Below are 42,843 nucleotides of genomic sequence, written 5' to 3'. Positions count from 1 at the left end.
TTATAGATTTCAACCTTCAGACGGATGCTGGTATGCTTGTCGCTCAGGCCGCTGGGCCTCGTCTTTGCGCCAGCGCTGCTTTGGCCTCTATCGAAATGTGCTGCGCATCATTTCGATTACCTCCGCTTTGCTCGGTACCGAACCCAAAGAGGCGCCTCTGCAAAGACTGGTAGTATCTTTTGGTTAATGGTTAACCGTACCGATTTACGCTGTTTCCGCTGACGTCTCCCGAAGGGGACTCAGCGCAACACGCACTTGCTATTTCTAAAGCTGTTTATAGATTCCAACCTTCAGGCGCATGCAGGCATCTGTTGCTCAGGCCATAGAACTTCAAAGACTGATACATTAATTTGCGTTATTAAATGCTTCCGAACAGCTATAGGCTGGCAGCATATAACCATCGAAGGCATTAGAATTTTAGAAAAAACACTGCCTTAGCTATGGAATTCCATGTTTTTTTCATCTCTTAGGAAGACGAAATGAAGCATCATTCCTTATATACAGGGCTTCTTGCATTCCTGCTTTCTGTAGCGGGCTCTTTTTGTTATGGACAGAAGGATGACATATACAGGCTTGCGTTCAGTGATACTGATACTTCCAATTTCAGGATCATGAAGCTGCTGGGGCATAAAAGGCCCGCTATGATCAGGATCATGGATACAACCATGCGGATGCGACCTGCACGCTTCTGGATTGATGGGCTTGAAAAAGCTACGGCTGCAGACATCCGCAAAATGGAACTGGATGAACACCATGTTTATAACCACTCCTATCTTTTCACAGATACCTCATTAAGTAAACTATTCAGTACGAGTGAGAAGAAAGAACTTGCCGCAAAGGCCGCGCAGACAGGTTCCGGAAAACTAGCCCTGCACGGAACGAACTATACAACCCTGCACGGCAGCAAAAGCATCAAAGGCTTCTACGTTGTTAGTTCAGCGCCGCTATTCTCTTCAAACGGCTTATATGCTTTTATCGACATGCTGGTCTTTTATAAAGAAAAGACCAGCACTGAACTGAACGATTCTTATTTCGGCACCATCATGCTTGTTTTCAGTAAAGATGCCAATGGCAGCTGGAAAAAGATCGGGACCCGCAGTTACCTGATCCTTTAAGAGGAAGATGGCACTGCCTTAATTCATCTTTTTCTTCAGCGTGGTTACCTGCTCCTGCAGGTTGTTGACCATGCCGGCCAGCTGGTTCACATCCCAGCGCGGTGAAATGTTCGCTTTCTGCATGATGTATACCGCTTTCCAGACTTCGAGCACATCCTCCGCACTTACATTATAGGGTTCATATACAGGGTTGTCACTCACCAGCGTAAGCTTGTTGCGCAACCTGTTATTCTTCATTACCCTTTTGTATACAACGCCTTCATTCTTCGAAAGAACGATATAGGTATTACTGTTCTTCAGTTCTTCAAGGCTATCAACCTTCTCACCTACAATCACACTGCCACTTGGTGTTGGCAGCATACTGTCACCCACGATCTCAAATGCCCTGTACTGACCCGGAGCAAGCATGGGCAGCGTAAACGTATTCAGTTCATCCAGGAATTCAGGATCCGCGTAACCCGCCAGGTAACCTGCCGCGGCTTTCACCGGTACAAAACTGATGGTGGTTGCCTGTGCGGCCATTTTCAGCTGCCGGCGCTGCTCCATATAATTGGAACCCTTCGCTTCCGACAGATCCTTGAACAGGAAATCCTCCAGCGTGAGCTTGAACAAATGACAGATCGCTTCCGTTACATCCAGTCTCGGTTCGGCACGCTCTTCTTCATACGCACCAACCAGCGATCTTTTGATATTAAGCTTGTTCGCAAATTCTTCCTGCGTCCAGCCGCGCAGCTTGCGCAGGTAACGTAAGTTCTTTCCGGCGTTTGACATAGCTAAGTGATTTAGTGCAAATTACTAATATTTTTAGTTTGAACAAAAAAATTTTTATTTGTCCCTTCATTTATCAGGTATGTAGTCCGCCAGTCCCTTCGCTGCTTCAGCGGCTGAACGGAAGATCGTATCTTGCAGCTATGGCGAAGTCTGTTAAGAAAAAAGAAGAACCGGTTATACTCGTAACCAATGATGATGGTATTACTGCACCCGGTATACAAGCACTCGTTGAAGCTGTTAAAGGTCTTGGTAAAGTAGTGGTGGTTGCGCCCGATAAACCCCAGAGCGGTATGGGACATGCGATCACCATCGGTCAGCTGCTCAGGCTGCAGAAAGTGAATTTCCCCGGTGATGTGGAAGCCTACAGCTGCAGCGGCACTCCCGTTGATTGTGTAAAGCTCGCGGTAGACAAGATCCTCCACCGTAAACCCGATCTCTGCGTAAGTGGCGTGAACCATGGCGCCAACCATTCCATTAACGTGATCTATTCCGGCACCATGTCTGCCGCATTAGAAGCCGCGATCGAAAGTATACCCAGTGTTGGTTTCAGCCTGCTCGATTACAGCATCGAAGCTGATTTTTCCGCTGCTACCAAATACGCGCGACTCATCGTTCAGCAACTGCTGGAGGGCCGTTCGCTCGATAAACATCTCTGCCTGAACGTAAACATCCCGGCATCTCCGGAAAAACTCATCAAAGGCATCAAGATCTGTCGGCAGGCTTATGCCAAATACGAAGAGGAATTCGATGAGAGAAAAGATCCTACGGGCAAAAAATATTACTGGCTCACCGGCGAGTTCCAGAACTTCGATAAAGGAAGGGATACCGATGTATGGGCACTCAAAAACAATTATGTAAGTGTTGTACCCGTTCAGTTCGATCTCACCAATTATGAACTGAAAGAGAAACTGGAAAAAAACTGGAAACTGTGATATTCAAAAGAGACCAACTTACTTTAGGACTGATACTCGGCTTCATTGCGCCGGTATTCGGATTGTTTGGTTATTACCTGTTAAAATTCAGGCTGTTCACGCTGAAAGAATTTTTCCAGGTACTGGGCATGCAGCCATCATTGCTCACAGGTATCATCAGCCTGGCACTGATAGCGAATGCTGTTGTGTTCACCCTGTACATCAATGCACACAAGGATAAGACCGCGAAAGGTATTTTCATTGCTACCTGCATGTATGCCCTTGCTGCACTGTTTGTTAAGTGGGCGCTCTGATCAGTCTCACATAAAATGCATAAAAAAGGGAACAATACTTCTGATATTGTTCCCTTTTTCTTTATTATTCTAAACTTAGTTGAACGCTTCCCGTACGCGTTCAAAAAAGCTTTTTTCACTTTTACCTGGTTGCGGTTTGAAGTTCTCGCTTTTGCTGAGTTTATCCAGCATTGCTTTTTCCTCATCACTGATCTGCTGCGGTGTCCATACGTTCACATAGATCAGCTGGTCTCCTTTACCATAACCCTGTACTTCAGGGAAACCCTTTCCTTTCAGCCGGAATATTTTTCCGCTTTGTGTACCGGCCGGGATCTTGATCTTGGCCCTTCCGTCGATCGTTGGTACTTCTACCTGTGTGCCGAATGCAGCATCAGGGAATGAGATATGCAGATCATAGGCTACGTTCAATCCATCGCGCTGTAATTCTGCATGCGCTTCTTCTTCTATCTGAATGATCAGGTCGCCGGCTGCACCGCCTCTCTCGCCTGCATTTCCTTTTCCGCTCATGCTCAGCTGCATGCCTTCCTGTACGCCTGCCGGGATATCGATGCTGATCGTTTCTTCGCCATACACCCTTCCCTCTCCTTTACAGACTCCGCATTTGGCTGTAATGGTTGAACCTTCCCCGTTACAGGTAGGGCAGGTTGTTACCGTCTGCATCTGGCCCAGGAACGTATTGGTTACTTTTCTTACCTGGCCGCTGCCACCACAGGTATTACAGGTCTGTACGCTGCTTTTATCTTTTGCACCGCTGCCGCTGCAGGTTGTACAGCTGATATGCTTTTTAACTTTTACGTTCTTGGTTGTTCCTTTTGCAATTTCTTCAAACGTCAGTTTCATTTTGATGCGCAGATTGGAACCGCGTTGTCCGCGTGCACGGCCGCCGTTGCTTCTGCCGCGTCCGCCGCCAAAGAAACTGCCGAACATATCTTCCCCGAATACATCACCGAACTGGCTGAAGATATCATCCATGTTCATACCGCCACCGTAGTGACCACCACCCGATGTTCCCGGTCCGAAAGCCGCATGACCATAACGATCATATTTCGCTTTTTTATCGGCATCGCTCAGGATCTCATATGCTTCCGCGGCTTCCTTGAATTTCTCTTCTGCGGCCGTATCGCCGGGGTTGCGGTCGGGGTGGTATTGCATCGCTACTTTCCGGTATGCTTTCTTGATCTCATCCGCTGAAGCGCTTTTCGATACACCCAGTATCTCGTAAAAATCTCTTTTATTAGACATTCATTATAACTTTTCGGTTCAGGAATTATTTTCCTACCACCACTTTTGCGAAACGGATGATCTTGTCGTTCAGGTAATAACCCCTGGTTACTTCATCGATCACTTTTCCCTTCATTTCTTCGGCAGGCGCCGGGATCTCTGTGATCGCTTCATGCTTTTCCACATCAAATTCCTGGTTGATGCTTTCCATTGCTTTCAGCCCTTTTTGCTGTAGCGTGCTCCGTAACTTATTGAATACCAGATGCACGCCTTCTTTCTGGCTGGCGATATCATCATTAGCAGCCAGCTGTTTTTCGGCACGGTCGCAGTCGTCCAGCACATCCAGCAGCGAAACGATCACATCTTTTCCGGCGGTTTGCACCAGTTCCAGGCGTTCTTTGGCGGTTCTCCGGCGGAAATTGTCGAATTCTGCCATCAGGCGGAGGTATTTATCCTTCTGCTCCTGCAATTCTGCCTGCAGTTTTTCTGTCTCGTTTTCAGTTCCGGCACCGGTTGCCGCTGCATTTTCGTCAGCCTGCACCTCGGGAGCACTGCCATTATTATCTGCTGTACTGTTTGTTTGTGGTATTTCTTGCTCTTCCATCATATAAATAACGTTATACGTCTTATAAGTCAAAAATGTTGCCGGCGCAAAGAAACGGGAAAAAATGGCAGAAAGCGCTTCAGGTCCCTATTCCCCTTCACTCTTCCTATCTTCGCGCCATGACTAAAGTGTACCTGAAGAAGAAGATCGCTCCCCGTATTGCCAATGGCCATCCCTGGGTTTTCGGAAATGAAGTGGACCGGATTGCGGGTGAGGTAAATGCGGGCGATATCGTGGAAGTGACCTATGCCGACGGAAAATTCGCGGGCCGGGGTTATATCAATCCGAAATCGCAGATCCTCGTTCGTCTTTTAACGCGCAACAAGCAGGAATTCATAGATGAGCAGTTTATCCATAACCGCATTCTCAGGGCCTGGCAATACCGTCAGAAACTGGGTTATACGGAGAATTGCCGGCTGGTGTTCGGAGAGGCCGATGAACTTCCGGCACTCGTGATCGATAAATTCAATGATTATTTTGTGCTGCAGACCCTTTCGCTGGGCATGGAACGATGGAAAGATGCCATTGTACGGTCATTGGAAACCATTTTCTCTCCAAAAGGTATTTATGAACGGAATGATGTTCCTGTGCGTGAGCTGGAAGGACTGGCACAACAAAAAGGTTTTTTATCAGCCCCGTTCGATACCAATATCATCATTAACGAAAACGGCCTTAAGTTTCATGTTGATATTGAGAACGGACAGAAAACCGGTTATTTCCTCGATCAGCAGGACAACCGCAGGGCCATTCAGCATATTGTGAAAGGAGCCGAAGTGCTGGGGGCATTTACCTATACAGGTACTTTCGAGATCCACGCCGCACATTACGGTGCCAAATCGGTGCTCGGCCTCGATATTTCGGAACAGGCAGTAGCCCAGGCCAACCGTAATGCGCAGTTGAACGGGCTTGACCAGGTATGCCGTTTTGAAGCGATGAATGCATTCGATGTACTGAAGCAATGGGGTAAAGACGGCCGTCAGTATGATGTGGTAATGCTCGATCCGCCGGCTTTTACCAAGAGCAGGGAACATATACAGAAAGCGGTTGCAGGTTATAAGGAGATCAACCTGCGCGGTATGAAGATGATCCGCAATGGCGGCTTCCTGGTAACGTCCAGCTGTACCAACCTGGTACAACCCGATCTGTTCCTTCAAACCATCGATATGGCTGCGAAAGATGCGCGCAAAAAGATCAGGCAGGTCACGTTCCAGGCACAGGCAGCAGATCATCCGATCATCTGGGGAATGGAAAATACCAATTACCTGAAATTCCTGATCGTGGAAGTATCGGACCGTTAGGCATGCAACGGTATGGCTTTTAACAGAGTCATGCATACATGAAAAAATTACTGCTGACTGCCAGTTTTGCTGCATGCTTTTTTATAGTTCATGCACAGAAGATCACGTATTCACTGAACCTGAACAGCGGGTTTTCAGGTTATCATGGTAATGGTGTTTCCTCGCCGAGAGGAATTACACTGGGCGGCCCGATGTATGGTTTTTCTAATGCACCCGGCAAAAACAGCGGCTTCTCTTACGAGTTAGCCGTTTCAGGACAACGCGTTAGCCGCAGGGGCTGGATCTATGGTCTTGAGCTCGGCTATCAACGTATACAGACCAGGTCGGATATCAGTGTGATCTCTCCCTCTCTTATCAGCAGCGCTATCTTTACAGCTACCGGTTCATCTGTAACAACCAATACATTCCTGGCCATTACTGCCTTTGGCGGCTACAGGATTCCTGCAGGTAAATTCAGTTTCGATCTGAAAACAGGGTTTGAATATGCACCGAATCTTACCAGGAAAGAACATATTACCGGTATGGTCACTAATTCAGGACAAAAGATCGATGACTCGCATGACCTGCCGAAAAAATCCGATATGCGTGTCCGCTTTCTCCTCACCAGCAGCATTGGCAAATGGGGACTGAATACAGGTTATTCACTGGGCCTGTGCAATTATTTTGAATCACCGCATACGGATGATCCTAAAGCATACTCAGATTTTCTGCGCTTGGGGGTTAGTTACAATTTTTAGATTTTACTGTTATACAGGTTTATCAATCCGGGGGGATTGTTGTTACGGAGCCATCTGTGCTGCACAGTTTTCATGTTGACTGTTCTGCACGGAGCTCCGTTCTTTATTACAATAATTAAAAAGTGCGTTATTTGCTTACCTGGAATTTACCGGATTCGATGATCTTGCCGGTGATATCGCGGAGCTGGTAAATGTAAAGGCCCCTGAGATAGGAATCATCGAGATTAACAGTGATCTTACTGTCGGTGATCTTTACTTCGGTCATTCTTTTACCGATAAAATTATATACCTGCAATGTGTAGCTTTTATCGATCGATTTGTCAAATTCGAAACTGATGATAGTAGTAGCGGGGTTGGGATAAAAACGCAATACTTTGGCGGAGCTTGCTTCTTCGTTTACGGTAATATCCTGTTTCAGCGCAATAAAACTACTGCCCAGACATGCCGTAACCAGTATAATAGCTGCGTAAAGTCTCCTCATGGTTTTAGATACTATCGTAAAATTAAAGCAAAAAAACCGGGCCAGCAAGGGTTTCAGCCGGATTTCCATAAACGGGAAGCCGTGCTCGGCACGGCTTCTTACTATCAATTTGTTGTACGGCTTAGTTCAGGCCGGCCAATACTTTATTGATGGCTTCAAAATCAGGCAGATCGCCGGGTGTTGGGCATATTTCGGCGTATTGTACTGTTCCGTTTTTGTCTATGATAAAGGCAGCTCTTTTGCTTACACCCTGCATTTCAAAAGCGGGGAAAGTTTCGTACAGTACGTCGAAAGCTTTGGCAGCTTCTTTATTGAAATCGCTGAGCAGCGGGAAGTTCAGTTGCTGCTCGGCTTTGAATTTTCCCAGCGAAAAGATAGAATCTACTGAAATACCATATACCTGTGCGTTTGCCTGGTTATATACAGCAATGTTATCGCGGATATTGCAGAGTTCCGCCGTGCAGACACCAGTGAATGCGAGCGGGAAAAATAAAATAAGCACATTCTTACCCTTCTGTTCTGATAAGGTCACTTTGTTTTTATCCGTATCGAATAATGAAAAGTCCGGTGCACTTTGTCCTGTTTGAATCGGCATACTTTAATATTTATGAGTGGTTAATGAATACATTACAATTCCATTTCCGGCACATGATCCGGTACGATCAGCCTGCCTGCTGTTTTTGCCTGGATCTCTTCTACCGTTACACCGGGTGCTCTTTCCAATAACACAAAACCTTCAGGTGTTACATCCAGCGCGGCCAGTTCGGTAACGATCTTTTTCACGCATCCCACGCCGGTTAACGGCAGCGTACATTGCGGCAGCAGTTTACTCTCTCCTTTCGGATTGGTGTGCATCATGGCTACAATGATATTCCTTGCACTTGCCACCAGGTCCATTGCACCGCCCATGCCTTTTACCATTTTGCCGGGTATTTTCCAGTTGGCGATATCACCATTGTCGCTTACTTCCATAGCACCTAATACAGTAAGGTCTATTTTCCCTGCTCGGATCATGCCAAAGCTTTCGGCACTGTCGAAAAATGCGCCGCCGGGTATCACGGTTACGGTTTCTTTGCCTGCATTGATCAGGTCTGCATCTATTTCAGCTTCTGCGGGATAAGGCCCCATGCCCAGTATACCATTTTCGCTCTGCAGTATCACGGTGATCCCATCGGGTATAAAGTTGGCTACCAGCGTAGGGATACCGATACCGAGGTTTACATACATGCCGTCGCGCAGTTCCTTTGCGATACGTTTTGCTATGCCGAATTTATCTAGTGCCATGCTTGAATGATTTGGATGAATAATGATTGCGCATCAGAGTTTTACGGTTTTGCGTTCTATCCGCTTTTCGTAAGCGCTGCCCTGGAATATGCGGTGTACATAAACACCTGCTACATGCACATCATCCGGATCGATCTCTCCGGGCTGTACCAGTTCTTCCACTTCCGCAATGGTTATATTGCCGGCTTTGGCCATGGAAGTTGAAAAATTTCTTGTCGCTTTGCGGAAGACCAGGTTACCAAGCGTGTCTCCTTTCCAGGCCTTCACTATCGCAAAAGACGCATGCAGTGCGTGCTCCATCAGGTACATTTTACCGTTGAACTTCCGCACTTCTTTTCCTTCCGCGATCTCTGTTCCGTAGCCTGCAGGTGTATAAAAAGCTGGGATCCCCATACCGGTCATCTGTATGCGGGTTGCAAGTGTGCCCTGTGGTATCAGGTCTACTTCCAGTTCTCCGCTCAGCAACTGCCGTTCGAATTCTGCATTTTCTCCTACATAGCTGCTCATCATTTTGCGGATCTGTCTTGTCTTCAGTAAAAGACCAAGACCAAAATCATCTACTCCTGCATTGTTGGAAATACAGGTAAGTCCTTTCACGCCTTTTTTAACAAGCGCTGCAATACTGTTTTCAGGAATGCCGTTGAGACCAAATCCGCCCAGCATAATCGTTGCGTTATCCATAATGTCATGGATAGCTGCATCTGCGGATGCAAATACTTTATTCATAGCAAGAGTCGTTAGCTCGTGTAAAGGTATGGAATGGCAGATTACCGGGAGATATGCTCCCAGTTTTGTTTTTCCCGGCTGGCAAGCTGGTCTACAGAATCCAGCAACTGCTTGAACTTCACCGGGTGGGTTTCATAGTAACGATAGCTTTTGTAATACTGCTCACGCGTGATGCCATGGATGAGGAATACCTGTTCATATAACCGGATGTCTTCGCGCTGTTTTTTCAGCGTGGAGTCTTTGCGTGTGAGATGTACATACCATTCATCTGCTTTCAGCATGTCCCACATCACCACTTTCATACTGTCTACCGGCAGTATGTCCTTTTCCGCTGATGAGTTGCAGGATATCATCATCATTCCTGCAAGAAAAAAAGATATGTATGCTCCTGCTATCCGTTTCATTTCAGATCCTGTTTATACCGTGACGCATTTACTATATCCAGCCGGCTCAGCAATTCTATCGCTTTTGCTTTTTCATCTGCGGTTGCTTTTTTAAAGATGCCCGACAGTTCCTGGTATTTACCCTGCATGAAAAATTGCAGGATCATCGTATTGGGATTCTCTTTGTTAAAAGCATCCAGTTGCGTAAGTGCCTGCAGTATCGCAATTCTCGCTTCGCTTTCTTTATCATAAAGCTGGTCGAGACCGCTCCTGTAATAAGTGTAAATGATATCGTGGATGATATTATACCTCGTATTGATCAGGTTCTCATTCAGCCAGTAACGGTTCCGCAGGCCATCGAACACGCGCCAGCCGGAAATATTCCTTCCCTCCGGGGCATTGGTTACGATATTCTGTGCTTTCCTGAAAGCAGCTTCACCTCCTTTCGGGGAAAAGGAATCGTAATCCAGGCCGATGATCATATTGGCATAGTAAGCAAAGATGGCCGTGAGATTCGCTACAGCGGCATCTGTACCCTGAACCCTGCTTTCATTGAATTCTACCGGCTGAAATTCTACATATTTAAACGTCAGGTCTTCGTCTATGAAATTAACGATGGCCGACTGGTAAGAAGTGTTGTACACCGGCCTCGCTGCCTGAATCGTAAGACTTGCCTTATAAATATTGGTTTCTACAATGCTCGAAATATTCAGAATGAAACTGCATTCTATTTTCTCATTGTCCCTGAACGCATCATTGGTCCACTTGCGGGTATTCATCAGTGTATTCAGCTGCGATTGCAGTGTGGTGAATATCTTTTTATCTACCGTTGAACTCACACGCGAAGAAATAACCGTTACCCTCGCCTGCAGTTCCTGTGCATGGCCACGGGCAACAGCAAGCAGACAGCAACAGAATGCTATGATGATCTTATTTCTCATTGCGATATTTGATAATAAATGATACAATTTCATCCGCAACTGTTTTTTTCGATTGCAGCGGTATGATCTGCTCATCACCTGAGCGGTGCAGGATGGTGACCTGGTTGGTATCGAATCCGAAACCGGCTGCAGTATCGCGTAATGAATTGAGGATAATGCAGTCGGTATTCTTTTTCTTCATTTTTTCCAGCGCATGTTCGCGCTCGTGTTCTGTTTCCAGCGCGAAGCCAGCAATGAACTGGTTATCCCGCCGGTGCTGCCCGATATAGGCAAGAATATCTTCTGTTTTGGTAAGTTCCAGTGTAAGGCCCTGTTCTTTCTTTTTGATCTTTTCAGGTGCCGCTTCTACCGGTCTGTAATCTGCAACGGCAGCAGCCATTACCACAATATCTGCGCTGATGGCCTGTTCTTTACAGGCTTCCAGCATCTGCGCTGCAGTGGTCACTTCTGTTACAGTAATGTCTGCATAAGGTAATTGCTGCGCTGTAGGCCCTGTGACCAGCACCACATCAGCACCACGGAGGTATAATGAAGCGGCAAGTGCAAAGCCCATTTTTCCGGAAGAATGATTGCCGATAAAACGAACCGGGTCTATCGCCTCATAGGTAGGCCCTGCGGTTACCAGTGCTTTCTGACCCTGCAGTTCTGTACTGCGGAAATATTTCGCGGTTAGCGCGTGGAAGATCTCTTCCGGTTCGGCCATACGGCCGGCACCGAATAATCCACTGGCCAGTTCGCCGTGACCTACCGGGAATATATGAACGCCATCCTTAGCCAGCTGCTCCAGGTTTCTCCGGGTGGCAGCATGGTGCCACATATCTTCATCCATAGCAGGTGCGGCGGCAACAGGACAGGTAGCGGACAGGTAAACTGCCAGCAGTATATTATCACAAAGGCCATTGGCCATTTTAGCAAGTGTATTGCAGCTGAGTGGCGCCATTACAAACACATCGGCCCAGCGTCCGAGCATTACATGATTTTCCCAGTTATCACCGCTGACAAGGTCAGTAACAACGGGGTTACCGGACAAGGTAGACAATACCAGCGGCGATACAAACTGCCCCGCTGCCGGTGTCATGATCACCTTCACTTCGGCGCCGGCTTTTACCAGCAGCCTTACCAGCAGTATGGATTTGTATGCGGCGATGCTACCGCTGATGCCTATCAATATTTTTTTGCCTTTGAGCATAAGATTCAGATTCAGCAATTGCTTTATGTGCGGATAAAGGTACGGAGCCACAGATCCATACATCAAAATAACAAAAAACGACAGTTAAATAACTGTCGTTGTGAATGATTTCGGAAAGATTTATCTATCTGAAAAGATCGTTTTCATTGTTCAGCCTGTGATATACTTTGCCTTCCATGAATTCCTGTGTTGCAAGAATAGCAGGATTCGGCATTTTTTCATATGCACGGGATATCTCTATCTGCTCTTTGTTCTCGTGGATCTCTTCCAGGCTGTCCGTATGGCTGGCAAACTCTTCCAGTTTGTTATGCAGCTCTTCCCGGAGGGATATATTGATCTGATTAGCTCTCCTGGCAATGATAGCAATCGATTCGTAAAGGTTACCTGTTTTAGACTTGATCTCTACCAGGCTTTTGGTTTCTACCACGCTGGCGGTATTAGCGCCCATTTGCCTTCTTAGCTTGCTCATTTTTCAGGTTGTTTAAAAAGTTATTTGATTGTGTTTTATACTTGTTGACTTCCGCTACATGTTTGCTTTCTGCAAAACGCTCTGCAAAATCATTACATTCTGAAAGTACTTTCTCAAAACGCTCTTTCTGCTTTTCTTCCAGGCTCATTTCTGCATAGCGGAAATAAGAACGGATCTCCTGCAGTTTATACTCATCTGATTTTTTAGAATCAGGGAAGTTATCAGAGATCGTTGCATAGGCAATTGCCGATGCTTTGTAATAACCAAGGTTATAATAAAGCTGTGCAGCCAGCGCTTCTTTCGCTTCCAGTTTTTCACGGCAGGCATCAATGATAGATGCCGCATCTTTCGACCTTGGTGAGTTGGGATGCGTATTGATAAAGGCCTGCATCAGCTGCATGGTCTTGTTCGTATTGGTCTGGTCCAGCTCAATTTTGGGCGACTGCTTGTAATAGCAGTAAGCGCGCATATAATCGCACTCTTCGGCATGTGAACTGGTCGGGAAACTTTCAACGAAGTTCTTGAAGAGATTTTCTGCATTCAGGTAATCCTTATCGTAGTAATACGCGTAAGCAAACTTGAAATACATGTCTTCATACCTGGGTGTACCTTTCACATAAGGAAAGATATCTTCAAACAGCTGAATGGCATGTGCATAGTCCTTCTTAGCATAATACTGCTCCGCCATCTTGGTTTTATACTCATAATCCTTGCTCTTCATCACTTTATTGAATTTGTTGGAGCAAGAGCTGAGTAGCGATACCGATATAATTAACAAAAGGATCCTGTTCATACAAGTTGGCAAAATTAATTAATTGCGGGCAATATATAAAGAGGAATTCTTGTTTGACGCCCTGTGAAGTTAAGAAATACATAAAACGCCCCTTCTGAGGGGGATTTTACCAAGAAAAAGGCCGTCTTCGGGTGAAGACGGCCTTTTTTATATCAGAAGCGGGGTGATTATTGAGCGTCACCTTCGCCTTCCTGTAATTTGGCTTTGATCTCAGCCAGCGCGCCCAGATCGCCCAGGGTTGCTTTTTCTACCTTGCTCTGGATGTTTTTCACAGCTTTCTTGGTCTTGTCAGATTCGGCTTTCGCTTCTTTCTTGGCAGTTTCCTTTTCTTCAGCTATGTGTTGCTCCCAGATACGGGCATGGCTCAGAACGATGCGTTTTTCATTGCGGTCGAATTCGATCACCATGAACTGTGCAGTTTCATCAGCCTGAACCTGTTTGCCGTCTTCCTTGTTGAGGTGACGGTTAGGTGCGAAACCTTCGAGACCGTAAGGCAGCTGAACCAGCGCACCTTTATCGTCTTTACGGGTAACAGTACCTTCATGGAGCGTACCTACTGCAAAGGTATCTTCCAGTGCATTCCAGGGATCTTCTTCCAGTTGTTTGTGACCCAGCTGCAGTTTGCGGTTCTCTTTATCAATGCTTAAGATGATGATATCGATCGTCTCGCCAACTTTAGTGTAGTCTGTCGGGTGGTTGAAGCGTTTCAGCCAGCTCAGGTCGCTGATGTGGATCATACCGCCGATTCCTGGTTCCAGTTCTACAAATACACCATAAGGAGTGATGTTTTTCACCAGGCCTTTGTGTTTGCTTCCTTCCGGGAATTTGGTTTCGATGGTATTCCATGGATCCTGGCTCATTTGTTTGATGCTCAGGCTCATTTTGCGTGCATCTTTATCGAGGGTAACCACTTTAGCTTCGTACTCGTCGCCCAGCTTGAAGAATTCCTTCGCGTTGATCGGCGTGTTTGCCCATGTGATTTCAGATACGTGTACCAGACCTTCAACACCAGGCTGAATTTCCAGGAACGCACCGTAATCTTCGATATTTACCACTTTACCTTTCACTACTGAACCTTCTGCCAGTCCTTCAGGCAGCACATCCCAAGGATGCGGGGTCAGTTGTTTCAGGCCGAGGCTGATACGTTTTTTGTCGTCGTCGAAATCCAGTACAACCACCTGCAGTTTCTGGTCCATCTTCACCACTTCGCTCGGGTGAGAGATACGGCCCCATGAAATATCGGTGATGTACAGCAGACCATCGAGACCGCCGAGGTCCATGAATGCACCGAAGTCTGTGATGTTTTTCACCACACCTTCCAGTACCTGGCCTTTCTCGAGCTTGCTCATGATCTCTGCACGTTGTGCTTCGATATCGCTTTCGATCAGTGCTTTATGCGATACTACCGCGTTCTTGATGGCTTCGTTGATCTTCACCACCTTGAACTCCATTGTTTTACCAACAAACTGATCGTAATCAGTTACAGGTTTAACGTCGATTTGAGAACCTGGCAGGAAGGTTTCCATACCAAATACATCTACGATCAGGCCACCTTTTGTTTTGCTGGTAACAGTACCGGTAATAACTTCTCCTGTTTTGTGAACCTCAACGATTCTTTCCCAGGCACGGAAAATACGGGCTGATTTGCGGCTCAGGTGCAGGTTACCATTACGGTCTTCCTTCTCTACCACCATTACTTCCACTTCGTCGCCTATTTTCAGGCCCTGTACATCGCGGAATTCGTTCAGGGATACCAGGCCATCGCTCTTGAAACCGATGTTTACTACAACATCTGTTTTTGTTAAAGCTACCACCCCACCCTTAACGATTTCGCCATCTTCGATCTGAACGAAAGTGTTATCATACACTTTGTCGTACTTAACGCGATCGGCTTCTGCATAATGACTTACATTGCGCTTGTCAATGCTCCAGTCAAAATCATCATGAGCTGTTTCAACAACAGGCTCTGCTACAGGTGCATTTGTTGTCGCAGTAGGAACTTCTGCTGCCTCGCCGGCTGCTGCGTTCTCCTGTGCATCTGCGTTTAATTGTTTGATGAAAAAATTCATAAAAAAATCCCGACGGTTTTAATTCGGGCTGCAAAAATACGAAAAAAAGCGGTCTTTCGGGGTAAAAATGCCTTCCCCGGGCATTATTCTCCACTGTAAACACTGATTTTCAATACAGTTCTTTAAAATTAACATTCCCCTGCCCCATTCAGTTTGCTTTTGACACGGCACTTGTTGTAACTTAATCTTACTAAACTCTTACATATGAAAAAAATGCTTATCGTGATGCTTATGCTCATTGCAGGCATCTCGGGCGGTTTTGCCCAGGGTGGTAAAAAGGAACCCGCTAAAAAAGCAGCTCCTCCAGCTGCCGCTACAACTGCTGCGCCTGTCAAGAAAGACGGCACTCCAGACATGCGTTACAAAGAAAACAAGGAGAAAGCGAAGGCTGCCGCACCTGTCAAAAAAGACGGCACGCCCGATATGCGCTACAAAGAGAACAAGGAAAAGGAAAAAGCCAAGGCCAAAAAGAAAGGCTAGTTGGAATAATAAACCAGGTCCGGCAAAACCGGGCCTGATTTATTATGGGTCATATTGATCTTTCCGCTATCGCTTTTGCCGCGATCCAGCCACTGGTCCATGCATGCTGGAAATTGAACCCACCTGTAATTCCATCTACATCCATCACTTCTCCGGCAAAGAAAAGTCCGGGTATTTTCCGGCTTTCCATCGTATTCGGTTCTATTTCGTTTAACCGGATACCTCCGCAGGTTACAAATTCTTCTTTGAAGGTTGTTTTCCCCTTTACTTCGAACTCCTGCCCCGTCAGGTTTTTGATCAGGCGGTTCTGCTCTCTCGAAGGCAGGTCTCCCCAACGACAGTCGGCTGCGATACCGCTTTGCGCCAGCAGGTAAATCCATAACCGTCCGGGTAAAGCGAAAGGATTTTTATGATTCATTTTCTGTGCGGCCAGTTCCTGTCTGAGCTGCGGCCATTCTTCGCGCAGCATCTCTTCCCGTTTCTCCGGCAGCCAGTTCACTATTGCTGTGAAATGATAATTTTTTTCTGCGAGGTATCTTGCTCCCCAGGCAGATAAACGTAAGATCACAGGTCCGCTCATTCCCCAGTGTGTAATCAGTAACGGGCCTTCTTCCGCCAGTTTACTCCCTGCAACTTTCACCGCTGCCCTTTCCACGCTGATACCCATCAGTTCCGTTACAGGGTTACCCGGCATATTGAACGTGAACAGCGAAGGTACCGGCGTTTCTACCTGGTGCCCGGTTGCTGTAAGCCAATCGAACATGGAAGATTTCGGATAGCCGCCTGTGGCGATACACAGATAATCCGCACGCAGTTCTTTTGTACCGGTCTGCAGCCTGAAGCCTTCTTCCAGCCTTTCTATACTTTTGATTTCTGTCTGCAGCATCACTTTCACGCCGTACTGATCTGCTTCCTTCAGCAGGCAGTCGATGATCGTTTGCGACTGATCGGTAACGGGGAACATCCGTCCGTCTGCTTCTGTTTTCAACCGCACACCTCTTTCACCAAACCATTCTATCGTGTTCTGCGGGTTAAACCAGTGAAATGTTTTTTTCAGGAAATGCTGCCCCCTCGGATAACGCTTTACCAGTTCAGGAATATCGAAGCAGGCATGTGTTGTATTACACCTGCCGCCGCCGCTCACTTTCACTTTGGAGAGGAGTTTATTACTTTTTTCAACAAGCACAACCGACAGTGAAGGGTTCTGTCTTGCAGCATTCACTGCGCAGAAAAAACCTGCAGCACCGCCGCCGGCTACAATCAATTGTTTCCTGTTACTCATAGGTTTACCAGTAGTCCTGCACCGATGATCGATTTAACCTGTAAAGCCGGAGCATCATGATTTACACCGAACAGGCGCACATTATCATCATAGATCAGGTCGAGACTATACGTAACGGATAAGATGTCCGAGATCTTTACAGCGAAAAGGTTGGTCATGTTCATTGCCACGTTCAGGGGCTTATCGAGGTAATCGGAGAACAGGTCAAGCCTGCCGGTATAGGTTACGTTTTTATTGATATTGGTTTTGTAATTCGTACTCATGAATGCACCCAGCTGGAAGAGACTTTTTTTGCCTGGTGTAACACCGTAAGCACCTTTGGCAGATAAACTGTCGTCGTTCACGATCACCCAGCGTGCTGTAGCCGAGGAAAAGAAGATGGAAAGATCTTTGGCAGGTTTATAATCCAGTCCAAGACCGAGCAGAATGTAAGCCGGGGCGAGGATATCGGATGAAAGAACTTTTGTTGTGGCATCGGGATACGTATACCCTTTAAAAAACTGCGTACGGAAATTGAAGATAGCGCCGATGTTCAGTTTCGGGTTCAGTGCATATCCGTATTTGGACAAAAGGTCGAACCGGTCGTCATTCTTGCGTGCGCCGAGGCTTGAAGTATTGACATAGCCGAGATTTATACCAGCCGAGGTATTCCATTCATTCCTGCCATTCTTATACATGGCGAAGCCGCTTAGTGCAGTATTGAGCGATAAGGCATAATTATCGCCACCGGCTGCCCAGTTTTTTAATGAGGTCTGGGATAAGGTAAGGGAGAACAACCCGCCCGTTTTCCATTTTTTGGCGGCCGTATCCGTTTTGAAAGCGGTACTGTTCTTATCGTTGAATTCTTTCTGCAGTCCTTTCGCCCTGTTGTCCTGTGCTGTTGCGCAGAGTGTAAGGAAGAAGCAGAAAGAGAGCATCACTTTTTTCATAAGCACGGTTTTGATGGGAACAAAGATCGTAAAAAAACGAAAAGCCCCCTGAAAGGGAGCTTTTCGAAGTATGAAAGAGATACTGACTATCGTGGTGATTTGTACATCAGCGTATCGTTGATGATCATATCAGTTCTTCCGGATTCTTTCAGGATGAAAGAAGCGTAAACATTACCAGTTGCAGGATCTACACGGTTATCAGTAACTGCAGGGTTAGGTACTACAGTTTTGGCACCGGCTGTATTGTTGCTGATGTTAGTGATCTTGTTGGTAGACAGATCATAGGTCAGCAATGGAACCAGCGCTGCGATGCTTGAAGGCAGACCAGCAGTTGTAACCGCAGCGTGTACGGCAGCAGTTACGCTGGTACCCGCGTTCAGGTTACGCATGGTAGAAGTGGTAGTTGAAGCTGTTACCAGCTGAACATCACTATAGTACCAGGTGGTGGTGTTTACATCATAGCCCCTGTCGTTGGTACCGAACCTGAATTTCAGGGTATAAGTACCATCGAGCCTGTTGATACCGTTCAATGCATAGATAATGGTGTTGAAGTTACCACTGATCACGCCCATAGAAGCGGATTTGATGGTAAGCGGCAGAACATAGGTTTTACCCCACAGCTGATCGGTGTTGGTCAGTGTGATCGGTAAGTTCACCTGCCTTCTACCTTTAGGAATTACCACTTTGGTAGCAGGAATGCTGAACATGGTAGATGGCAGCATAGTGAAGGTTTTGGTGTTCTGCGAGTTGTACTTGTCGATCACAGCCTGGTCAGCAACAGCCACTTCAACAGTGATATCTTCAGGCGCATTGTCAGCACCGGAATAGCTCACGATAGCGTTGTAAGTACCTGTTGGTTGCATCAGGATGTTGATGTTGTACAACGGATAGATATTACCAACAACAGAGGTAGCGATACCCGCTGTATTAGCAAATTCGATGACGTTGTGCGTCTTGGAAGGATCCATCAGAGATGAATCTTTCAGGCAACCCGTTAACCCGGAAGCCACTGCGCAAACGGCTACTAATTTTCCAAATAATTTCATTATTCAATTTTTTTAGATCAGTTAATTATTTAGCCCAGAAGATCAGAGAAGAGAACTTGTCTACATCTTTTGGAACATTCGCGCTGTTTGTTGAGAACTCAGAGCTCGGATAAGGGATACGTGTAGGTAACCTGTCCGGACGGGTTGAAATAGACTGAACAGACGCAAAAGATTTGGTCGGATCAGTAGAACCCGGAGTGATCGCAGGATAACCTGTTCTGCGGTACTCGTTCCATGGCTCGTGAGAGAGGATCATGTTCAGCGCGATGTATTTCTGAGTGATAATCGCTTCTATCTTTTTATCGTTGGTATTAGCTGCATCAAAGTCTGCCAGGTAATTACCAGCGTTAGCTGTACGGTATGCAGCTGCATCTGTAGCAGGTGCCAGGTAACCGGTGGTAGCCAGTTTTCCTGTGTTATCCAGGTACAGGTAGTTGAATGAAGCATCGATACCCTTGTTGAAAGCGGTTTTAGCATCGCCGGTGATCAGGCCGCGAACGATTGCTTCAGCCTGCAGGAAATAGCTTTCCGCAGCGAGCATGATCGGCTGACCCATATCGAAACCTTTGAAGATACCGATCTTGTCAAATGCAGTAGCACTTGTTCCTTTGTACCAAGGACTTGGGCTTGCAGCATTTGGTGGTTTAGGGTTAGTTTCGTTACCTAACTGATTGGTTGGTGTATTAGGGAATGCCTTGTACACTACAGAACCACGTCTTGGGTCATTCAGCTTGGTACCATCGTAGAAAGTAAGTGCGAAAGTTGATGGCAGACGAGACAGACCCGCAGATCCAGAAGCACTACCTGTGTAGCTGTAAGCCCAGGTATCCCAGGCTGGGTTCTGCTTACCGGAGTTTTTAGAGTAACCAGGGTTTACGATTGCATCCTGAGTCAGGAAACCATCTGCACTGAAAGTAGTGTTGGTGAAGGTTACCTTGCTGCCTGCGCGTAACATGATACGCAGTTTCAGGGTGTTCGCATATTGTTTCCAGAGAACCATGTTCGGCGGAGCTACCTGTGTGAACAGCGGATCAGCTGCAGTAGTCAGCGCAATTGTAGTCTGAGGATTAGCCAGGCCTTTGTTGATCAGTATGATAGCAGTATCGAGCTGCTCAGCGATCGATTTATAGATCGCAGTACCCTGATCGTATTTAGGGCTGATGGCAGAAGCGCCACCCAATGCATCGCTGTAAGGAACGTTGTTGTACGCATCTACCAGCAATTGGTAGTTATGCGCCATCATGATCCTTCCGATCGCATTGAAGTATGCATATCTATCCTGACCGTTGGTACTTTTCACGATATAGCTGTAATCCTGGATATTGTCATAAGTACTTGACCATAAACCAGTGTAGCTACCTGTGGTGAAATCGTAAGTAACATAGGTACCGAAACCGCTGTAACCACCGCCATTGGCGTTGTAACCTACCAGCGCAGCACCGTATGAGTTAAAGTTACCTGCAAGGTTACTGGCTGTAGCAACCAGTGCCTGCGGCAGGATCAGCTCCGGCGTTGCAGATGTTGCAGTATTCGGGTTCTGGTTAATATCCAGATATTTTTTACACGATGTAGTTAAAAGGACTACAATGCCTGATAACAGATATAGTGTTTTTTTCATTGCGATACTTGTTTAAAAAGTGATTGAGATAGATGCGCCATAGTAACGTGAAGGCGGTGCATTTGAAATACCTGCTACACCCACACCATTACTTGTGCTTCCGTTATCGCTGAACTCAGGATCGGTATACATGTTCGTTTTAGGGAAGAACATGAATACGTTACGCGCCTGTGCACTGATAGTTAAGTTCTTGATGAATTTAACACGCTGCAGCGCGCTCTGAGGTACATCATAAGATAACGTGATCTCACGGATTTTCCAGAAAGCACCTGAAATTACATAGTTCTCATTCACACCTGTACGTACAGACTGTGCCCAGAAGTTGTAACCACCATCTCTAACTGTGATATTGTTGTTTGGCAGGTACTCACCTGGTTTATTCGGATCAGGAATAACTGAGTTAGGGAATACAAACCTTTCACGGTTGAAGGCAACTGTGTTCTGACCACCACCAGAAAAGTCGAAGGCAGTAGTGCTAGGCATGTAAGTCTGGTAACCACCACGGTATTCACCCAGTGCGCTGAAACGGAAGTTTTTGTAACGCAGGCTGATGTTCAGAGCCAGTGTGTGCTTAGGCACAGCACTTCCGAGTACAGAGTTGGTATCAGAACGTGAAGGATATCCGGTGATAGGATCAACGATTACCCTGCCAAGAGGATCTTTCTTGTAAGCAGTACCCAGGAGTACAGGGAAAGGCTGACCTACAACAGCGTAAGAAATGCTACCCAGGCTCAGGTTCTTAACGTCGCTGGTGATCGCATCTACGTTGCTTTTGATAACATATGAGTAGTTACCACCAACAGTCAGTTCCCAGTCTTTCGTACGTAAAGGAACAGTGCTTGCAGTAAACTCAAGACCAGAACCAGATGTTGCAGCAGCATTCAGCAGGTAGGTAGTGTAACCAGTTGCTGAAGATACGCTGGTAGATACAGTCTGATCAGTTGTTTTGTTGCTGTAGTAAGTGATGGCACCGGTGATACGGTTTTTGAATAAACCGAAATCAGCACCAACTTCCCACTGCTTGGTCATCTCAGGTTTCAGGTTGTTAGATACAATCCTGTTACCCACAGTGAAACCACCGCCGATAGGGTAAGGGAAACCAGCTGCCTGACCGAAGGTAGGATCAAGTGCATAAGCACCGAAAGTACCTGTCAGGTTCACCTGACCTACTTTAGACCAGCTTGCGCGGATCTTCAGGGAGTTCAGCGCCTTCATTTCTTTCAGCGCAGGGATCGCATCCATTGGAGTGAACGCTACGTCAACTGAAGGATAGAAGAATGAACGGTTTTCAGGAGCGAGTGTAGAAACCCAGTCATTACGACCTGTAGTGTGGATATTCAGGAAGCCCTTGTAACCAATGTTCAGGTCATAGTAAGCACCCAGCTGGCGCGCTTTGAAATTGCTTTCATCCGCAGTTGGGTTATTCAGGGTATTGCTCAGGTTGAACAGACCCGGAACTACCAGACCGCTTACAGAAGCAGACAGTGATTTAGACTGATCCTGCCTTAAAGTAGCGGCAGTTACGAGACGCAGGTTGAAATCCTGGATCTTCTTTCTGAAAGAAGCCTGGAACTCAGAAGTCAGACGGGTTGTGTAAGAAGACGCATCAGTTACACCACCCACTTTATCAGTCTTTTTGTAAGAACCGTGTGTAGTTGCTTTGGCAAAATCAGAATACCTGAAGATATCGCTGTACGTTTTGCTTGATACGTTACGTGTGCTGATACCCAAACGGTAAGTGAAGTCTACCCAGCTCAGCGGAGCAAATTTCAGTTCTCCGTTCGCTGTGAAGTAGTCATTCCTTGTGCCCTGACGATAATTGTCGAGCAGGAAATAAGGGTTCTCATAGAACGGGTTGTAGTAACCGCTAGGATCTGCATATTTGTTTGTTTTCCAGTCTTTGTATTGGGTAACATCGATCTGGGCAGGAGTCTGCATCAGGTAACCATAGATATTTGAAGTCTGGCTGGTGATATCGTACCTGTTCTGCGCATAGCTTGAGTTCATGTTCAGGGTTAAAGTCCTGGTGAACTGACGGGTACCGTTATACCTTACTGTAGTCCTGTTGTATTTATCTTTTGGCGTAGTACCTACTCCGTCTACATACTGTACAGACAGGAAGTTTGTACCTCTTTCATCACCACCGGAGATAGACAGATCTGTCTGGTTGTTCAGACCAAGCTGCCAGAAGTTCTTTTTACCATCGGTCGGAGAATAAGGAACCATCTGGATAGTACCATCTGCCAGCGGCTGACCGATAGGTCTTACGATACCATCGAACTCAGGTCCGTACTGCTGGTTTTCATCCGGAGTATATACGCGGATATCTGCAGTAGAACCAGAACCGAACCTGTTCTGTAATTTAGGATAAAAAGCCACCTGCTCAATAGTCAATGTGTTTGCGACCTTAACCGCTACTTTGCTTTTTGAACCTTTTTTGGTGGTGATCAGAAGGGCACCGTTAGATGCATCTGAACCATAAAGAGCCGCACCGCTTGCACCATTCAGTACAACGATGTCTTCTACGTCTTCAGGGTTCAGGTTACCCAGTACATCGTTCGGAACGATTACGTTATCCAGAACGATCAGAGCCTGGTTGTTACCGGTCAGTGAACGCTGACCACGCAGGATCACACGGAAGTTAGGGTTAACGCCACTGCTTGTTGCGCTAACAGTCAGACCGGCAACTTTACCAGCCAGACCAGCAGCAACGTTCACAGGTTTAGCAGCTGTAAGAGTAGCCGCGCTTACCTGCGTAGATGCAGTACCGATATCCTTTTTACGTGTTTTTAAACCACCCGCTGTTGTAACTACTACGTCAGCGAGATTGTCTACGCTGGCAGTCAGTCTAACATCAAGCGAATTGTTCCTGATTCCTCCGAGTGGAAAGAATTGTTCAACAAACCCTACAGAAGCAATCTGTATCCCACGGGTGTTGTTGGAAACCTTTACAGAGAAAGTTCCGGTTTCATTTGTTACTGTTGTACTTAACACTTTACGGTCAGTACCCAATTCAGTAACGGATACACCACTTAACGGTGTCCCCTTGTCGTCGGTAACCTTGCCGGTCACCGTTCTAGTCTGTGCATCCAGCTGGCCTATAGCCAAAAGAGAGATGCATAGGAAGAGCAAAATTCTTCTCATAAGCGCTAGTTGGTTGGTTTAAAAATGAGGTTGGAAAGTAAGAAAAAAGTTAATCATTATTTAACTTTTTCTTATCGTATTCTTAGAAGTCAGCATTTGCAAGGGTTTCAATAGAAATATTTTTTTTTATAATCTCTCTCCAAAAGCCGCTTTTGCAACATTGTTGAATTTTTAAAAGCCAGCTATCCCGCTTTACCGCTTTTTTTCGCTTTTTTATCCATTATGAAACGATGCATTCTTGATGTGAAAAATAAATTCCTCAAACTGTCGTTCACAAAAAATAATACTGCGTGACTGTTATATGTGCAGCAAAAAAAATGCTTCATACAACGCTGCCTGTTGCATGAAGCATTTTAAAGAAAGTTGATCGTAATATTCTTGTAAGACGAAAATAGAATCCGCTGAAACTCTTTAAAGATAAGCGTTACAGAAGATCTGTATTTTTCTGATTCAGTTATTGATAATAAGAAGTGTTCAGGTTATTGTTTGCTTTTTCTGCTGCTTCGATAATACTGTAATCGGAAAGGATCAATGCTTTATTTCTTTTGATACATACGTCATGTTCGAAGTGAACAGAAGGTTTTCCATCACGTGTTTTCACGGTCCAGCCATCTTCTGCAATAAACACATCACGTGTTCCCATATTGATCATCGGTTCGATAGCCAAGACAAGGTTTTCTTTCATTTTAGGGCCATTTCCTTTCTTCCCGTAATTGGGTACCTGTGGGTCTTCGTGCAGGTTTCTTCCGAGGCCATGGCCAACAAGTTCACGCACTACGCCATAACCATATTTTCGCTCAGTATGCTCCTGTATGGCATTAGAGATATCTCCTACCCTGTTGTTGACGATGGCTTTTTCGATGCCTTTATACAGCGATTCCTTGGTTACCCGAACCAGCTGCAATACATCTTCGCTTGTTTCCCCGAGTATGAATGTATAAGCGTGATCGCCATGCCAGCCATTCAGTATCACACCCATATCTACCGATACGATATCGCCATCTTTTAATGCCACGTTGTTGGGGAAGCCGTGCACCACCACATCGTTAACGGAAGTGCAGACATTGTGGGGGTAGCCGCGGTAACCCAGAAAAGATGGAACCGCTTTATTGTCTCTCACAAATTCTGCGCATATTTTATCGATCTGCAGGGTGGTCATTCCCGGCTTCAGTACTTTGGCTACTTCTGTGAGCGTTTTACTTACCAGTGTGGCAGCTTCCTTCATCAGCGCCACTTCTGCTTCTGTTTTGTAAATAGTCATATTGGTCCTTCTGGTCATGATAAAAAGAAGCCTGCCAGTGTTTACTGGCAGGCTTGCAAAGTTCGCTATTATTTACCACATTAAATAGTGGTTGTGGAAACTGTTTGTCTGCCCTGTACGCGGCCGCTTTTCATCAGACCATCGTACTGGCGCATCAGGAGGTATGTTTCAATCTGCTGCAGTGTATCGAGGATTACACCTACCATGATCAGGAGGGATGTACCACCGAAGAACGTGCTGAAGCCTTGTGTAACGCCGAGACGTTGTGCAAAGCCGGGCAGGATACCTACAAATGCCAGGAAAATCGCGCCGGGCAGGGTGATCTTATCCATGATGGATCCGATGTAATCTGCTGTAGGCTGACCTGGTTTCACACCCGGAATAAATCCGTTGTTGCGTTTCAGGTCTTCTGCGATCTGTTTGGGGTTAAAGATCAGGGCTGTATAAAGGAATGTAAACCCGATCACCATTACAGAGTAAATGATCATGTACCAGGCGTTGCTGTGATCGTTGAAGATCTTAACAATGCCCTGTGCAGAATCGATATTGGTGAATGATACCAGTGTAGGCAGGAACATGATCGCCTGGGCGAAGATGATCGGCATTACACCGGCGCTGTTTACTTTGATAGGCAGGAACTGGCGGGCACCACCGAACTGGCGGTTTCCAACGATCTGCTTTGCATAGTTTACAGGTATTTTCCTCACACCCTGTACCAGGATGATCAGCCCCATGATAATAGAAATCAGGATAGCGATCTCCACCAGGAAGATCAGTAAGCCACCACCGGCCCTTTCACTCTTGGCACCGAACTCCTGGATCAATGATTGCGGGAGACGTGCAAGGATACCTACCATGATGATGATAGAAGTACCGTTACCGAGGCCTTTGTCCTGGATCCTTTCACCCAGCCACATTACAAACAGGGTTCCTGCAGTAAGTGTGATCACGGTTGAGAACCAGAAGAAAGGTTTATAGGCTGGCAGGATCGCTTCTGCATAACCGGGACTATTCAGGTAAGCCACATAAGCGCCGGCCTGGAAAATAGTTACGATCACTGTGAGATAGCGGGTCCACTGGTTGATCTTTTTACGACCGCTCTCGCCTTCTTTCTGGATCTTCTGCAGTTGCGGAACCAGGATGGTCATCAGCTGCATGAAGATAGAGGCAGAGATATAAGGCATGATACCGAGTGCCAGGATAGAAGCCTGTGAGAAGGCGCCGCCGGCAAACATATCAAAGATACCGAGCAGGCCTTTGTTGCTGGAAGCTTTCTGCGCCGCTTCGATACCGTTTGGATCGATACCTGGTAAAACGATATGGGTACCGAATCTGTAGGTTAATACAAGAACAAGCGTAACAATGATCTTGCTGCGCAGTTCTTCTATGGCCCAAATATTCTTAAATGTCTGAAGTAATTTTTTCACTTGAATCCGATTGAAGGCGTTATAAGTCTGAAACCAAAAGGACGCATCTTCGATGCGTCCGGCAAATTACGGTAAAATTACTTTACAATTTCAATGCTTCCGCCTGCAGCTTCGATTGCACTCTTAGCTTTTTCACTTGCAGCATTTACTTTGATGGTAAGTTTAGCTTTCAGTTCGCCATTCGCCAGTACTTTTACTTTATCAGTACGGTTGATCAGGTTGTTGATATAGAGATTCTCCAGGTTAACTTCAGTGAATCCGTATTTCTCAGCCAGTTGTTCCAGTTGTCCGAGGTTGAATACTTTGAATTCAACACGGTTGTTATTTTTGAAACCACGTTTAGGGATACGACGCTGGATTGGCATCTGACCACCTTCGTGTGCCATTTTGCTCTTATAACCTGCACGGCTCTGTCCGCCCTTGTTACCTTTTGTAGAAGTTCCACCTTTACCGGAAGCTTCACCACGGCCTAAACGTTTCTCTTTGTGTGTTGCGCCAACTGCGGGCTTGAGTGTGTGTAATTTCATCTTGAATTGATTTTGAACTTTACGGGGAATCACCCCTCGCTGTTAAATGATAAAATAAAAAGTGAAAATTAGTAATTAAGCGGTAAAACGAAAAATGAATAATGAAATAAGTGCAGAAACACTTTTCAATTATTCATTTTTCATCAGCGGTCTTAACTGCTAAATTATTTAAGCGATCTCTTCAACTTTCACCAGGTGGCTAACTTTGTTAACCATACCCAGGATCTGAGGAGTAGCTTCTACTTCTTTGGAAGCGTTGAGTTTTTTCAAACCCAGTGCGATCAGTGTCTGTTTCTGACGCTCAGACCTGTCGATACCGCTTTTAATCTGTGTGATTTTAATCTTTTTCATGACGTATCATTTGATGTCGCCGGCTTGCCGGGACAGGATTATTTATCCGTTAAATACTTTGCTCAGCTTTACAGTACGTTGTTTAGCTACCTGAACAGGCTCTCTGAGCAGGCTCAGTGCCTTGATGGTTGCTTTAACCACGTTATGAGGGTTTGCAGAGCCCAGGCTTTTAGCAAGTACGTCTGTTACACCGGCACTTTCCAGTACTGAACGCATGCTGCCTCCCGCGATCACACCCGCACCATGTGCAGCTGGTTTGATCAATACTTTGGCTGCGCCATCCTTAGCCCATTGTTCGTGGGGGATGGTTCCGTGCATTACAGGCACTTTCACCAGGTTCTTCTTGGCATCTTCGATACCTTTTGTAATAGCTTCCTGAACTTCTTTTGCTTTACCCAGTCCTGTACCTACAACACCATTTTCATTTCCTACCACTACGAGGGCAGAGAAGCTGAAAGTACGACCGCCTTTAGTAGTTTTCACTACGCGGTTAATGGCAACTACTTTCTCTTTGAGTTCCATATCGCCACCGGCTTTCACCTTATTTACGTTTACTTTAGACATTTATCTAACGATTAATTGTTGTTAGCTAATTAGAATTGCAGACCACCTTCTCTTGCTCCATCGGCAACCGCTTTTACACGACCGTGGTAAAGGTTACCTCCCCTGTCGAATACACAGGCTGTGAGACCAAGCGCTGTAGCTTTCTGTGCCACTGAAGATCCAACCAGTTTGGCCTTCTCTACTTTGGTCACTTTCTGTGCAGCGATATCTTTATCCCTTGATGATGCAGCAGCCAGTGTAACTCCGTTCTCATCATCTATCAATTGTGCATAGATCTCAGCGTTGCTTCTGAATACAGCCAGCCTTGGGCTTGTTGCAGTACCGGCAACCTTTTTGCGGATGCGGTACCTGATCTTTTGCCTCTGAAGTAATTTACTCATTGTGTTTTATTTATACACTTCCGATCCTGCCGGAAGTTTGTTGATTAGTGATCTTGTTTCCGGGATCCTGGTCAGCCGGTTAAACCAACTGACCAGCATTCCGATGAACTTATTTACCTGCTGCTTTACCGGCTTTCCTTCTGAGGATCTCACCAGCGTATTTAACACCTTTACCTTTGTACGGCTCTGGTTTACGCAGGCTGCGCAGTTTAGCTGCTACCTGGCCAAGCAATTGCTTGTCTATTCCTTCGATTGTTATTTTAGGATTCTGACCTTTTTCAGTAACGGTAGTTACTTTCAGTTCGCTGGGCAGTTCGAAAATAATGTTGTGTGAATAACCTAACGCCAGGTCAAGAGTGTTTCCGGTGTTGGCAGCTTTATAACCTACCCCTACCAGTTCCAGTTCTTTCTTGAAACCTTCTGTTACACCTTTCACCAGATTGGCGATCAGCGCGCGGTATAAACCGTGCATAGCCCTGTGGCGGATCTGGTCTGTCGGACGTTTGATCAGCACTTCAGTTCCCTGAACATCGATCGTGATATCACGGTCGATTGTTTCCTGGAGTTGTCCTTTAGGTCCTTTTACTGTTACAACGTTATCGCCGCTTACAGTTACGGTTACTCCTGCAGGGATTACAATGGGTTGTTTTCCGATACGAGACATAGTCGTTTACTTTTTTAATTGATTCGAATGATCCTGGTCGTGTTCAGCTCCGACTAAAAAGCTTAATTGTCAGCCAGGGTTATATACCACCGGCAACCAGTGGTTGCCGGAAAATAATTAATAGATGTAGCAGAGTACTTCACCACCAACATTCTGAGCTTTCGCCTGTTTGTCGGTCAATACGCCTTTTGAAGTGCTCAGGATAGCAACACCCAGGCCGTTGATCACACGTTTGATCTCAGCTGGTTTTGCATACTGGCGTAAACCCGGACGGCTTACCCTTTCCAGTGAGCGGATAGCAGGCTGTTTGGTGGACGGATCATACTTCAATGCGATCTTGATCAGGCCTTGCTTGCTGTCGTCTTCGAATTTGTACTTCAGAATATAACCCTGTTCGTACAGGATCTCTGTCATACGCTTTTTCAGGTTAGAAGCAGGGATCTCAACAATCCTGTGTCCCGCCATCTGCGCGTTACGGATTCTGGTTAAGAAGTCTGCTATAGGATCAGTTACCATTTTATTTTAATTAAGTCTGTTCAAAATTTTATTACTACGAACAATGATGCTTATCGTTCCTGTTTTACCAGCTTGCTTTTTTAACACCTGGTATTTTACCATTCAGCGCCATATCACGGAAGATCACCCTGGAGAGACCGAAGTACCTCATGTAGCCTTTCGGACGGCCAGTCAGCTGGCAACGGTTCTTCAAACGAACAGGTGATGCATTTTTGGGAAGTTTATCCAGAGCTGCATAATCTCCTGCTTCTTTCAGAGCAGCACGCTTTTCAGCGAATTTTGCAACCAATGCTTCACGCTTTCTTTGTCTGGCTTTTACTGATTCTTTTGCCATGTTTGTTGTATTTAGATGTTAGTAGCTGCCTGCCGGAAACCGTCGGGCATTTATACTATTCTTTTAGTTATTGTCTTTTTTTGCACCTTTAAATGGCATACCCAGTTCTTTCAGGAGCTCGTATGCTTCTTCGTTGGTGTTGGCTGAGGTTACGAAAGTGATATCCAGACCGGTGATCTTGTTCACTTTATCGATATCGATCTCCGGGAAGATGATCTGTTCGGTAACACCCAGTGTATAGTTACCACGTCCATCGAATGCTTTATCGCTGATACCCTTGAAGTCACGTACACGTGGCAGGGCAACAGAAACCAGCCTGTCGAGGAACTCGTACATTTTTTCGCCTCTCAGCGTAACGCGTGCACCGATCGGCATGCCTTTACGCAGTTTGAAGTTAGAAATGTCTTTTTTGGAAACAGTAGGAACAGCTTTCTGACCGGTGATGGTGTTCAGCTCTTCTACTGCGATATCAACCAGTTTCTTATCGGTTACGGCACCATTCACGCCACGGTTGATACAGATTTTTTCCAGTTTAGGAGTTTGCATTACAGTTTTGTAAGCGAACTTCTTCATTAAAGCAGGTACTACCTCTTTGGTGTACTTGTCTGCTAATCTCGGAGTGTATTTTGCAGTACTCATTACTTGATTACCTCCCCTGATTTTTTAGATATACGAACTAATTTTCCAGTGTCCCTTGTGCGTTTCACCTTGGTAGGTGCACCGGCTTTAGCGTCCCACAGCATTACATTGCTGATATTGATCGGCGCTTCAACCTTTACAATACCACCCTTAGTGTTCTGAGCAGAAGGTTTGGTATGCTTGGTTACGATATTTACACCTTCAACCACCACACGTCCTTTGTCTACGATCACTTCCAACACCGTGCGGGGCTTTTTCAAGTCCTTATCATCACCGGCGATCACCACTACGGTATCTCCTTTTTTGATGTTGAATTTGGGTTTAAATCTTGTACTCATTTTATTATGCTTAAAGCTTTTAACGCTCAGCGCTCAATGCTGAACGCTTCTGCTGAAATTATCTCAATTGATATGCAACCGGGCTTCTGCCCTGGCATCGGTTTCTTACAGAACCTCCGGAGCCAATGAAATGATCTTCATATAGCCTTTATCACGCAGTTCTCTCGCTACTGGTCCGAAGATACGTGTACCGCGTGGCTCGTCCGAGTTGTTCAATAACACTACTGCGTTATCGTCGAAACGGATATAAGAACCATCTTTACGGCGTAACTTATTTTTAGTACGAACGATTACGGCTTTAGATACAGTACCTTTTTTGATACCGCCTGCAGGAATTGCATCCTTTACAGTAACGACAATCTTGTCGCCTACTTTGGCATAATCCTGTCCGCTGTTTCCAAGCACTTTAATGCAAAGCACCTCTTTGGCGCCACTGTTATCAGCTACATTTAGTCTGCTTTCTTGCTGAATCATCTTTTTTAGCTTTTTAGCTGTTATCTGCCGGTACGATCACCGGAAGTAAATGTTGTTTATCAGAGGCTGTATCCTTCCCTGGCTTAGCCAGCGGTTAACAGCTTGAGGCTTAAATTACTTAGCCTTTTCGATCACTTCAATCAGTCTCCAGCGCTTTGTTTTGCTCAGCGGACGAGTTTCCATGATCTTAACTACATCACCAATACCGCACTCACTTTTTTCATCATGAGCGTGGAACTTGGTCGTTTTCTTTACGAACTTACCGTAGATAGGGTGTTTTACTTTTCTTTCTACAGCAACAGTAATGGTTTTGTCCATCTTATCGCTGGTAACCACCCCGGTCCTTGTTTTACGTAAATTTCTTTCAGCCATTGTTTTAAATTTATGGTTTAGATACCCATTTCTTTTTTCTTCAATACCGTTTTCAAACGGGCGATGTCCCTGCGGAGACCGCGGATATTCATCGGGTTTTCCAGTGGAGATATTGCGTGAGCGAACTCCAGTTTTTTTAACCTTAACTGGTCTTCCTGTATCCTTGCCTGCAGATCTGTAACGCTCAGATCCTTCAGGCTTGCGTTGAATTCTTGCTTTTTGTTTGCCATTGTATTCAATTTGAAAACTTTCTCAATTGCTCAATATTTATCGGACATTGAGCCAGTTTCACATTGTTAAACTGATTATGCCTGCAAATCCCTTCTCGTGATGAATTTGGTTTTGATCGGCAGTTTCTGTGCAGCCAGCTCCATTGCTTCCTGCGCTATCGCTGGGGTAACACCATCGCATTCGAAGATGATACGTCCTGGTTCCACCACAGCAGCCCAGAATTCGGGGTTACCTTTACCTTTACCCATCCTCACCTCTAACGGCTTGCGGGTAATGATCTTATCAGGGAATACGCGGATCCAAACGTTACCTTCACGTTTCATTGCACGGGTCATTGCCTGACGTGCTGATTCGATCTGGCGGTTAGTTAACCAGATTGGCTCAAGCGCCTTCAGTGCGAAGGATCCGAATGAAATGGAAGTACCACGCTTTGCTACTTCGCGAATGCGCCCTTTTTGCTGCTTCCTATGTTTGCTTCTTTTAGGCTGTAACATTTCTTAGCTTTTTAGATCATGAACCTCCGGGTTCATGCTTATTTCAAAGTCTTAGTAATTGAATTACTAATGATTAATTTAGTTTCTGCGATCTCTTCCGCCGCCACGGTTATCCCTTCTGTCACCACCGCCCCTGCGGTCATCCCTTCTGTCGCCACCTGGCCTTCTGTCATCGCCGCCCCTGCGCTCGTTGCCTTCATTTTTTCCACCAACGAAGTTCGGGTTGAGTTCACGGGTTCCGAGTACTTCACCTTTACAGATCCATACTTTGATACCGATCTTACCGTAAACGGTCTGAGCAAATACATTTGCATAATCGATGTCCATACGGAATGTATGCAAAGGAGTACGTCCCTGTTTGAATTCTTCGCTACGTGCAATCTCAGAACCGCCCAAACGTCCGCTTACTTTGATCTTGATACCTTCAGCACCCATGCGGAGTGTAGAAGCGATCGCCATTTTGATGGCACGTTTGAAGTTGATACGGTTTTCAATCTGCCTTGCGATAGTATCGCCTACGATGTTTGCATCCAGTTCCGGGCGACGGATCTCAAGGATGTTGATCTGAACGTCTTCCTTGCCGGTTAACTTTTTCAGCTCTTCCTTGATACGGTCAACCTCGTTACCGCCTTTACCGATGATGATACCGGGTTTAGAGGTATGGATGGTTACGATCAGCTTACCCAGGGTACGCTCTATTACAATTTTGGCAATACCGCCCTTGTTGATACGGGCGTTCAGGTAAGTACGGATCTTATGATCTTCGATCAACTTGGATGCGTAATCTTTCTTACTGCCATACCAGTTGCTTTCCCATCCGCGGATGATACCTAACCTGTTACCAATTGGATTTGCTTTCTGACCCATATAATGGTTTTACAATTAGTTTTTAGAATCTACGATTAATGTTACATGGTTGCTGCGCTTGCGAACACGGTAGCCGCGACCCTGAGGTGCCGGACGCATCCGTTTTAAAACCCTGCCACCATCTACGAAAACGGTTTTAACAACCAGGCTGCTGTCTGCCGCACTGGCACCGCTGTTTTTCTGTTCCCAGTTGCTGATCGCACTTTTCAGCAATTTAGCCAGCGGAACGGCGTTGTGCTGAGGATGGTGCTCCAGGATAGCCAATGCCTTCTCCACTTCCATTCCACGGATCACATCGGCCAGCAAACGCATTTTACGCGGCCCTGTTGGATAATTGTTCAGTTTAGCTACTGCTTCCATTTCTTATTTTATTTGTGGCTTACCTTCTGCCCGACCTGCAGGCGATCCGGTAAACTGTTTTTATTTCTTGGTTCCTGCGTGACCTTTAAAGTTACGTGTAGGGGCAAACTCACCTAATTTGTGGCCTACCATGAATTCAGTTACATACACCGGGATGAACTTGTTTCCGTTATGCACAGCGAATGTGTGACCAACGAAATCAGGTGTAATAGTGCTGCGACGGCTCCATGTCTTGATTACAGATTTCTTGGCTCCGCCTTCGTTCATTCCGAGCACTTTACCTTCCAGGTTAGCGTCTACGTAAGGACCTTTTTTAATCGAACGACCCATAATTTATTTTGTTTACTGGTCTATTAGTTTATTAGTTGAATCAGCTTTGTAAATTACTTAGCTAATTTTTTTCCGTCTCTGCGCTGGATGATCAGCTTATCGCTGCCTTTTCCTTTGGTACGTGTCTTCTCACCTTTCGCATACTTACCTGTTCTGCTACGTGGGTGACCACCTGAAGCCCTACCTTCACCACCACCCATCGGGTGATCTACAGGGTTCATTGCTACACCACGAACGCGGGGACGGATACCTTTCCAACGGTTCTTACCAGCTTTACCGGCAGTTTCAAGGTTATGATCTCCGTTAGATACAACACCGATGGTTGCATAACAGTTGATCAGCACTTTCCTGAGCTCGCCTGAAGGCATTTTCAGTACAGCGTATTTTTCTTCCTTGTTGGCCAGCTGTGCAGAACTTCCTGCACTTCTTGCCATTTTACCACCCTGACCTGGCTGCAGTTCAATGTTGTGGATCATGGTACCCAGCGGCATGTTTTTCATCAGCAGGGCATTTCCGATCTCAGGAGATACTTCATCACCAGCTATTACATTCGCACCCACCTGTAAACCCTGTGGAGCGATGATATATCTTTTCTCGCCGTCTGCGTATTGCAGCAATGCGATAAATGCGGTACGGTTCGGATCGTATTCAATAGAAACTACAGTAGCGCTAATGTCCCTTTTGCTTCTTTTGAAATCGATGATACGATAGTGATGCTTGTTTCCACCACCCATGTAACGCATGGAACGACGTCCCTGTGAGTTACGGCCGGCAGTGCTTTTCTGCGGCTCCAGCAAACTTTTTTCAGGTTTGTTGGTGGTGATCTCAGCATAAGCATTACCGATTCTCCAGCGTGTTCCGGCGGTCATCGGTTTGTACTTCTTCAGTGCCATTTCTTGTTTTTTTATATGCGGATTTTTCAGCTCCGCGTGCTATATTAAATGTTTGCGTAAAGATCGATTGTTTCACCTTCTGCTACGGTTACGAATGCCTTCTTGTAAGCAGACTTCATACCCTGGATAAAACCAGCTTTGGTGTAACGGGCTTTGTTTTTTCCCGGAGCCACTGCGGTGTTCACATCAATCACGTTCACTCCGTAGAACTCTTCAATCGCTTTTTTGATCTCGAGTTTGTTGGCCTTACGGTTTACTTTGAAAGCATACCTTCTCAGTTTTTCCTGCTGAGCGTTTGCTTTTTCAGTTAAAATCGGTTTTATTAAAACGTCTGTCTGTTTCATTTTTATCTTGTTGAAACGTTTCTTAATTATGCTGTTACTTCGGCTTCGTTATCAGCGAAGATCTTTGCAGTGCTCTCGGTTACAACCAGTACATCTGCGTTTACGATCTCGTAAGTATTGATATCAGACAGCAGTGTGCTGGCGATATTCGGTACGTTACGGGTGCTCAGGTAGAGATTGTCGTTATATTCAGGCAATACTACCAGTGTTTTCTTGTCGGCCACATTCAGGCTTTTCATCACATCAAGCACCTGCTTGGTCTTAGGCGCTTCCATGTTGATATCTTCTACCACCACAATCGCGTTCTCTTTTGCCTTGTAGCTCAGTGCAGAGATCTTAGCGAGATCTTTCACTTTGCGGTTCAGCTTGAAATCGTAGCTGTGCGGTTTTGGTCCGAAGATGGTACCACCACCTTTGTACAACGGGTTACGGATATTACCTTTACGGGCACCACCTGTTCCTTTTTGCTTGTGCAGCTTGCGGCTGGCACCATGCACTTCGGCGCGGGTTTTTACTTTATGGGTACCTGTACGGGCTGCTGCGAGGTATTGCTTAACAGCCAGGTAGATCACGTGATCATTCGGCTCGATACCGAAGATCTCTGCAGGCAATTCAACCGTTCTACCGGTTTTCTGTCCTTTTATATTTAATACATCTACTTGCATGGTCATTCAGATTAAGAGGGTGATTACTTCTGGATTAAAACGATTGAACCGTTATGACCAGGTACAGAACCACTGATCAGGATATAGTTCTTTTCAGGGAAGATCTTAACCACTTTCAGGCCTTTCATCATTACCCTGTCGCCACCCATACGGCCGGCCATTCTCATTCCTTTGAATACTCTTGAAGGATAAGAAGAACCACCGATAGAACCTGGCGCTCTCTGACGGTCGTGCTGACCATGGGATGCTTCACCCACACCAGAGAAACCATGGCGTTTTACAACACCCTGGAAACCTTTACCCTTGGTTGTACCAACCACTTCAACGCTTTCGCCTTCAGCGAAAATGTCTACGGTGATAGTTTCACCCAATGCTTTTTCTATTGAATAATTGCGGAATTCTTTTACGAATTTCTTGGCGGCTGTCTGAGCTTTTGCGAAGTGATTCAGCTCGGCTTTAGTGGAGTGCTTTTCTTTCTTGTCGCCAAATGCCAGTTGGAGTGCGGTGTAACCGTCTGTATCCTGGGTCTTAACTTGTGTTACGGTACATGGGCCAGCTTCGATGATGGTACAAGCTGTCTGCTTGCCATCTGCGCCGAAGATGCTGGTCATCCCGATTTTTTTACCAATAATACCTTTCATCGTTTTGCGGTTTATGCCCCCGCAAGGTTATTAAGGACATCCCGCCGATGAAGCGGAATTCAATCCCTGTTTGCTGCCGACCTTTTCTTTTTTCTATTCACCGGAATCAAAAATTCCAGGCGAATGCTTTTTCAGAGCTGGATCACTTTCGCTGAAGCTTTGGTGATCTAAGAAGTACCGGAAGTAAACAAACCTCGAAGGGCCTGTTTATATGTTTTACCACGATCTTATTATCGTGGAATTTTCATTTGTTGTCAGAGCTGCTTTCTCGTTTGACCGGTTGGCAGATGATCTTTATAAGAACTTAGAAAGCCGGCGGCTTTTCAGCTGCCTGCCTTTTTATCAAGCTTTGATCTCAACTTCAACTCCTGAAGGCAGATCCAGTTTGCTCAGCGCATCTACAGTTCTTGAAGAAGAAGTGTAGATATCCAATAAACGCTTATGTGTAGCGAGCTGGAACTGTTCACGGCTCTTTTTGTTCACGTGTGGTGAACGGAGTACAGTGAAAATTCTCTTGTGTGTAGGCAAGGGAATTGGACCAGTTACTACTGCACCAGTGCTGCGCACTGTCTTTACGATCTTCTCGGCAGACTTGTCTACCAGGCTGTGGTCGTATGATTGTAATTTGATTCTGATTCGTTGAGACATAGTCGAAATCCAATTTTCTGATTGGGGTTGCAAAGGTAAGGAGGTGAAAGTGAATAGTCAAAACTTTTTGAGGAAATTTTCCACAGGAGCTTAAATATCATATATCATTTCTCCACCATTTTATTTAATTAATTGATTATCAATAATGTTAGACTCCTTTATTTTTAACGGGAAATCCATAAAATCAGCCCCCGCGGGAGAATAGTTATGCACAAATCCGCTGGCAACCGCTGTTCCTGAAGTTGCACTTCTCTCCTTCCCTTATATCTCTGTTCAGCCCTTAAAAAGAAAGACCCGCCGGAATGGCAGGCCTTTCAGGGTATATTTAAGCGAATACTTATTCTTCTACTTTCACTTTACCCTTGCTCTTCGCGATCACTTCTTCAGCGATATTGTTCGGAGCCGGTGAGTAATGTGAGAACTCCATGGTTGAAGTTGCACGGCCTGAAGACAGTGAACGCAGCTGGGTTACATAACCGAACATTTCGCTCAGCGGAACTTTCGCCTTGATCACCTGCAGGTTAGCACGGCTGTCCATACCTTCCAGCATACCGCGGCGACGGTTCAGGTCACCTGTAACATCACCCATGTACTGATCAGGAGTAAGTACTTCTACTTTCATGATCGGCTCCAGGAGTGTAGGCTTCGCTTTACGGCCAGCTTCACGGAAGCCGGACCTTGCACAAAGCTCGAAGCTCATCGCATCAGAATCCACATCGTGGTAGCTACCATCGAATACGCGGACCTTCATGTTATTAACCGGATAACCGGCCAGAACGCCCGATGTCATAGCGGTTTCGAAACCTTTATTGATCGCAGGAACGAACTCTTTAGGGATTGATCCACCAAACAGGTCATTCACGAACTGGAAGTTCTTTCCTTCGTTCTCTTTCAGCCACTCTTCGTCAGCTGGTCCGATAGCGAATTGAATATCGGCGAACTTACCACGTCCACCCGACTGTTTCTTCAGTACTTCACGGTGTTCGATAGTTGTTCCGAATGCTTCTTTATAAGCAACCTGAGGTGCACCCTGGTTTACTTCTACTTTAAACTCACGACGCATACGGTCGATGATGATCTCCAGGTGCAGCTCACCCATACCACGGAGGATCGTCTGACCGGTATCTTCGTCTGTGTTAACACGCAGGGTCGGATCTTCTTCTACCAGTTTGGCGATAGCCATACCCATTTTATCAACGTCGGCCTGTGTTTTAGGCTCAACAGCGATCGCGATTACAGGCTCGGGGATGAACATGTTCTCGAGGGTGATCGGATGGTTCTCGTCGCAAAGGGTATCACCGGTTTTGATCTCTTTGAAACCAACTGCCGCAGCGATATCACCTGCTTCGATGAAATCTACAGGGTTCTGCTTGTTAGCGAACATCTTCATGATACGGCTGATACGCTCTTTCTTTCCGCTTCTTACGTTCAGTACATAAGAACCTGCATCGAGGTGACCGGAGTAGCACCTGAAGAAGGCGAGGCGACCAACGAAAGGATCGGTCATGATCTTGAACGCCAGTGCAGCGAATGGTTCTTTGGCATCAGCCTTACGAACGATCTCTTTACCAGTATCAGGATCTGTACCTACTGTATCTTCGATATCAACAGGAGAAGGCAGGTAACGGCAAACCGCATCCAGTGCAGTCTGTACGCCTTTGTTTTTGAAAGAAGAACCACACATCATCGGAACGATGCTCAGATCGATGGTAGCTTTACGGATCGCTTCGTGCATTTCCGCTTCGGTAATGCTGTTCGGATCTTCAAAGAATTTCTCCATCAGTGAATCATCGTATTCAGCCACTGCTTCCACGAGATTCTGCCTCCATTCATTGGCTTCTTCAATCATATCTTCAGGAACAGGGATCTCATCGAAAGTCATACCTTCTGTTTCCATATGCCAGATGATACCTTTCATTTTGATCAGATCCACCACGCCTTTGAAGTTATCTTCAGCGCCGATCGGCAATTGCAGCGGAACTGCTTTTGCACCCAGCATTTCCTTCACCTGTTTTACCACGTTAAGGAAGTCTGCACCTGAACGGTCCATTTTATTTACGAAACCGATACGCGGAACCTTGTAACGGTTTGCCTGGCGCCATACTGTTTCTGACTGAGGCTCTACACCATCAACCGCAGAGAACAGGGCGATCAGACCATCCAGTACACGCATAGAACGTTCAACCTCTACGGTAAAGTCCACGTGACCCGGAGTATCGATAATGTTGAAGTAATATTTTTTTGTATCAGGAGTGGCTTTACCCAAAACTGTAGGGAAGTTCCACTGGCAGCTTACGGCTGCTGAAGTGATGGTGATACCCCTTTCTTTTTCCTGCTCCATCCAGTCTGTGGTAGCGGCGCCATCATGCACCTCCCCGATTTTGTGAATCATACCAGTGTAGCGCAGGATACGCTCTGTGGTAGTGGTTTTACCGGCATCGATGTGCGCGGCAATACCAAAATTGCGTTGAAATTTCAAGTCAGCCATAAAAAGTGCTTGTTTAAAGTTTTATGCTTTGAGACACACGCCTCAAAAATTTTCGAGCGGCAAAGGTAGTGATTATAGTGATTTTACAAAGATTTGCCCTATTATTAAATATTGATGTGAAAAAGACGTTGATACCGGCAATGCCCCGGGAAGGCAGCAACCATTGAGTTCGCTACACATAAAGAAATAAAGAATCTTGTATTCGGCTGATTAACAAATTATTGTTTTCGCGCATGCCTTACTTCTACCAGCGCAATATCCATGATCAGGGCGGAAGCCGGCGGGATCAGGTCGGTTCCTGCATCGCCGTATGCCTGGGCAGCCGGGATAAAGATGCGCCATAAAGATCCCTGGGGCATGAGTTGAACCGCTTCACTTACGCCGGGGATGAGATTACCGAGGATGGCCACGATCGACTGCTGCGATTTCTGGGTATCTTCAAATACGGTACCATCGGGAAGGGTCCCGACAATATTCAACACAACCGTATCTTTTGGTCCCGGGCGTTCTCCGTCGCCGGTTTTGGTAGTAATATAATGGATACCGTTGGGTAGTATCCCCACTCCTTTAACTGTTTTCAGTTCATTGAACAGTCGTTCTTCCAGCTTTCTGCCTCTTTCGAAAAGAGCTGTTTTCTGGTAAGCGAACAGTCTTTTTTCGGCGTCAGCAGGCGTTACCATCAACGGCTTCTGCTGCAGCGCATCATCGAACCCCTTTTTGAACATCACCGGGTTCTCGATGCTGAGACCATTTTTGATCAGCACCTGGGCAAGGTAAACACCGAGACTATATTGAACAGTATCGTTTTTTTTCGATTGCGGGACTGTTCCGGTTTTGCCCTGTGCTGATACCGAAGCCGAAGCCATCAGTACCAGCACAGCAGCTATAATTGATTTCATACTTCCGAGGTTTTACCTGTTAAAGATAATCTCCCTGGGGCATTACCTGAATTCGTAAATGATGATTACACCGCTTGCACCACTAGCGCCGGCCGTATTCTGCTGGCTGCCGCCGCCACCTGATCCGTAACCGGTACCGGCAGTACCTGCGCCTGCAGAAGCAATACGACCATTACCGCCGTTACCGAAATTGGTAGAGCCACCGTTACCTCCCACACCGTTACCGGCTGTATTGGCATACCGGATACCTGAACCGCCCTGCTGGCCGGGAACATTCACATCGCCGCCCGTAGCAGTACCACCGGTACCACCGGCAACGGCTATGAAGTTGGTTGCAGTACCTGCGGCACCACCACCGCCACCGCCGGCAGTAAAGGATCCGAATATAGTTGCACCGCCGGCAGTACCGGCAGCCGTGGCGCCCGCACCGGATCCGCCGGTACCTACATCCCAGCTATAGGAAGCTGCCGGTGAAGAAATATGCACAAGAATATAACCACCGGCACCACCACCGCCACCTGAAGCACCGTTACTGTTAGCAGCACCGCCACCCTGGCCACCACCGCCTATCATATGCACCACGATGCTCTTGGTACCTGCTGATGGTGTATAAGTACCGCCGGCAGTAGAAGTCAGCACAATAACATCTTTCAACGCGTCAACACCTACAAAACTGCCTGCAGTCACGGAACCGGTCACATTGAGGCTGGTGAGCGTACCCACCGAAGTAATGGCCGGTTGTGCTGCCGCAGTTACGGTTGCGGCCGACCCGGTCACACTTCCCGCGATCGGGTTGGTGACCGTAAGGTTGGTAAGGGTACCAACGGCCGTCAGGGAGGTCAGGCTCGTGACGGCGGTGTTGACCAGCGTACCCGATGTTGGCAGGGTAAGACTGGTAGGTCCTGTTGTTGTGAAATCAAGTGTATTACCACCCGACACCGTGACGGGTGTATTACCACTTCGCATATAACCGGACAACATGGCTGCCGTATCTGAAGTGGATAAACCATTCAGACTTGCCATACTGGCGCGGATAGCACTAAGTGAATCGGTAAACCTCGTTACCCGCACATATTTACTCAACATAGATGCTGTATCCGACTTGCGCAGGTATTTAGACATCATATTAAGTGTATCACTGATCTTCAGACGATTCAGCAGCATATTAGCCGTATCACTTATTTTCAGACGGTTTGAAAGCATATTGGCTGTATCACTGATCTTCAGACGATTGAACAACATGCTTCCGGTATCACTGATCTTAAGGCGGTTGGCCAGCATACTTAATGTATCGCTGATCTTGAGGCGGTTCGCCAGCATAGAAGCTGTATCACTGATCTTGAGGCGATTGGCAAGCATGGAAGCAGTATCCGTTTTGCGCAACAGGTTGGTTAACATATTGGCAGTATCGCTGTATTTCACGCGTGCATTGAGCTGCGTCTGATAGGTATTCAGCATGGCCGCCGTATCACTGATATTGAGTTTGGTGTTCACCAGGCTTGTTTTAGCATATGGCGACAGCATCGATGCGGTATCAGAGATATTGAGCTTGTTATTTACCGCTGTTGTTTTAGCATAAGGCAACAGCATTGAAGCAGTATCCGAGATCTTAACGCGGCCGTTGATCTGGCTTTGGTAAGTGCTCAGCATAGCTGCAGTGTCGGTGTATTTCACACGACCATTCAGTTGCGACTGATAAGTGCTTAACATAGCGGCGGTATCACTGATATTGAGCTTATTGTTCACTGCAGCTGTTTTGGCATAAGGCAGCAACATTGATGCGGTATCGCTGATATTAAGCTTGGTATTCAACCTTGACTGATGTGCAGCTAACGAATCCAGCATACGTTGACTCTTCACATAGTTGGTCAGCATAGCTGCAGTATCACTGATATTGAGTTTGTTGTTCACCGCAGCTGTTTTAGCATAAGGTGACAACATTGAAGCAGTATCAGAAATGTTCACCTTTGTATTCAATCTCGTCTGAACGCCAGCAAGTGAATCCAGCATGCGCTGACTCTTCAGGTAGTTTGTCAACATAGCTGCAGTATCGGTGTATTTCACACGGCCATTCAGTTGCGACTGATAAGTGCTTAACATGGCAGCGGTATCGCTGATGTTCAGTTTGTTGTTTACTGCAGCTGTTTTGGCATAAGGTGATAACATCGATGCCGTGTCAGAGATATTCAGTTTATTGTTTACAACTGAAGTTTTAGCGTATGGCAGCAACATCGAAGCAGTATCAGCTATCTTAACGCGGCCGTTGATCTGACTTTGATATGTGCTCAGCATAGCGGCAGTGTCGGTGTACTTCACACGGCCATTCAGTTG

At 46.3% G+C, this 42,843-nt stretch carries 51 protein-coding genes; 7 read left to right on the top strand and 44 right to left on the bottom strand.

Features of this window, described 5'->3' with window-relative positions; genetic code table 11:
• Both B5D42_RS18050 and B5D42_RS17535 read left to right on the top strand, forming a co-directional pair.
• The coding region (locus B5D42_RS18050) for a hypothetical protein (protein WP_217698859.1) at positions 1 to 187 on the top strand (187 nt) is incomplete at its 5' end.
• 292 nt (positions 188 to 479) lie between these two features.
• Positions 480 to 1,115: a hypothetical protein gene (locus B5D42_RS17535; protein WP_078832849.1), complete on the top strand. Its 636-nt coding sequence runs from the start codon at positions 480 to 482 to the stop codon at positions 1,113 to 1,115.
• Between the two features lie 18 nt (positions 1,116 to 1,133).
• Here the strand turns inward: B5D42_RS17535 and B5D42_RS17530 are convergent, their stop codons facing one another.
• Complete coding sequence (locus tag B5D42_RS17530; RefSeq protein WP_078832848.1) at positions 1,134 to 1,886, bottom strand: LexA family transcriptional regulator; 753 nt, start codon at positions 1,884 to 1,886, stop codon at positions 1,134 to 1,136.
• A 140-nt stretch (positions 1,887 to 2,026) separates the two neighbouring features.
• Between B5D42_RS17530 and surE the strand changes: the two genes are divergently transcribed.
• Together surE and B5D42_RS17520 are read left to right on the top strand one after the other, a co-directional pair.
• Positions 2,027 to 2,818: a 5'/3'-nucleotidase SurE gene (surE, locus tag B5D42_RS17525; RefSeq protein WP_078832847.1), complete on the top strand. Its 792-nt coding sequence runs from the start codon at positions 2,027 to 2,029 to the stop codon at positions 2,816 to 2,818.
• On the top strand, positions 2,815 to 3,111 hold the full coding sequence (locus B5D42_RS17520; RefSeq protein ID WP_078832846.1) for a hypothetical protein: 297 nt from the start codon (positions 2,815 to 2,817) through the stop codon (positions 3,109 to 3,111). Before surE ends, B5D42_RS17520 begins: the two co-directional genes overlap by 4 nt.
• 75 nt (positions 3,112 to 3,186) lie before the next feature.
• Here the strand turns inward: B5D42_RS17520 and dnaJ are convergent, their stop codons facing one another.
• Together dnaJ and B5D42_RS17510 are read right to left on the bottom strand one after the other, a co-directional pair.
• A complete protein-coding gene (gene dnaJ, locus B5D42_RS17515) occupies positions 3,187 to 4,353 on the bottom strand; it encodes a molecular chaperone DnaJ (protein ID WP_078832845.1) in 1,167 nt (388 codons plus the stop codon).
• A 25-nt stretch (positions 4,354 to 4,378) separates the two neighbouring features.
• Entirely contained in the window at positions 4,379 to 4,939 is a 561-nt protein-coding gene (locus tag B5D42_RS17510; protein WP_078832844.1) for a nucleotide exchange factor GrpE, read from the bottom strand.
• A gap of 116 nt (positions 4,940 to 5,055) precedes the next feature.
• Between B5D42_RS17510 and B5D42_RS17505 the strand changes: the two genes are divergently transcribed.
• Positions 5,056 to 6,234 (top strand): class I SAM-dependent rRNA methyltransferase, encoded by a 1,179-nt coding sequence (locus tag B5D42_RS17505; protein ID WP_078832843.1) that lies wholly within the window; start codon positions 5,056 to 5,058, stop codon positions 6,232 to 6,234.
• A gap of 38 nt (positions 6,235 to 6,272) precedes the next feature.
• A complete protein-coding gene (locus B5D42_RS17500; RefSeq protein ID WP_078832842.1) occupies positions 6,273 to 6,971 on the top strand; it encodes a hypothetical protein in 699 nt (232 codons plus the stop codon).
• Positions 6,972 to 7,098: 127 nt separating this feature from the next.
• Here the strand turns inward: B5D42_RS17500 and B5D42_RS17495 are convergent, their stop codons facing one another.
• The 10 genes from B5D42_RS17495 to rpsA form a co-directional block, all read right to left on the bottom strand.
• Complete coding sequence (locus B5D42_RS17495) at positions 7,099 to 7,452, bottom strand: T9SS type A sorting domain-containing protein (RefSeq protein WP_176113055.1); 354 nt, start codon at positions 7,450 to 7,452, stop codon at positions 7,099 to 7,101.
• Positions 7,453 to 7,573: 121 nt separating this feature from the next.
• The gene (locus tag B5D42_RS17490; RefSeq protein ID WP_078832840.1) at positions 7,574 to 8,047 is read right to left on the bottom strand and encodes a redoxin domain-containing protein; all 474 of its coding nucleotides are present in this window, start codon (positions 8,045 to 8,047) and stop codon (positions 7,574 to 7,576) included.
• Positions 8,048 to 8,079: 32 nt separating this feature from the next.
• Positions 8,080 to 8,736: a 3-oxoacid CoA-transferase subunit B gene (locus tag B5D42_RS17485; RefSeq protein WP_078832839.1), complete on the bottom strand. Its 657-nt coding sequence runs from the start codon at positions 8,734 to 8,736 to the stop codon at positions 8,080 to 8,082.
• 33 nt (positions 8,737 to 8,769) lie between these two features.
• Positions 8,770 to 9,462 (bottom strand): CoA transferase subunit A, encoded by a 693-nt coding sequence (locus B5D42_RS17480; protein ID WP_078832838.1) that lies wholly within the window; start codon positions 9,460 to 9,462, stop codon positions 8,770 to 8,772.
• A gap of 41 nt (positions 9,463 to 9,503) precedes the next feature.
• Positions 9,504 to 9,866 carry a DUF4296 domain-containing protein gene (locus tag B5D42_RS17475; protein WP_078832837.1) on the bottom strand — a complete coding sequence of 121 codons (363 nt, stop codon included), beginning with the start codon at positions 9,864 to 9,866 and terminating at the stop codon, positions 9,504 to 9,506.
• Positions 9,863 to 10,786 (bottom strand): type IX secretion system protein PorD, encoded by a 924-nt coding sequence (gene porD, locus B5D42_RS17470; protein ID WP_078832836.1) that lies wholly within the window; start codon positions 10,784 to 10,786, stop codon positions 9,863 to 9,865. Before porD ends, B5D42_RS17475 begins: the two co-directional genes overlap by 4 nt.
• The gene (coaBC, locus tag B5D42_RS17465) at positions 10,776 to 11,975 is read right to left on the bottom strand and encodes a bifunctional phosphopantothenoylcysteine decarboxylase/phosphopantothenate--cysteine ligase CoaBC (protein ID WP_078832852.1); all 1,200 of its coding nucleotides are present in this window, start codon (positions 11,973 to 11,975) and stop codon (positions 10,776 to 10,778) included. Before coaBC ends, porD begins: the two co-directional genes overlap by 11 nt.
• A 124-nt stretch (positions 11,976 to 12,099) precedes the next feature.
• Entirely contained in the window at positions 12,100 to 12,444 is a 345-nt protein-coding gene (locus tag B5D42_RS17460) for a DNA-directed RNA polymerase subunit omega (protein WP_078832835.1), read from the bottom strand.
• Positions 12,413 to 13,237, bottom strand: coding sequence for an outer membrane protein assembly factor BamD (locus B5D42_RS17455; RefSeq protein WP_078832834.1), 825 nt, complete (start codon positions 13,235 to 13,237; stop codon positions 12,413 to 12,415). The genes B5D42_RS17460 and B5D42_RS17455 overlap by 32 nt, the downstream gene beginning before the upstream one ends.
• 167 nt (positions 13,238 to 13,404) lie before the next feature.
• Positions 13,405 to 15,306, bottom strand: coding sequence for a 30S ribosomal protein S1 (gene rpsA, locus B5D42_RS17450; RefSeq protein ID WP_078832833.1), 1,902 nt, complete (start codon positions 15,304 to 15,306; stop codon positions 13,405 to 13,407).
• A gap of 204 nt (positions 15,307 to 15,510) precedes the next feature.
• On the opposite strand from rpsA, the gene B5D42_RS17445 reads away from it, so the two are divergent.
• Positions 15,511 to 15,786, top strand: a complete 276-nt coding sequence (locus B5D42_RS17445; RefSeq protein ID WP_078832832.1) for a hypothetical protein — start codon at positions 15,511 to 15,513, stop codon at positions 15,784 to 15,786.
• A gap of 49 nt (positions 15,787 to 15,835) precedes the next feature.
• Here B5D42_RS17445 and B5D42_RS17440 read toward each other — a convergent pair whose 3' ends face one another.
• From B5D42_RS17440 to B5D42_RS17960, 31 genes are all read right to left on the bottom strand, one after another.
• The gene (locus tag B5D42_RS17440) at positions 15,836 to 17,068 is read right to left on the bottom strand and encodes a BaiN/RdsA family NAD(P)/FAD-dependent oxidoreductase (RefSeq protein WP_078832831.1); all 1,233 of its coding nucleotides are present in this window, start codon (positions 17,066 to 17,068) and stop codon (positions 15,836 to 15,838) included.
• Positions 17,065 to 17,997 carry a DUF3078 domain-containing protein gene (locus B5D42_RS17435; RefSeq protein WP_078832830.1) on the bottom strand — a complete coding sequence of 311 codons (933 nt, stop codon included), beginning with the start codon at positions 17,995 to 17,997 and terminating at the stop codon, positions 17,065 to 17,067. The genes B5D42_RS17440 and B5D42_RS17435 overlap by 4 nt, the downstream gene beginning before the upstream one ends.
• 86 nt (positions 17,998 to 18,083) lie before the next feature.
• Entirely contained in the window at positions 18,084 to 19,043 is a 960-nt protein-coding gene (locus tag B5D42_RS17430) for a DUF1735 domain-containing protein (RefSeq protein WP_078832829.1), read from the bottom strand.
• A 25-nt stretch (positions 19,044 to 19,068) separates the two neighbouring features.
• Positions 19,069 to 20,661 (bottom strand): SusD/RagB family nutrient-binding outer membrane lipoprotein, encoded by a 1,593-nt coding sequence (locus B5D42_RS17425; protein WP_078832828.1) that lies wholly within the window; start codon positions 20,659 to 20,661, stop codon positions 19,069 to 19,071.
• 12 nt (positions 20,662 to 20,673) lie between these two features.
• Positions 20,674 to 23,805 (bottom strand): SusC/RagA family TonB-linked outer membrane protein, encoded by a 3,132-nt coding sequence (locus B5D42_RS17420; RefSeq protein WP_078832827.1) that lies wholly within the window; start codon positions 23,803 to 23,805, stop codon positions 20,674 to 20,676.
• Positions 23,806 to 24,259: 454 nt separating this feature from the next.
• Positions 24,260 to 25,084 carry a type I methionyl aminopeptidase gene (map, locus tag B5D42_RS17415; RefSeq protein ID WP_245825754.1) on the bottom strand — a complete coding sequence of 275 codons (825 nt, stop codon included), beginning with the start codon at positions 25,082 to 25,084 and terminating at the stop codon, positions 24,260 to 24,262.
• Positions 25,085 to 25,146: 62 nt separating this feature from the next.
• Positions 25,147 to 26,493, bottom strand: a complete 1,347-nt coding sequence (gene secY, locus B5D42_RS17410) for a preprotein translocase subunit SecY (protein ID WP_078832826.1) — start codon at positions 26,491 to 26,493, stop codon at positions 25,147 to 25,149.
• Positions 26,494 to 26,570: 77 nt separating this feature from the next.
• Positions 26,571 to 27,020 (bottom strand): 50S ribosomal protein L15, encoded by a 450-nt coding sequence (rplO, locus tag B5D42_RS17405; RefSeq protein WP_078832825.1) that lies wholly within the window; start codon positions 27,018 to 27,020, stop codon positions 26,571 to 26,573.
• A 168-nt stretch (positions 27,021 to 27,188) separates the two neighbouring features.
• Entirely contained in the window at positions 27,189 to 27,371 is a 183-nt protein-coding gene (gene rpmD, locus B5D42_RS17400) for a 50S ribosomal protein L30 (RefSeq protein ID WP_078832824.1), read from the bottom strand.
• Positions 27,372 to 27,413: 42 nt separating this feature from the next.
• Complete coding sequence (gene rpsE, locus B5D42_RS17395) at positions 27,414 to 27,935, bottom strand: 30S ribosomal protein S5 (RefSeq protein WP_078832823.1); 522 nt, start codon at positions 27,933 to 27,935, stop codon at positions 27,414 to 27,416.
• Positions 27,936 to 27,964: 29 nt separating this feature from the next.
• A complete protein-coding gene (gene rplR, locus B5D42_RS17390) occupies positions 27,965 to 28,315 on the bottom strand; it encodes a 50S ribosomal protein L18 (protein ID WP_078832822.1) in 351 nt (116 codons plus the stop codon).
• A gap of 109 nt (positions 28,316 to 28,424) precedes the next feature.
• The gene (gene rplF / locus B5D42_RS17385; protein ID WP_078832821.1) at positions 28,425 to 28,979 is read right to left on the bottom strand and encodes a 50S ribosomal protein L6; all 555 of its coding nucleotides are present in this window, start codon (positions 28,977 to 28,979) and stop codon (positions 28,425 to 28,427) included.
• Between the two features lie 117 nt (positions 28,980 to 29,096).
• Positions 29,097 to 29,495, bottom strand: a complete 399-nt coding sequence (rpsH, locus tag B5D42_RS17380; protein ID WP_078832820.1) for a 30S ribosomal protein S8 — start codon at positions 29,493 to 29,495, stop codon at positions 29,097 to 29,099.
• A gap of 64 nt (positions 29,496 to 29,559) precedes the next feature.
• A complete protein-coding gene (rpsN, locus tag B5D42_RS17375) occupies positions 29,560 to 29,829 on the bottom strand; it encodes a 30S ribosomal protein S14 (RefSeq protein ID WP_078832819.1) in 270 nt (89 codons plus the stop codon).
• A gap of 63 nt (positions 29,830 to 29,892) precedes the next feature.
• Complete coding sequence (rplE, locus tag B5D42_RS17370) at positions 29,893 to 30,468, bottom strand: 50S ribosomal protein L5 (RefSeq protein WP_078832818.1); 576 nt, start codon at positions 30,466 to 30,468, stop codon at positions 29,893 to 29,895.
• Positions 30,468 to 30,806: a 50S ribosomal protein L24 gene (rplX, locus tag B5D42_RS17365; protein WP_078832817.1), complete on the bottom strand. Its 339-nt coding sequence runs from the start codon at positions 30,804 to 30,806 to the stop codon at positions 30,468 to 30,470. Before rplX ends, rplE begins: the two co-directional genes overlap by 1 nt.
• A gap of 105 nt (positions 30,807 to 30,911) precedes the next feature.
• A complete protein-coding gene (gene rplN, locus B5D42_RS17360; protein ID WP_026770709.1) occupies positions 30,912 to 31,280 on the bottom strand; it encodes a 50S ribosomal protein L14 in 369 nt (122 codons plus the stop codon).
• Positions 31,281 to 31,394: 114 nt separating this feature from the next.
• Positions 31,395 to 31,652, bottom strand: coding sequence for a 30S ribosomal protein S17 (rpsQ, locus tag B5D42_RS17355; protein WP_078832816.1), 258 nt, complete (start codon positions 31,650 to 31,652; stop codon positions 31,395 to 31,397).
• Between the two features lie 17 nt (positions 31,653 to 31,669).
• Positions 31,670 to 31,882, bottom strand: a complete 213-nt coding sequence (gene rpmC, locus B5D42_RS17350; RefSeq protein WP_078832815.1) for a 50S ribosomal protein L29 — start codon at positions 31,880 to 31,882, stop codon at positions 31,670 to 31,672.
• A gap of 75 nt (positions 31,883 to 31,957) precedes the next feature.
• Complete coding sequence (rplP, locus tag B5D42_RS17345; RefSeq protein WP_078832814.1) at positions 31,958 to 32,377, bottom strand: 50S ribosomal protein L16; 420 nt, start codon at positions 32,375 to 32,377, stop codon at positions 31,958 to 31,960.
• 78 nt (positions 32,378 to 32,455) lie between these two features.
• Positions 32,456 to 33,244: a 30S ribosomal protein S3 gene (gene rpsC, locus B5D42_RS17340; protein WP_078832813.1), complete on the bottom strand. Its 789-nt coding sequence runs from the start codon at positions 33,242 to 33,244 to the stop codon at positions 32,456 to 32,458.
• Positions 33,245 to 33,259: 15 nt separating this feature from the next.
• Positions 33,260 to 33,604, bottom strand: a complete 345-nt coding sequence (gene rplV, locus B5D42_RS17335) for a 50S ribosomal protein L22 (RefSeq protein ID WP_078832812.1) — start codon at positions 33,602 to 33,604, stop codon at positions 33,260 to 33,262.
• A gap of 60 nt (positions 33,605 to 33,664) precedes the next feature.
• A complete protein-coding gene (rpsS, locus tag B5D42_RS17330; RefSeq protein WP_078832811.1) occupies positions 33,665 to 33,934 on the bottom strand; it encodes a 30S ribosomal protein S19 in 270 nt (89 codons plus the stop codon).
• Positions 33,935 to 33,987: 53 nt separating this feature from the next.
• A complete protein-coding gene (rplB, locus tag B5D42_RS17325; RefSeq protein WP_078832810.1) occupies positions 33,988 to 34,827 on the bottom strand; it encodes a 50S ribosomal protein L2 in 840 nt (279 codons plus the stop codon).
• Positions 34,828 to 34,871: 44 nt separating this feature from the next.
• Positions 34,872 to 35,171, bottom strand: coding sequence for a 50S ribosomal protein L23 (gene rplW, locus B5D42_RS17320; protein ID WP_078832809.1), 300 nt, complete (start codon positions 35,169 to 35,171; stop codon positions 34,872 to 34,874).
• A 26-nt stretch (positions 35,172 to 35,197) separates the two neighbouring features.
• Positions 35,198 to 35,836, bottom strand: a complete 639-nt coding sequence (rplD, locus tag B5D42_RS17315) for a 50S ribosomal protein L4 (RefSeq protein WP_078832850.1) — start codon at positions 35,834 to 35,836, stop codon at positions 35,198 to 35,200.
• A gap of 23 nt (positions 35,837 to 35,859) precedes the next feature.
• A complete protein-coding gene (rplC, locus tag B5D42_RS17310; RefSeq protein WP_078832808.1) occupies positions 35,860 to 36,477 on the bottom strand; it encodes a 50S ribosomal protein L3 in 618 nt (205 codons plus the stop codon).
• 342 nt (positions 36,478 to 36,819) lie between these two features.
• Positions 36,820 to 37,125 carry a 30S ribosomal protein S10 gene (rpsJ, locus tag B5D42_RS17305; protein ID WP_078832807.1) on the bottom strand — a complete coding sequence of 102 codons (306 nt, stop codon included), beginning with the start codon at positions 37,123 to 37,125 and terminating at the stop codon, positions 36,820 to 36,822.
• A 337-nt stretch (positions 37,126 to 37,462) separates the two neighbouring features.
• Positions 37,463 to 39,613, bottom strand: coding sequence for an elongation factor G (fusA, locus tag B5D42_RS17300; RefSeq protein ID WP_078832806.1), 2,151 nt, complete (start codon positions 39,611 to 39,613; stop codon positions 37,463 to 37,465).
• A 218-nt stretch (positions 39,614 to 39,831) separates the two neighbouring features.
• Positions 39,832 to 40,512: an FKBP-type peptidyl-prolyl cis-trans isomerase gene (locus B5D42_RS17295; protein ID WP_078832805.1), complete on the bottom strand. Its 681-nt coding sequence runs from the start codon at positions 40,510 to 40,512 to the stop codon at positions 39,832 to 39,834.
• Between the two features lie 42 nt (positions 40,513 to 40,554).
• Positions 40,555 to 42,843, bottom strand: a 2,289-nt coding sequence (locus B5D42_RS17960) for a glycine-rich domain-containing protein (RefSeq protein WP_176113054.1), incomplete at its 5' end; no start/stop codon positions are given.

The sequence above is a fragment of the Sediminibacterium ginsengisoli genome (genome assembly GCF_900167075.1).
Taxonomy (GTDB): domain Bacteria; phylum Bacteroidota; class Bacteroidia; order Chitinophagales; family Chitinophagaceae; genus Sediminibacterium; species Sediminibacterium ginsengisoli.
This window is presented reverse-complemented; position numbering and strand designations above follow the sequence as displayed.

Bases quoted from the DNA above. Each gene is read 5' to 3' on its own strand.
- rpsA (WP_078832833.1), bottom strand. From the start codon at position 15,306: ATGAATTTTTTCATCAAACAATTAAACGCAGATGCACAGGAGAACGCA.
- B5D42_RS17505 (WP_078832843.1), top strand. From the start codon at position 5,056: ATGACTAAAGTGTACCTGAAGAAGAAGATCGCTCCCCGTATTGCCAAT.
- dnaJ (WP_078832845.1), bottom strand. From the start codon at position 4,353: ATGTCTAATAAAAGAGATTTTTACGAGATACTGGGTGTATCGAAAAGC.
- B5D42_RS17460 (WP_078832835.1), bottom strand. From the start codon at position 12,444: ATGAGCAAGCTAAGAAGGCAAATGGGCGCTAATACCGCCAGCGTGGTA.
- rpsN (WP_078832819.1), bottom strand. From the start codon at position 29,829: ATGGCAAAAGAATCAGTAAAAGCCAGACAAAGAAAGCGTGAAGCATTG.
- B5D42_RS17480 (WP_078832838.1), bottom strand. From the start codon at position 9,462: ATGAATAAAGTATTTGCATCCGCAGATGCAGCTATCCATGACATTATG.
- B5D42_RS17490 (WP_078832840.1), bottom strand. From the start codon at position 8,047: ATGCCGATTCAAACAGGACAAAGTGCACCGGACTTTTCATTATTCGAT.
- B5D42_RS17475 (WP_078832837.1), bottom strand. From the start codon at position 9,866: ATGAAACGGATAGCAGGAGCATACATATCTTTTTTTCTTGCAGGAATG.
- rpsQ (WP_078832816.1), bottom strand. From the start codon at position 31,652: ATGGCTGAAAGAAATTTACGTAAAACAAGGACCGGGGTGGTTACCAGC.
- B5D42_RS17445 (WP_078832832.1), top strand. From the start codon at position 15,511: ATGAAAAAAATGCTTATCGTGATGCTTATGCTCATTGCAGGCATCTCG.
- rplR (WP_078832822.1), bottom strand. From the start codon at position 28,315: ATGAGTAAATTACTTCAGAGGCAAAAGATCAGGTACCGCATCCGCAAA.
- rplD (WP_078832850.1), bottom strand. From the start codon at position 35,836: ATGCAAGTAGATGTATTAAATATAAAAGGACAGAAAACCGGTAGAACG.
- rpmD (WP_078832824.1), bottom strand. From the start codon at position 27,371: ATGAAAAAGATTAAAATCACACAGATTAAAAGCGGTATCGACAGGTCT.
- rplC (WP_078832808.1), bottom strand. From the start codon at position 36,477: ATGAAAGGTATTATTGGTAAAAAAATCGGGATGACCAGCATCTTCGGC.
- B5D42_RS17425 (WP_078832828.1), bottom strand. From the start codon at position 20,661: ATGAAAAAAACACTATATCTGTTATCAGGCATTGTAGTCCTTTTAACT.
- rplF (WP_078832821.1), bottom strand. From the start codon at position 28,979: ATGTCTCGTATCGGAAAACAACCCATTGTAATCCCTGCAGGAGTAACC.
- B5D42_RS17485 (WP_078832839.1), bottom strand. From the start codon at position 8,736: ATGGCACTAGATAAATTCGGCATAGCAAAACGTATCGCAAAGGAACTG.
- B5D42_RS17495 (WP_176113055.1), bottom strand. From the start codon at position 7,452: ATGAGGAGACTTTACGCAGCTATTATACTGGTTACGGCATGTCTGGGC.
- rplW (WP_078832809.1), bottom strand. From the start codon at position 35,171: ATGAAACAGACAGACGTTTTAATAAAACCGATTTTAACTGAAAAAGCA.
- B5D42_RS17435 (WP_078832830.1), bottom strand. From the start codon at position 17,997: ATGAAAAAAGTGATGCTCTCTTTCTGCTTCTTCCTTACACTCTGCGCA.
- B5D42_RS17510 (WP_078832844.1), bottom strand. From the start codon at position 4,939: ATGATGGAAGAGCAAGAAATACCACAAACAAACAGTACAGCAGATAAT.
- rplV (WP_078832812.1), bottom strand. From the start codon at position 33,604: ATGGAAGCAGTAGCTAAACTGAACAATTATCCAACAGGGCCGCGTAAA.
- B5D42_RS17420 (WP_078832827.1), bottom strand. From the start codon at position 23,805: ATGAGAAGAATTTTGCTCTTCCTATGCATCTCTCTTTTGGCTATAGGC.
- fusA (WP_078832806.1), bottom strand. From the start codon at position 39,613: ATGGCTGACTTGAAATTTCAACGCAATTTTGGTATTGCCGCGCACATC.
- map (WP_245825754.1), bottom strand. From the start codon at position 25,084: ATGACCAGAAGGACCAATATGACTATTTACAAAACAGAAGCAGAAGTG.
- rplB (WP_078832810.1), bottom strand. From the start codon at position 34,827: ATGGCACTGAAGAAGTACAAACCGATGACCGCCGGAACACGCTGGAGA.
- rplE (WP_078832818.1), bottom strand. From the start codon at position 30,468: ATGAGTACTGCAAAATACACTCCGAGATTAGCAGACAAGTACACCAAA.
- rpsC (WP_078832813.1), bottom strand. From the start codon at position 33,244: ATGGGTCAGAAAGCAAATCCAATTGGTAACAGGTTAGGTATCATCCGC.
- rplO (WP_078832825.1), bottom strand. From the start codon at position 27,020: ATGAAATTACACACACTCAAGCCCGCAGTTGGCGCAACACACAAAGAG.
- porD (WP_078832836.1), bottom strand. From the start codon at position 10,786: ATGAGAAATAAGATCATCATAGCATTCTGTTGCTGTCTGCTTGCTGTT.
- B5D42_RS17295 (WP_078832805.1), bottom strand. From the start codon at position 40,512: ATGAAATCAATTATAGCTGCTGTGCTGGTACTGATGGCTTCGGCTTCG.
- coaBC (WP_078832852.1), bottom strand. From the start codon at position 11,975: ATGCTCAAAGGCAAAAAAATATTGATAGGCATCAGCGGTAGCATCGCC.
- rpsE (WP_078832823.1), bottom strand. From the start codon at position 27,935: ATGTCTAAAGTAAACGTAAATAAGGTGAAAGCCGGTGGCGATATGGAA.
- B5D42_RS17500 (WP_078832842.1), top strand. From the start codon at position 6,273: ATGAAAAAATTACTGCTGACTGCCAGTTTTGCTGCATGCTTTTTTATA.
- rplX (WP_078832817.1), bottom strand. From the start codon at position 30,806: ATGAGTACAAGATTTAAACCCAAATTCAACATCAAAAAAGGAGATACC.
- B5D42_RS17535 (WP_078832849.1), top strand. From the start codon at position 480: ATGAAGCATCATTCCTTATATACAGGGCTTCTTGCATTCCTGCTTTCT.
- rpsJ (WP_078832807.1), bottom strand. From the start codon at position 37,125: ATGTCTCAACGAATCAGAATCAAATTACAATCATACGACCACAGCCTG.
- surE (WP_078832847.1), top strand. From the start codon at position 2,027: ATGGCGAAGTCTGTTAAGAAAAAAGAAGAACCGGTTATACTCGTAACC.
- rplN (WP_026770709.1), bottom strand. From the start codon at position 31,280: ATGATTCAGCAAGAAAGCAGACTAAATGTAGCTGATAACAGTGGCGCC.
- rplP (WP_078832814.1), bottom strand. From the start codon at position 32,377: ATGTTACAGCCTAAAAGAAGCAAACATAGGAAGCAGCAAAAAGGGCGC.
- B5D42_RS17430 (WP_078832829.1), bottom strand. From the start codon at position 19,043: ATGAAATTATTTGGAAAATTAGTAGCCGTTTGCGCAGTGGCTTCCGGG.
- rpsH (WP_078832820.1), bottom strand. From the start codon at position 29,495: ATGGTAACTGATCCTATAGCAGACTTCTTAACCAGAATCCGTAACGCG.
- B5D42_RS17530 (WP_078832848.1), bottom strand. From the start codon at position 1,886: ATGTCAAACGCCGGAAAGAACTTACGTTACCTGCGCAAGCTGCGCGGC.
- B5D42_RS17455 (WP_078832834.1), bottom strand. From the start codon at position 13,237: ATGAACAGGATCCTTTTGTTAATTATATCGGTATCGCTACTCAGCTCT.
- rpmC (WP_078832815.1), bottom strand. From the start codon at position 31,882: ATGGCAAACAAAAAGCAAGAATTCAACGCAAGCCTGAAGGATCTGAGC.
- rpsS (WP_078832811.1), bottom strand. From the start codon at position 33,934: ATGGGTCGTTCGATTAAAAAAGGTCCTTACGTAGACGCTAACCTGGAA.
- B5D42_RS17440 (WP_078832831.1), bottom strand. From the start codon at position 17,068: ATGAGTAACAGGAAACAATTGATTGTAGCCGGCGGCGGTGCTGCAGGT.